At 68.5% G+C, this 53,751-nt stretch carries 49 protein-coding genes; 16 read left to right on the forward strand and 33 right to left on the reverse strand.

Annotated elements, in window-relative coordinates:
* Window positions 1-109 precede the first annotated feature (109 nt).
* The 5 genes from glgX to AC0IYU_RS32470 all read left to right on the forward strand — a co-directional run bounded on the left by glgX (window position 110) and on the right by AC0IYU_RS32470 (window position 8,251).
* Window positions 110-2,200, forward strand: coding sequence for a glycogen debranching protein GlgX (gene glgX, locus AC0IYU_RS32450; protein WP_472125823.1), 2,091 nt, complete (start codon window positions 110-112; stop codon window positions 2,198-2,200).
* Between the two features lie 87 nt (window positions 2,201-2,287).
* On the forward strand, window positions 2,288-3,595 hold the full coding sequence (glgC, locus tag AC0IYU_RS32455; RefSeq protein WP_472125825.1) for a glucose-1-phosphate adenylyltransferase: 1,308 nt from the start codon (window positions 2,288-2,290) through the stop codon (window positions 3,593-3,595).
* A gap of 50 nt (window positions 3,596-3,645) precedes the next feature.
* Complete coding sequence (gene glgA, locus AC0IYU_RS32460) at window positions 3,646-5,115, forward strand: glycogen synthase GlgA (protein WP_472125827.1); 1,470 nt, start codon at window positions 3,646-3,648, stop codon at window positions 5,113-5,115.
* A gap of 141 nt (window positions 5,116-5,256) precedes the next feature.
* Complete coding sequence (locus tag AC0IYU_RS32465; RefSeq protein ID WP_472125830.1) at window positions 5,257-7,740, forward strand: glycogen/starch/alpha-glucan phosphorylase; 2,484 nt, start codon at window positions 5,257-5,259, stop codon at window positions 7,738-7,740.
* Window positions 7,741-7,828: 88 nt separating this feature from the next.
* On the forward strand, window positions 7,829-8,251 hold the full coding sequence (locus AC0IYU_RS32470; protein ID WP_472125832.1) for a hypothetical protein: 423 nt from the start codon (window positions 7,829-7,831) through the stop codon (window positions 8,249-8,251).
* Window positions 8,252-8,275: 24 nt separating this feature from the next.
* Here AC0IYU_RS32470 and AC0IYU_RS32475 read toward each other — a convergent pair whose 3' ends face one another.
* The 4 genes from AC0IYU_RS32475 to AC0IYU_RS32490 form a co-directional block, all read right to left on the reverse strand.
* Window positions 8,276-8,752: an ExbD/TolR family protein gene (locus AC0IYU_RS32475; RefSeq protein WP_472125835.1), complete on the reverse strand. Its 477-nt coding sequence runs from the start codon at window positions 8,750-8,752 to the stop codon at window positions 8,276-8,278.
* 21 nt (window positions 8,753-8,773) lie between these two features.
* Window positions 8,774-9,469 carry a MotA/TolQ/ExbB proton channel family protein gene (locus AC0IYU_RS32480; RefSeq protein WP_472125838.1) on the reverse strand — a complete coding sequence of 232 codons (696 nt, stop codon included), beginning with the start codon at window positions 9,467-9,469 and terminating at the stop codon, window positions 8,774-8,776.
* A 37-nt stretch (window positions 9,470-9,506) separates the two neighbouring features.
* Entirely contained in the window at window positions 9,507-10,349 is an 843-nt protein-coding gene (gene dapB, locus AC0IYU_RS32485; RefSeq protein WP_472125841.1) for a 4-hydroxy-tetrahydrodipicolinate reductase, read from the reverse strand.
* Window positions 10,350-10,449: 100 nt separating this feature from the next.
* Window positions 10,450-11,010 (reverse strand): outer membrane protein assembly factor BamE, encoded by a 561-nt coding sequence (locus AC0IYU_RS32490; RefSeq protein ID WP_472125844.1) that lies wholly within the window; start codon window positions 11,008-11,010, stop codon window positions 10,450-10,452.
* A gap of 91 nt (window positions 11,011-11,101) precedes the next feature.
* Between AC0IYU_RS32490 and fur the strand changes: the two genes are divergently transcribed.
* Window positions 11,102-11,521, forward strand: coding sequence for a ferric iron uptake transcriptional regulator (gene fur / locus AC0IYU_RS32495; protein ID WP_435438959.1), 420 nt, complete (start codon window positions 11,102-11,104; stop codon window positions 11,519-11,521).
* A 21-nt stretch (window positions 11,522-11,542) separates the two neighbouring features.
* Here fur and hprK read toward each other — a convergent pair whose 3' ends face one another.
* The 4 genes from hprK to AC0IYU_RS32515 form a co-directional block, all read right to left on the reverse strand.
* Window positions 11,543-12,496 (reverse strand): HPr(Ser) kinase/phosphatase, encoded by a 954-nt coding sequence (hprK, locus tag AC0IYU_RS32500; protein WP_108141382.1) that lies wholly within the window; start codon window positions 12,494-12,496, stop codon window positions 11,543-11,545.
* 95 nt (window positions 12,497-12,591) lie between these two features.
* Window positions 12,592-13,059 (reverse strand): PTS sugar transporter subunit IIA, encoded by a 468-nt coding sequence (locus AC0IYU_RS32505; protein ID WP_124458504.1) that lies wholly within the window; start codon window positions 13,057-13,059, stop codon window positions 12,592-12,594.
* 190 nt (window positions 13,060-13,249) lie between these two features.
* Entirely contained in the window at window positions 13,250-13,579 is a 330-nt protein-coding gene (hpf, locus tag AC0IYU_RS32510) for a ribosome hibernation-promoting factor, HPF/YfiA family (RefSeq protein WP_435438958.1), read from the reverse strand.
* A 322-nt stretch (window positions 13,580-13,901) separates the two neighbouring features.
* Window positions 13,902-16,043: an ATP-dependent helicase gene (locus AC0IYU_RS32515; RefSeq protein ID WP_472125847.1), complete on the reverse strand. Its 2,142-nt coding sequence runs from the start codon at window positions 16,041-16,043 to the stop codon at window positions 13,902-13,904.
* Between the two features lie 233 nt (window positions 16,044-16,276).
* Here AC0IYU_RS32515 and corA point away from each other — a divergent pair, with 233 nt between their 5' ends.
* The gene (gene corA / locus AC0IYU_RS32520) at window positions 16,277-17,263 is read left to right on the forward strand and encodes a magnesium/cobalt transporter CorA (protein ID WP_435438956.1); all 987 of its coding nucleotides are present in this window, start codon (window positions 16,277-16,279) and stop codon (window positions 17,261-17,263) included.
* Window positions 17,264-17,273: 10 nt separating this feature from the next.
* On the opposite strand, the gene AC0IYU_RS32525 is transcribed toward corA, so the two are convergent.
* The 10 genes from AC0IYU_RS32525 to AC0IYU_RS32570 all read right to left on the reverse strand — a co-directional run bounded on the left by AC0IYU_RS32525 (window position 17,274) and on the right by AC0IYU_RS32570 (window position 28,651).
* Window positions 17,274-18,035, reverse strand: coding sequence for a 5'-methylthioadenosine/adenosylhomocysteine nucleosidase (locus AC0IYU_RS32525; protein WP_472125850.1), 762 nt, complete (start codon window positions 18,033-18,035; stop codon window positions 17,274-17,276).
* 3 nt (window positions 18,036-18,038) lie between these two features.
* Window positions 18,039-19,670 carry an ABC transporter substrate-binding protein gene (locus AC0IYU_RS32530; RefSeq protein WP_435487993.1) on the reverse strand — a complete coding sequence of 544 codons (1,632 nt, stop codon included), beginning with the start codon at window positions 19,668-19,670 and terminating at the stop codon, window positions 18,039-18,041.
* Window positions 19,671-19,716: 46 nt separating this feature from the next.
* The gene (locus AC0IYU_RS32535) at window positions 19,717-20,736 is read right to left on the reverse strand and encodes a dipeptide ABC transporter ATP-binding protein (protein WP_472125853.1); all 1,020 of its coding nucleotides are present in this window, start codon (window positions 20,734-20,736) and stop codon (window positions 19,717-19,719) included.
* Window positions 20,733-21,770, reverse strand: coding sequence for an ABC transporter ATP-binding protein (locus AC0IYU_RS32540; protein WP_472125856.1), 1,038 nt, complete (start codon window positions 21,768-21,770; stop codon window positions 20,733-20,735). The genes AC0IYU_RS32535 and AC0IYU_RS32540 overlap by 4 nt, the downstream gene beginning before the upstream one ends.
* 131 nt (window positions 21,771-21,901) lie before the next feature.
* Complete coding sequence (locus AC0IYU_RS32545; protein WP_472125858.1) at window positions 21,902-22,807, reverse strand: ABC transporter permease subunit; 906 nt, start codon at window positions 22,805-22,807, stop codon at window positions 21,902-21,904.
* Window positions 22,808-22,811: 4 nt separating this feature from the next.
* The gene (locus AC0IYU_RS32550; RefSeq protein WP_472125860.1) at window positions 22,812-23,816 is read right to left on the reverse strand and encodes an ABC transporter permease subunit; all 1,005 of its coding nucleotides are present in this window, start codon (window positions 23,814-23,816) and stop codon (window positions 22,812-22,814) included.
* 62 nt (window positions 23,817-23,878) lie between these two features.
* Window positions 23,879-25,558, reverse strand: coding sequence for a long-chain-fatty-acid--CoA ligase (locus AC0IYU_RS32555; protein WP_472125862.1), 1,680 nt, complete (start codon window positions 25,556-25,558; stop codon window positions 23,879-23,881).
* Between the two features lie 98 nt (window positions 25,559-25,656).
* Window positions 25,657-27,156 (reverse strand): NAD(P)(+) transhydrogenase (Re/Si-specific) subunit beta, encoded by a 1,500-nt coding sequence (locus AC0IYU_RS32560; RefSeq protein ID WP_472125864.1) that lies wholly within the window; start codon window positions 27,154-27,156, stop codon window positions 25,657-25,659.
* On the reverse strand, window positions 27,153-27,485 hold the full coding sequence (locus AC0IYU_RS32565; protein WP_116912477.1) for an NAD(P) transhydrogenase subunit alpha part 2: 333 nt from the start codon (window positions 27,483-27,485) through the stop codon (window positions 27,153-27,155). Before AC0IYU_RS32565 ends, AC0IYU_RS32560 begins: the two co-directional genes overlap by 4 nt.
* A 35-nt stretch (window positions 27,486-27,520) precedes the next feature.
* Complete coding sequence (locus AC0IYU_RS32570) at window positions 27,521-28,651, reverse strand: Re/Si-specific NAD(P)(+) transhydrogenase subunit alpha (RefSeq protein WP_472125866.1); 1,131 nt, start codon at window positions 28,649-28,651, stop codon at window positions 27,521-27,523.
* Between the two features lie 426 nt (window positions 28,652-29,077).
* Here AC0IYU_RS32570 and AC0IYU_RS32575 point away from each other — a divergent pair, with 426 nt between their 5' ends.
* From AC0IYU_RS32575 to AC0IYU_RS32585, 3 genes are all read left to right on the forward strand, one after another.
* Window positions 29,078-29,791, forward strand: a complete 714-nt coding sequence (locus tag AC0IYU_RS32575) for a response regulator transcription factor (protein WP_472125917.1) — start codon at window positions 29,078-29,080, stop codon at window positions 29,789-29,791.
* 134 nt (window positions 29,792-29,925) lie between these two features.
* Entirely contained in the window at window positions 29,926-30,360 is a 435-nt protein-coding gene (locus AC0IYU_RS32580; RefSeq protein WP_472125869.1) for a DUF4019 domain-containing protein, read from the forward strand.
* 10 nt (window positions 30,361-30,370) lie between these two features.
* Complete coding sequence (locus AC0IYU_RS32585) at window positions 30,371-30,859, forward strand: NUDIX hydrolase (RefSeq protein WP_472125871.1); 489 nt, start codon at window positions 30,371-30,373, stop codon at window positions 30,857-30,859.
* 12 nt (window positions 30,860-30,871) lie between these two features.
* Here the strand turns inward: AC0IYU_RS32585 and mnmA are convergent, their stop codons facing one another.
* The gene (mnmA, locus tag AC0IYU_RS32590) at window positions 30,872-31,981 is read right to left on the reverse strand and encodes a tRNA 2-thiouridine(34) synthase MnmA (protein WP_472125873.1); all 1,110 of its coding nucleotides are present in this window, start codon (window positions 31,979-31,981) and stop codon (window positions 30,872-30,874) included.
* A gap of 273 nt (window positions 31,982-32,254) precedes the next feature.
* Here mnmA and AC0IYU_RS32595 point away from each other — a divergent pair, with 273 nt between their 5' ends.
* Window positions 32,255-33,913, forward strand: coding sequence for a long-chain-fatty-acid--CoA ligase (locus AC0IYU_RS32595; RefSeq protein ID WP_472125875.1), 1,659 nt, complete (start codon window positions 32,255-32,257; stop codon window positions 33,911-33,913).
* 3 nt (window positions 33,914-33,916) lie between these two features.
* Here AC0IYU_RS32595 and AC0IYU_RS32600 read toward each other — a convergent pair whose 3' ends face one another.
* From AC0IYU_RS32600 to AC0IYU_RS32615, 4 genes are all read right to left on the reverse strand, one after another.
* The gene (locus tag AC0IYU_RS32600; protein WP_472125877.1) at window positions 33,917-34,906 is read right to left on the reverse strand and encodes an LLM class flavin-dependent oxidoreductase; all 990 of its coding nucleotides are present in this window, start codon (window positions 34,904-34,906) and stop codon (window positions 33,917-33,919) included.
* A gap of 44 nt (window positions 34,907-34,950) precedes the next feature.
* A complete protein-coding gene (locus AC0IYU_RS32605; protein WP_472125880.1) occupies window positions 34,951-36,630 on the reverse strand; it encodes an FxLYD domain-containing protein in 1,680 nt (559 codons plus the stop codon).
* A 10-nt stretch (window positions 36,631-36,640) separates the two neighbouring features.
* Window positions 36,641-37,246, reverse strand: coding sequence for a hypothetical protein (locus AC0IYU_RS32610; RefSeq protein ID WP_472125882.1), 606 nt, complete (start codon window positions 37,244-37,246; stop codon window positions 36,641-36,643).
* A gap of 91 nt (window positions 37,247-37,337) precedes the next feature.
* Window positions 37,338-37,943 (reverse strand): DUF6891 domain-containing protein, encoded by a 606-nt coding sequence (locus AC0IYU_RS32615; protein WP_435487107.1) that lies wholly within the window; start codon window positions 37,941-37,943, stop codon window positions 37,338-37,340.
* A 241-nt stretch (window positions 37,944-38,184) separates the two neighbouring features.
* On the opposite strand from AC0IYU_RS32615, the gene AC0IYU_RS32620 reads away from it, so the two are divergent.
* A complete protein-coding gene (locus AC0IYU_RS32620; RefSeq protein WP_472125884.1) occupies window positions 38,185-38,961 on the forward strand; it encodes a hypothetical protein in 777 nt (258 codons plus the stop codon).
* 1 nt (window position 38,962) lies between these two features.
* Here AC0IYU_RS32620 and AC0IYU_RS32625 read toward each other — a convergent pair whose 3' ends face one another.
* Both AC0IYU_RS32625 and AC0IYU_RS32630 read right to left on the reverse strand, forming a co-directional pair.
* Window positions 38,963-39,553, reverse strand: coding sequence for an isochorismatase family protein (locus AC0IYU_RS32625; protein ID WP_435487109.1), 591 nt, complete (start codon window positions 39,551-39,553; stop codon window positions 38,963-38,965).
* A 141-nt stretch (window positions 39,554-39,694) separates the two neighbouring features.
* Window positions 39,695-40,075 carry a helicase SNF2 gene (locus AC0IYU_RS32630; RefSeq protein ID WP_472125886.1) on the reverse strand — a complete coding sequence of 127 codons (381 nt, stop codon included), beginning with the start codon at window positions 40,073-40,075 and terminating at the stop codon, window positions 39,695-39,697.
* Between the two features lie 268 nt (window positions 40,076-40,343).
* Between AC0IYU_RS32630 and AC0IYU_RS32635 the strand changes: the two genes are divergently transcribed.
* Entirely contained in the window at window positions 40,344-40,832 is a 489-nt protein-coding gene (locus AC0IYU_RS32635) for a DUF6314 family protein (protein ID WP_472125888.1), read from the forward strand.
* 12 nt (window positions 40,833-40,844) lie between these two features.
* Here the strand turns inward: AC0IYU_RS32635 and AC0IYU_RS32640 are convergent, their stop codons facing one another.
* From AC0IYU_RS32640 to AC0IYU_RS32665, 6 genes are all read right to left on the reverse strand, one after another.
* Entirely contained in the window at window positions 40,845-41,435 is a 591-nt protein-coding gene (locus AC0IYU_RS32640) for a biotin transporter BioY (RefSeq protein WP_472125891.1), read from the reverse strand.
* 30 nt (window positions 41,436-41,465) lie between these two features.
* Window positions 41,466-42,059, reverse strand: coding sequence for an energy-coupling factor transporter transmembrane component T family protein (locus AC0IYU_RS32645; RefSeq protein WP_472125894.1), 594 nt, complete (start codon window positions 42,057-42,059; stop codon window positions 41,466-41,468).
* Window positions 42,052-42,798 (reverse strand): energy-coupling factor ABC transporter ATP-binding protein, encoded by a 747-nt coding sequence (locus AC0IYU_RS32650; RefSeq protein WP_472125896.1) that lies wholly within the window; start codon window positions 42,796-42,798, stop codon window positions 42,052-42,054. The genes AC0IYU_RS32645 and AC0IYU_RS32650 overlap by 8 nt, the downstream gene beginning before the upstream one ends.
* Window positions 42,799-42,878: 80 nt before the next feature.
* Window positions 42,879-44,183 carry an MFS transporter gene (locus AC0IYU_RS32655; RefSeq protein WP_472125899.1) on the reverse strand — a complete coding sequence of 435 codons (1,305 nt, stop codon included), beginning with the start codon at window positions 44,181-44,183 and terminating at the stop codon, window positions 42,879-42,881.
* Window positions 44,180-46,552: a N,N-dimethylformamidase beta subunit family domain-containing protein gene (locus AC0IYU_RS32660; RefSeq protein WP_472125901.1), complete on the reverse strand. Its 2,373-nt coding sequence runs from the start codon at window positions 46,550-46,552 to the stop codon at window positions 44,180-44,182. The genes AC0IYU_RS32655 and AC0IYU_RS32660 overlap by 4 nt, the downstream gene beginning before the upstream one ends.
* Window positions 46,549-47,958 (reverse strand): aminotransferase family protein, encoded by a 1,410-nt coding sequence (locus tag AC0IYU_RS32665; RefSeq protein WP_472125904.1) that lies wholly within the window; start codon window positions 47,956-47,958, stop codon window positions 46,549-46,551. The genes AC0IYU_RS32660 and AC0IYU_RS32665 overlap by 4 nt, the downstream gene beginning before the upstream one ends.
* Before the next feature lie 100 nt (window positions 47,959-48,058).
* Between AC0IYU_RS32665 and AC0IYU_RS32670 the strand changes: the two genes are divergently transcribed.
* Entirely contained in the window at window positions 48,059-48,973 is a 915-nt protein-coding gene (locus AC0IYU_RS32670; RefSeq protein WP_472125907.1) for a LysR family transcriptional regulator, read from the forward strand.
* Window positions 48,974-48,983: 10 nt separating this feature from the next.
* On the opposite strand, the gene AC0IYU_RS32675 is transcribed toward AC0IYU_RS32670, so the two are convergent.
* Entirely contained in the window at window positions 48,984-50,687 is a 1,704-nt protein-coding gene (locus tag AC0IYU_RS32675) for a M14 family zinc carboxypeptidase (RefSeq protein WP_472125909.1), read from the reverse strand.
* Between the two features lie 183 nt (window positions 50,688-50,870).
* Between AC0IYU_RS32675 and AC0IYU_RS32680 the strand changes: the two genes are divergently transcribed.
* Complete coding sequence (locus AC0IYU_RS32680) at window positions 50,871-51,584, forward strand: YebC/PmpR family DNA-binding transcriptional regulator (protein ID WP_435438929.1); 714 nt, start codon at window positions 50,871-50,873, stop codon at window positions 51,582-51,584.
* A gap of 79 nt (window positions 51,585-51,663) precedes the next feature.
* Here the strand turns inward: AC0IYU_RS32680 and ssb are convergent, their stop codons facing one another.
* Window positions 51,664-52,248, reverse strand: a complete 585-nt coding sequence (gene ssb, locus AC0IYU_RS32685) for a single-stranded DNA-binding protein (protein WP_472125911.1) — start codon at window positions 52,246-52,248, stop codon at window positions 51,664-51,666.
* 114 nt (window positions 52,249-52,362) lie between these two features.
* On the opposite strand from ssb, the gene AC0IYU_RS32690 reads away from it, so the two are divergent.
* A partial coding sequence (locus tag AC0IYU_RS32690) for a chloride channel protein (protein ID WP_472125914.1) occupies window positions 52,363-53,751 on the forward strand: 1,389 nt, incomplete at its 3' end.

Raw genomic sequence — 53,751 nt, forward strand, 5'->3', positions numbered from 1 at the left:
GGGGTCGCCTTTTCTTTGCTTACTTTCTTTTGGCGAAGCAAAAGAAAGTAAGTCGCCTGCCGGGGCGAGTCCCGGCCTCGGGAAGCAAGCCCCAAAGAAAGCAAGCAGCATGCTGAGCCCAGGCAACCCATTCCCCCTCGGCGCCACACCCTCGCCACAAGGCGTCAACTTCGCCCTGGCAGCCCCCTCCGCAGAATCCGTAGACCTCTGCATCTTCGACAGCACAGGCCAACACGAGCAGCAGCGCCTGCAACTACCGGCCTGCACGGACGGCATCTGGCACGGCCACCTCCCCAGCGCCCGCCCGGGCCTGGTCTACGGCTACCGGGTCCACGGCCCATGGACACCGCATGAGGGCCAGCGCTTCAATCCCGCCAAGCTGGTGCTCGACCCGTACGCCCGCGAGATCGTCGGCAGCTACGACGGCAGCGACCTGTTCCTGGGCCACGTGCCCGCGGCCCCGGCAGAGCGGGACCCGCGCGACAACGCCGCCGTCGCCCTCAAGGCACGTGTGGCCCCGGCAGCAGCAGCAGCAGAAAGCCCCGGGCACGTCCGCATCCCCGCCGCAGACCGCGTCCTCTACGAGCTCCACGTCAAGGGACAAACCAGGCTGCACCCCCAGGTGCCCGAAGCACTCCGAGGCACCTACGCCGGCCTCGCCGAGCCCGCCGTGCTCGACCACCTGCAGCGCCTGGGCGTCACCACGCTGAGCCTCATGCCGGTGCAGCACCGCGCCGACGAGCAGCGCCTGCAGCGCATGGGCCTGAGCAACTACTGGGGCTACACCACCATCGGCTGGTTCGCGCCCGAGGCCCGCTACTGGAGCGGCCGCCCCGGCACCACGCCCGCCGGCGAGTTCCGCGCGATGGCCGACGCCATCCACGCGCGCGGCATGGAGCTGGTGATCGACGTGGTCTACAACCACAGCGCCGAGACCGACGAGCTCGGCCCCACGCTGTCGCTGCGCGGCATCGACAACGCCCTGTACTACCACCTGCGCCCCGACGACCGCGCCCTGTACGAGAACTGGACCGGCTGCGGCAACTGCCTGAACCTGGGCGAGCCGCGCGTGCTGCAGATGGTGATGGACAGCCTGCGCTTCTGGGCCTGCGAGATGGGCGTCGACGGCTTCCGTTTCGACCTGGCACCGATCCTCGGACGCGACGCGCAGCGCGGGTTCGACGCGCGCGCGCCCTTCCTTGCCGCCGTCGCGCAAGACCCGGTGCTCTCGCGCACCCTGCTCATCGCCGAGCCCTGGGACATCGGCCCCGGCGGCTACCGGCTGGGCGAGTTCCCGCCTGGCTGGCTCGAATGGAACGACCGCTACCGCGACACGCAGCGCGGCTTCTGGCTGCGGCAGGCGCGCGACGACAAGGCCGGCCTGGGCGACTTCGCACACCGCGTCACCGCCTCCAGCACGCAGTTCGCCCACCACGGCCGCGCGCCGACGGCCAGCGTCAACTTCGTCACCGCGCACGACGGCTTCACGCTGCGCGACCTCGTGAGCTACAACGAGCGCCACAACCAGGCCAACGGCGAAGACAACCGCGACGGCCACGGCCACAACCTGAGCGACAACTGCGGCGTCGAAGGCCCGAGCGACGACCCCGGCGTGCAAGCCCGACGCACCCGGCTGCAGCGCGCGCTGCTCGCCACGCTGATGCTGTCGCAGGGCACGCCCATGCTGCTGGCCGGCGACGAACTCGGCCACAGCCAGCAGGGCAACAACAACGCCTACTGCCAGGACAACGAGACCACCTGGCTCGCGTGGCAGAGCGCGTCGGCACCCGACGGCGGCGCGGCGCAGCTCAGCGCCTTCGTCGCCCGGCTCGCCGCCCTGCGCCGCGAGGCCCCTGCCTTGCGCAGCAACCGCTGGTGGCCCACCGAGCCCCCGCAAGGCATGCCGCCGGGCCTCCGCTGGCTGCGGCCCGACGGCGCGCCGATGACACCCGGCGACTGGCAGACGGGCACGGCCCTTGCACTCCACTTTCCGAATGCAGCAACCCCGACGAACCCCGACGAAAGCGACTGGCTGGTAATGGTGAATGCGGGCCCGCAGGACGTCGCCTTCCGCATGCCCCCCGGTGCGTGGCGCCTGTGCCTGGCGAGCGATCCCGCGCTCGACCCGGGCCATGCGACCCCACCCCTCGGCGACACGGCAACGGTGCCTTTCCCGGGCATCTGCATTGCAAGAACGTAGGAGCCAGATGCATGTCGCGGTGCTAGTCTCGATGCAGAAACTCTGACGACGAATTCCAACGAACAAACGAACGAACGGAGACACAGGATGGACAAGTTCACACCCACACAGCCCCAGCACGAGCTGCAGGCCCATCAACTGGTTCGTCGCACCATCGCCCTGGTGCTGGCCGGCGGACGCGGCTCCCGCCTCAAGCAGCTGACCGACCGGCGCGCCAAGCCGGCGGTGTACTTCGGCGGCAAGTTCCGCATCATCGATTTCGCGCTGTCGAACTGCCTGAACTCCGGCATCCGGCGCATGGCGGTGGTCACGCAGTACAAGTCGCACTCGCTCATGCGCCACCTGCAGCGCGGCTGGAGCTTCCTGCGCGCCGAGCTCAACGAAATGGTCGACGTGCTGCCCGCGCAGCAGCGCGTGGGCGACGAGCACTGGTACCGCGGCACGGCCGACGCGGTGTTCCAGAACCTGGACATCATCCAGACCCGCTCCACCAAGCACGACTACGTGGTGGTGCTGGCCGGCGACCACATCTACAAGATGGACTACTCCCTCATGGTGAAGGACCATGCCGAGCGCGGCCTGGGCTGCACGGTCGGCTGCATCGAGGTGCCGCGCATGGAGGCCACGGCCTTCGGCGTGATGGCGGTGGACGACAACCGCCAGATCACCGAGTTCCTCGAAAAGCCGGCCGACCCGCCCGCCATGCCGGGCAACCCCGACGTGGCGCTGGCGAGCATGGGCATCTACGTGTTCGACTCCGCCTACCTCTACCAGCTGCTGGAGGAAGACAGCGTCAACCCCGACTCGAGCCACGACTTCGGCAAGGACATCATTCCGCGCGCCGTGGCGCAGGGCCGCGCGCTGGCGCACCCGTTCGGCATGTCGTGCGTCACGCGGGCCTCGCGCGGGCCGGGTGCCAAGACCTACTGGCGCGACGTGGGCACGATTGATGCATTCTGGGCAGCCAACCTCGACCTGGCCGCCATCACCCCGGAGCTGGACATCTATGACACGGACTGGCCCATCTGGACCTATCAGCGGCAGCTGCCCCCGGCCAAGTTCGTGCTCGACCGCCACGGCCAGCACGGCATGACGGTGAACACCATCGTGTCGGGCGGCTGCATCGTCTCGGGCTCCAAGGTGAGCAGCTCGGTGCTGTTCTCGGGCGTGCGCATCCACTCCTTCTGCGAGATCAACGAGGCGGTGCTGCTGCCCGATGTCGAAGTGGGCCGGGGCGCCCGGCTCAGCAAGGTGGTGATCGACCGCGGCTGCGTGATCCCCGACGACATGGTGATCGGCGAGGACGCCGTGGCCGATGCCGCGCGTTTCGAGCGCACCGAGACCGGCGTGGTGCTGGTCACGCGCGAGATGCTCAAGCGGCTGGGCACCGACTGACCGCCGGTCCACCGACGCCCACTGCACCCCACGCCCACGCTTTTTTCACGATGCGAATCCTCCAGGTCAGCGCCGAACTGTTCCCTCTCCTCAAGACCGGCGGCCTGGCGGACATCGCCGGAGCGCTGCCGCTCGCGCTCATGGCCGAAGGCGAGGACGCGCGCGTGCTGCTGCCGGGGTTTCCGGCCATCGTGGCGGGCGTGCGCGACCTGGCGCCGGTGGCCGAATTCAACGCGCCCTGGGGCGAACGCTTCGCGCTGCGCTTCGGGCACATCGCCACCGACGGCGCGCCGGCCATTCCGGCCTACGTGATCGACGCGCCGGCGCTCTACGACCGGCCCGGCAACCCCTACGAAGATGCGTCGCGCCAACCCTACGGCGACAACCACCGCCGCTTCGCGCTGCTCGGCTGGGCCGCGGCGCAACTGGCGCAGGGACTCGACCCGCTGTGGCGGCCCGAGGTGGTGCACGCGCACGACTGGCATGCGGCGCTCGCGCCGGCCTATCTGCACTTCGCGCGGCAGGCCGGCGGCCCCCGCGTGGGCAGCGTGTTCACCGTGCACAACCTGGCCTACCAGGGCATCTTCGCGCCGTGGAACTTCGCCGACCTGGGCCTGCCCGCCACGGCGTTCCAGATGAACGGGCTCGAGTACCACGGCCAGGTGTCGTTCATGAAGGCCGGCCTGAGCTACGCCGACCGGCTCACCACGGTGAGCCCGACCTACGCGCAGGAAATCCAGACGCCCGAGCAGGGCTGCGGCCTGGACGGCCTGCTGCGCCAGCGCAGCGGCGTGCTCGGCGGCATCCTGAACGCGGTCGACGACAAGGTCTGGAACCCGGCGAGCGACGCCGCGCTGGTGCAGGGCTTCCACACGCCCGAAGGCCGCCACATGGCGGGCAAGGCGCGATGCAAGTCGGTGCTGCAACATCAACTGGGGCTGGCCGACCGGCCGGATGCGCCGCTTTTCATTCTCGTGAGCCGGCTCACCGAGCAGAAGGGCCTCCACCTGGTGCTGGGCGGGCTCGACGCGTTGCTCGCGCAGGGCGGCCAGCTCGCATTGCTGGGTGCCGGCGAGGCCTGGCTCGAGGAAGCCTTCCGCCAGCGCGCGGCCGCGGCGCCGCAGTCGGTCAGCGTGACCATCGGCTACGACGAGGCGCTGGCGCACCAGCTCTTCGGTGCCGGCGACGTGACGCTGGTGCCCTCGCTGTTCGAGCCCTGCGGCCTCACGCAGATGTACGGCCTGAAGTACGGCAGCCTGCCGCTGGTGCGCCGTGTCGGCGGGCTGGCCGACACGGTGGTCGACAGCTCGCTCGAAGACATGGCCAGCGGCGAGGCCACCGGCTTCGTGTTCGACCGCTTCGAGGTGGCCGACTACGAACGCGCCGTGCGGCGCGCCTTCGCCCTCTACCAACGCGCGCCCGACTGGCGCCGCGTGCGCGGCCATGCCATGCGGCGGCCTGCCGACTGGGCGAGCGCGGCCGCGCAGTACATCGGCGTTTACCGGCAGAGTGTGGAATGACCCCCGGTCTTCGCGCACTTCGTGTCGCTGCGCCAACCCCCTTGCGGGGGGCAACACCTGCGGCCCGGCAAAGCCGGTTCCCCGGTGTTCTCGCAAGGACCCCTCGACTTCAAACCTGATCACTCACACAGAGCGCCCACCATGACGATCAAAGACTTCGCCTACGACCACCCCGACCGCGACGTGGCGGCCTTCAAGCGCGCGGTGGCCAACAAGCTGATCTATGCGGTCGGCAAGGACCCCGTCGCCGCCAGCCAGGACGACTGGCTCAACGCCACCTCGCAGGCGGTGCGCGACCAACTGGTCGAGCGCTGGATGATGACCACGCGCGCCAACTACGCGCAGGACCTCAAGCGCGTGTACTACCTCTCGATGGAGTTCCTCATCGGGCGCACCTTCACCAACGCGCTGCTGGCCGTGGACCTGTTCGACACCGTGCGCGAGGCGCTGGCCGACTTCGGCGTCGACATGGACGCGCTGGCCGAGCGCGAGCCCGATGCGGCCTTGGGCAACGGCGGCCTCGGCCGGCTCGCGGCCTGCTTCCTCGACTCGATGGCCACGCTCGGCGTGCCCGGCATGGGCTACGGCATCCGCTATGAATACGGCATGTTCCGCCAGCAGATCGTCGGCGGCCAGCAGGTCGAGACGCCCGACTACTGGCTCACGCGCGGCAACCCCTGGGAGTTCCAGCGGCCCGAGGTGAACTACCGCGTGCGCTTCGGCGGCCGCGTGCAAAGGCGGGAAGGCACCAACGCCCCCTACGGCGCGGCCGACTGGGTCGACACCCACGACGTGCGCGCCGTGGCCTACGACACCATCATTCCGGGCTACGGCACGCAAGCCACCAACACGCTGCGGCTGTGGTCGGCGCGCGCCACCGAGGAAATCGACCTCTCGGCCTTCAACCGTGGCAACTACATGGGCGCGGTCGAAAGCAAGAACCAGTCGGAAAACGTGTCGCGCGTGCTCTACCCCGACGACTCCACGCCCTCGGGCCGCGAGCTGCGGCTGCACCAGGAATACTTCTTCTGCAGCGCGAGCGTGCAGGACCTGCTGCGCCGCTACCTGCGCAGCCACAAGACCTTCGACCAGTTGTCCGAGAAGGTCAGCATCCACCTGAACGACACGCACCCGGTGCTCGCGGTGCCCGAGCTGATGCGCCTGCTGCTCGACGAGCACGGCCTCGACTGGGACACCGCGTGGGCCCACACGCAGAAGGTGTTCAGCTACACCAACCACACCCTGATGCACGAGGCGCTGGAAACCTGGCCGGTGGAGATGCTCGGGCGCATCCTGCCGCGGCACCTGCAGATCATCTACGACATGAATGCGAAGTTCCTCGCCACGGTGACGCAGAAGGCGGGCAACGACGTCGAGCTGCTGCGCAGGCTGTCGCTGGTCGACGAGGCCGGCGAACGGCGCGTGCGCATGGCCTACGTGGCGGTGCTGGCGAGCCACTCGATCAACGGCGTGTCGGGGCTGCACTCGGAGCTGATGAAGCAGTCGATCTTTGCCGACTTCGACAGGATCTTTCCGGAGCGCTTCAACAACAAGACCAACGGCGTCACGCCGCGCCGCTGGCTCGCGCAGGCCAACCCGCCGCTGGCCGGGCTGCTGGACCAGCGCATCGGCAAGGGCTGGCGGCGCGACCTGTCGCAGCTCGAGGCGCTCAGGCCGATGGCCGAGCAACCGGCCTTCGTGCGCGCCTTTCGCCACGCCAAGCGCGAGAACAAGCTGCGCCTGGCCAACTGGGTCGAGCAGAACCTGAAGATCGACATCGACACCGACGCGATGTTCGACGTGCAGGTCAAGCGCATCCACGAGTACAAGCGGCAACTGCTCAACGTGCTGCACGTGGTGGCGCGCTACCACCGCATCCTGGACGCGCACGCCACGGGCGCGCCCATCGACATCGTGCCGCGCGTGGTGGTGTTCGCGGGCAAGGCGGCGTCGGCGTACGTGATGGCCAAGCTGGTCATCCGGCTCATCAACGACGTGGCGAGCACCATCAACGCCGACGCGCGCGTGGGCAAGCTGCTGAAGGTGGTGTTCCTGCCGAACTACAGCGTGAGCCTGGCCGAGATCATCATGCCGGCGGCCGACCTGTCGGAGCAGATTTCCACCGCAGGGACCGAAGCCTCGGGCACCGGCAACATGAAGTTCGCGCTGAACGGCGCGCTGACCATCGGCACGCTGGACGGCGCCAACGTGGAAATGCGCGAGAACGTGGGGCCGGAGAACATCTTTATCTTCGGCAACACGACGCCGGAGGTGGCGGACATCCGCGCGCACGGCTACCAGCCGCGCGACATCTACGAGCAGAACGCCGAGCTCAAGCGCGTGCTCGACGACATTCGCGACGGCGCGTTCTCGGCGGGCGAGCCGGCGCGCTACCAGGGCATCTACGACGCGCTGGTGAACTGGGGCGACCACTACCTGCTGCTGGCCGACTACGTGAGCTATGTGGCCAAGCAGGGCGAGGTGGACGCGCTGTACCGCGACTCGGACGCGTGGACGCGCAAGGCGATCCTGAACGTGGCGGGAATGGGCGCGTTCTCGTCGGACCGCACGATCGCGCAGTACGCGCACGAGATCTGGCACACCAAGCCGGTGGTGCTGGGCTGAGCCGCGACACGGGGCCTGCCGCGGTGGCGGCCTGCTGAACAGACTTTGACATTGCGTGGGGCCGCCAACGCCCTGAGAGGGATTTCCCATGACACGCTTTGCGATGAAGACTTTCACCATGGCACTGCTGGCCGCCTTCGCGCTGGGCCCCGCCGTCCATGCGCAGAAGAACACGCCGCAGGAGCGCACCTGGCGGCGCAACACCCAGGCGGGGCAGGAAGTGCGCATCTTCACCTACGTGCAGCACCGCTCGGATTGCTCCCAGGGCCCCGATCCGCGCATCACCCTGCGGACACCGCCCGCGCACGGCACCACGGCCGTGCGGCCGGACACCGTGGCCATCGGCCCCTCCCGGTTCGGTGCGACCGATTGCAGCGGCCGCTCGCTGTCAGGGCTGGGCATCTGGTTCGTGCCGGAGCCGGGGTTCAGCGGGAGCGACCAGTTCGACTACGACGTGCAGTTCACGAACGGGGTGGCACACGACACGGCAATGATCGAGGTCAAGCCCTGAGCCTTCAGGGCAGGCCGACGGCGCTCAGCGCTTGACGGGCTCGGTGGCGGGCGGCGGCGCGTCGGTCACGAAGCCGATGCGGCTCAGCCCCGCCTTGTTCGCGATGCCCATCAGCGCCACCACCTTGCCGTAGGGCACGGTCTGGTCGGCGCGCAGCTGCACCTCGGTGTCCTTGCTGTCGGCCGCGGCCTTCTCGAGGCGGGTGGCCAGTTCTTCGTCGGTCACGGGCTGGTCGTTGAAGAAGACCTTGCCCGCGGCATCGACCGCCAGGCTCACGAACTTGGGCGCGTCGTTGGGCTGGCCCGCGTCGGTCTGCGGCAGGTCGAGCTTGATCGAGCTGGCCATCAGCGGCGCGGTGATGATGAAGATCACCAGCAGCACCAGCATCACGTCGACCAGCGGCGTCACGTTGATGTCGGACAGCGGCCGCTGCGCGCCCGCGCCCATGGCACGCCCGCCGCCGCCGGCGCTGCTGCCCAGTGATGTGCGTCCGAAGGCCATGGTGCGCCGTGCCTTGCCTGCCTAAACCGGCATCGGCCGCGCGGGCGGCGGCGCTGGCGGTGCCGGCGGGGTGCCGAAGCTGCCCAGCAGGTCGTGCGCGAAGCCTTCGAGTTCCGCTTCGATGCGGCCGATGACGCGGCCGAACACGTTGTAGGCCAGCACTGCGGGAATGGCCACGGCCAGGCCGAAGGCCGTCATGACCAGCGCCTCGCCCACGGGGCCCGCCACCTTGTCGATGGTGAAGCCGCCGGTCTGGCCCGCAATGCCCGACAGCGCACCGTAGATGCCCCACACCGTGCCCAGCAGCCCGACGAAGGGCGCCGTGGCGCCGACGGTGGCAAGCACGATCTGGCCTGCCTGCAGCCGGCGCAGGGCGCCATGCAGGGCGTCGCGCAGGACGCGCGTGAGCCGCTGGTTGCGCTCGACCGTGGCGCCCAGCGTGCCATCGGGCGCGCTGGTGGCCACGCTCTTGATGGCAGACACGGCGGGCGAAACGAGCATGGCCTTGTCGAAGCCCTTGAGCTTCTGTTCGGCGTCGGCCAGAGTGGACGACTGCCAGAACGCAGCGATGCTGCGCAGCACGTCGCGCGTACCGCCGCGCAGCAGCCAGGCCTTCCAGAGAATGATGACCCAGCTCGCGATCGACATCGCAAGCAGCAGCGCGGCCACCGAACGGCTGACGCCGTCGCCATGGGTCAGCAGTTCCAGCACGCTCATCGGCGGTCCTTTTGTTTAGCGAAGACCCGGCATGTCTTCAGCGAAGACCGAGCACGTCGTACATGTCGAACAGGCCGGCGCGCTGCCCGGCCAGGAAGCGCACCGCGCGCAGGCTGCCCTGGGCGTAGGTGACGCGGCTCGACGACTTGTGGGTGATTTCGATGCGCTCGCCCGTGCCGGCGAACAGCACGGTGTGGTCACCCACGATGTCGCCGCCGCGGATGGCCGAGAAGCCGATGGTCGAGGGGTCGCGCTCGCCGGTGATGCCTTCGCGGGCGTACACGGCGCACTCCTTCAGGTCGCGGCCCAGCGCGTCGGCGATCACCTCGCCCATCTTGAGCGCGGTGCCCGAGGGTGCGTCGACCTTGTGGCGGTGGTGCGCCTCGATGATCTCGATGTCGTAGCCGCTCGACATGGCCTTGGCCGCCATTTCGAGAAGCTTGAAGGTGACGTTGACGCCCACGCTCATGTTGGGCGCCATCATGATCGCGATGTCTTTCGCGATCTCGGCGATCTCGGCCTTCTGCGCGTCGCTGAAGCCGGTGGTGCCGATGACCGCCTGCACGCCGAGTTCACGGCACACCGCGAGGTGCGCGAGCGTGCCTTCGGGGCGGGTGAAGTCGATGAGCACCTGCGCATCCTTCAGGCCGGCACGCAGGTCGGACACGATGGACACGCCGCTGTCGAAGCCCAGGAAGGCGCCGGCGTCGGTGCCCAGGGCCGGGCTGGCCGCGATGTCGAGTGCGCCGGCCAGGCGCAGGTCGGGCGCATTGCGCACGGCCTCGATCAGCATGTGGCCCATGCGGCCCGATGCGCCGGCAATGGCGATGCGGCGCGCGCCGGAAGCGGAAGGGGAGGAGGCGGAAGTGGATTCGGTCACGCGGATTCAGTCATGCAAAAACACGGGGAACACGGGACGGGCACTGCCTGGCTCGGCGGGCGCCGCCCGCTACGGCTGTCTGTCTGGCTGCTGGCGCGTTTCAGCGCGCGGCTTCGAGCGGGGGGTAGGCGGCCGGCAGTGGCGGGAGCGAAGCCTGCGCACCGGCGGTATCGCCCTTTTTCTCGTCCTTGGAAGGGGCGAACTTCTTGAGGTCGTCTTCCGACGCCTCGAGCGGGGGCACCTTGCCGGCTTTCTTGCGGGTGTCGAGCGTGGCGACGAAGTCCTCTTCGCTCGGCATCTCGTCGCCTTCGAAACGGTCCATCAGTTCGCCGTTGAAGAACACCGTCAGGCGGCGCTCCTGCGGGTCGACGCCCTGGCGGCGGATGGTGAACACGTAGTCCCAGCGGTTGTTGTGGAAAACGTCGCTCAGCAGCGAGGTGCCGAGGATTTCACGCACCTGCTGGCGCGACATGCCGGGCTTGAGCGCCGCAACCTGTTCCTTCGACACGAAATTGCCCTGCACCACTTCGACCTTGTAGGGCGTGACCGCGGACAGCGCGCTGCGCGTGCGATCGCTGAAACCGCTGCAGGCACCCAGGCAGAGCGTGGCGGCCACGGCGGCGACCAGCAGCCAGGAACGGCGTTGGAGAATGGCAGGCATGGGAGGAAAAGGGGGTAGCGATATGATCGGCCATTGTAGCGGCTGCCCCTTTTCCGGGGCCTTTGCCGCAGCCCAGGGCGCAGGAACCAACATGGCCAACATCGACGAACTCAAGAACACCGGCCTCAAGGCCACACTGCCACGGCTGAAGATCCTCGAGATCTTCCAGACCGGCAGCCAGCGGCACATGACGGCGGAAGACGTGTTCCGCGTGCTGCTCAACGAACGCTCCGACATCGGCCTGGCCACGGTCTATCGCGTGCTGACGCAGTTCGAGCAGGCCGGCATCCTGGAACGCAGCCATTTCGAGAGCGGCAAGGCAGTCTACGAACTGAACGAAGGCACGCACCACGACCACCTGATCTGCACCTCGTGCGGCAAGGTCGAGGAGTTCTACGACGCCGAGATCGAACGCCGCCAGCAGATGATTTCCAAGGACAAGGGCTGGATCCTGCAGGACCACGCCATGTCGCTCTACGGCCTCTGCGGAGACTGCGTCAAGCAACGCTGAAGCCGCGCGGTTGAAGCCGCGTCAATCCTGCCCGGTTTCCATCGCCTTGTGGTGGCGCGCCACGAAATCGGCGTAGGTGTCGATGCCGCGCAGCTGCAGGATCGAATTGCGCACCGCCGCCTCCACCAGCACGGCGATGTTGCGCCCCGCCACCACCTGGATGATCACCTTGCGCACCGGAATGCCCAGCACGTCCTGGGTGAGCGGCGCGGAAGGCATGCGCTCGTAGTCCCGCTCGAAGCTGTCGCGGCGCACCAGGTGCACGATGAGCTTGAGCCGCATCTTGCGGCGCACAGCCGTCTCGCCGAAGATCGCGCGGATGTCCAGTAGGCCGATGCCGCGCACCTCCAGCAGGTTGAGCAGCAGGTCGGGACAGCGCCCTTCGATGGTGTTCTGGTTGATGCGGTACAGGTCGACCGCGTCGTCGGCCACCAGGCCGTTGCCGCGCGAGATCAGCTCAAGCCCGAGCTCGCTCTTGCCCAGGCCCGACTCGCCCGTGATCATCACGCCCATGCCCAGGATGTCCATGAACACGCCGTGCATCGAGGTGCGCTCGGCGAAGTGCTTGGACAGGTAGGCGCGCAGCAGGTCGATCACGAACGCCGACGACTCGCGCGTGGCAAAGAGCGGCAATTGGGCGCGCTCGCAGATCGACAGCAGTTCGTCCGGCGCGGCCTGGCCGTCGGCCAGCACCAGCATCGGCGGCTCCAGCGTGACGATGCGCGCGATGCGCCGGGCGCAGTCCTCGGGGCTGCCACGCGTCAGGTAGGCCACCTCGCGGGCGCCCAGGATCTGCACGCGGTACGGGTGGATGTAGTTGAGGTAGCCGACCAGGTCGGCCGCCGATTGCGCGCGGCTGATGACCTCGGGGTCGAACTGGCGTTCTGACGCGCCAAGCCCTGCGAGCCATTCCCAACGGAGCGAGCCGCGGAACTCCTCGAACATGGCATCGGCGCTGATGACGGTCGGCTTCATGCGTTCAGGCACCGGCGCACGGGCGCCAGCATTGCGTTGGAGTGACGGAAAGAGCCGCGCAGCTTATCAGCAGCCGCGCGTGCCGACGCATGCGCTCAGGCGACTTGCGTGGATTGCCAGCCGGCAATGAGGCCGTGCAGCACGGCCGCGTCGGTACTGGACTTGATCTGTTCGCGCAGGCTGGCGTCGCTCAGCAGCTCGGCGATTTCAGACAGGATTTCGAGGTGCTTCTGCGTGGCCGCTTCGGGCACCAGCAGGAAGATCAGCAGCGCGACGGGTTGTTCGTCGGGTGCGTCGAAACCGATGGGGTTGGCCAGCTGGAACACGGCGGCCATCGGCGCCTTCAGGCCCTTGATGCGGCCATGCGGAATGGCAACGCCGTGGCCCAGGCCGGTGGAACCGAGGCGCTCGCGCGCAAACAGGCTGTCGGTGATCAGGGCGCGTCCCAGCCCATGAAGGCTTTCGAACAGAAGGCCAGCTTCTTCGAAAGCACGTTTCTTGCTGGTAGCGTCAACGCTCACAAGCACTTGGGCGGGCGGCAGGATGGACGCGAGGCGATTCATGGTGGGTGCAGAGCGGGGGCGATTATGCACCCGGTTGGTAAAAACCCCCAGTCCCTGTATTTACTTTTTATCTACATGTTGCCCGCAGGCCCCTTGGCGCCTGGGGCGCCTGCCAAAGCCCTTGCGTGACAGTCGGAAAACAAAAAGCCGCCCGGAGGCGGCTCTGTGAGTGGAGCGCGAGGCGCCCGATCTACATCAGGCGCTTGGGCGCCGCGTGATGGTGATCCTGCAGGCGGTCCTTGTGGCGCACGACCTGGCGGTCCAGCTTGTCGACCAGGTCGTCGACCGCGGCATAGAGATCAGCATGGCTCGATTCGGCGAACATGTCGCTGCCCTTGACGTGGATGTTGCATTCCGCCCTTTGGCGGCGTTCCTTTTCCTTCTGCTTTTCCACCGTGAGGATCACCTTCACATCGACCACCTGGTCGAAATGCCGGGTGATCCGGTCCAGCTTGCTCGTGACATAGGTCCGCAAGGCAGGTGTGACGTCGAGGTGATGGCCGCTGATCGTCAAATTCATGAATGACCTCCTGGAATTGACGGTTGGGGAAATGACCGCGCTCCGGAATGAAGCGTGGCCGGGGGAACTGGTGTGCGTGGGAGAGAGGGGGAAGAAAGAGAAATAGGACAGGAATTGAAGCGGTCGATTCACTATGCCCAAGCTGTCACGGGATTGCAATACCAGGGCTGCCCGCGGCGCAGCACGGTTTTAGCGCAGCTTTTCACATGCTCATCAATCCATAGCAATGCAAGCGCGCGGCGCAGGCCTCGCCGGCTTTTTGCGCAGATGTGTGTCAGGGCGAAAAACCCGGTGACCCTGCCGCCGGCAGGGCCAGCCGGCTTCAGCGCCAGGCCGCGCGCATCCGGTTGCGCAGGTCGATCACCGCGCTCGGCGGCGGCACCGCCGGCGGACGTTCCGGCGGGGGCGGCCAGGTCTGCTGCTCGAAGTCTGCGAGGTCGGCGTCGGCGATGAAGCGCGTGCGGTTGGCGTACAGGTGGCGGTCGCCGCGCGCCGCCTGCTGCGTGATGTGGAAGCGTTGCGGCACCAGCAGGTGCAGGTGGTCGCGCGCCCGCGTCATGGCCACGTAGAGCAGCCGGCGCTCTTCCTCCAGCTCTTGCGCGCCCTGCGCCACGTCGGCCGGCATGCAGCCGTCGACCACGTTGAGCACGTGCACCGAATTCCATTCCTGCCCCTTGGCCGAATGGATGGTCGAGAGGATCAGGTAGTCCTCGTCGAGCAGCGGCGGGCCCGGGCGGTCGCTGGTGGCCTCGGGCGGATCGAGCGTGAGTTCGGTCAGGAAGCGCTCGCGCGAGCCGTACCCCGCGGCCAGCCGCGCCAGCTGCTCGACGTCGGCGCGCCGCACGCCGGAGGTGTCTTCGTACAGCCGCTCCAGGTGCGGCAGGTACCAGTTCATCGCCACCTCCACATCGGCCGGCCAGGGCAGCGACGGCGCGCGCAGGGCGGCATACGCGTCGGCGAACTCGGCCCACTGCGCGCGGGCGGCGGAAGGCGGCACGAAGTCGCGCACCGCCGCCGCCGGGTCGGCCGCCTTGTCCATGGCGTCGAGCAGCCGCGCTCCCGTGGCGGGCCCGATGCCCGGAATGAGCTGGGTCACGCGAAAGCCCGCCATGCGCCCGCGCGGGTTCTGCGCAAAGCGCAGCACCGCGAGCAGGTCTTTCACGTGCGAGGCTTCCAGGAACTTGAGTCCGCCGAACTTCACGAACGGAATGTTGCGCCGCGCCAGCTCCAGCTCGAGCCCCGCGCTGTGCGACGAGGTGCGAAACAGCACCGCCTGCGACTTCAGCGCCAGCCCGCCCTCGCGGTGCGCCAGCACCTTGTCGGCCACCCAGCGCGCCTGCCCCGCTTCGTCGGCCACGAGCACCAGCATCGGCTTGCCGGCGGAGGGCTTGTCGGTCCACAGCGTCTTGGCGTGGCGCTCGGCCGCCTGCGCGATCACGCGGTTCGACACGTCGAGGATCGGCTGCGTCGAGCGGTAGTTGCGCTCCAGCGTGACCACGCGTGCGGCCTGCGTGAACTGCGAGGGAAAGTCGAGGATGTTGCGCACCGTGGCGCCGCGGAACGAGTAGATCGACTGCGCGTCGTCGCCCACCACCGTCACGCCGCGCCCGTCGGGCTTGAGCCCCAGCAGGATCGACGCCTGCAGCAGGTTCGTGTCCTGGTATTCGTCGATCAGCACATGGTCGAAGCGTGCGCCCATCTGCGCGGCCAGCGCGGGCTCGGCGGCCATTTCGGCCCAATAGAGCAGCAGGTCGTCGTAGTCGAGCACGTTCTGCTGCTGCTTGGCCTCGACGTACGCGCCGAACAGCTTCTTGAGCTCGGCCTCCCACTCGGCGCACCAGGGAAAGGACTCCTTGAGCACCTGCGCCAGCGGCGCGCGCGTGTTCACGCAGCGCGAATAGATCGACAGGCAGGTGCCCTTGCGCGGAAAGCGGTTCACGGTGGACGACAGCCCGAGCTCATGGCGCACCAGCCCCATCAGGTCTTCGGCGTCGCCGCGGTCGTGGATGGTGAAGTTCTCGTCCAGCCCGATCTGTGGGGCGTATTCGCGCAGCAGCCGCGCGCCGATGCCGTGGAAGGTGCCGGCCCATGGCAGCACGGGCGGCGCTTCGGACTTCAGCCCGAGCACCCTGGCCAGGACCTGCCCGGCGCGGCGCTCCATTTCCTGCGCGGCCCGGCGCGAGAAGGTCAGCAGCAGCAGGCGCTGCGGATCCACGCCGCCGGCGATGAGGTGCGCCACGCGGTGCGCCAGCGTGCTGGTCTTGCCCGAACCGGCGCCGGCAATGACGAGCAGCGGCCGTTCGTCGCGTTCGACGACATGGGTATCGGCCTCGCCGATGGCGGCGCCCACGCCATGCTCGACCGCCGCACGCTGCGCCTCGTTGAGTGTCGACAGTGCGGCGGCCAGGCGCTCGGCCTGGGTCTTCGGCGCGGCGGGAAAAGCAAGGGGCGCAGCGGTCTGCATGCGCCCGACTTTACTGTATGTCCGTCCAGTTCGACCGGCGGCCGTCATATGGCCGGTGACATAATCGCGGCTCGCTGCAACCGGAGATTCTTCCCATGGAAACCGCCCCGTCTCGGCAGCTTTCAACTCCCTTTCACTGACCCGCTTTTCGCGCGCGTCGGGCCCGGGAATTGAAAGCGCCCCTGCCCCTCCCCCGCCCCACGTTTCAGTCAGTCATACCCGGGAGTGAGCCCATGCTCAACATCTTTACGCTCGCCAACGGCCGCCTCGTCCAGGAAGAGATCGAGTCGCTCGAAGAGCTCTCCAAGTTCCACCCGATCTGGGTCGACCTCGAGTCGCCCACGCTCGAAGAGAAGCGCTGGATCAAGCAGTACTACGGCCTGTCGATTCCCGAAGACGCGATGGACGAGGACATCGAGGAATCGGCCCGCTTCTACGAAGAAGACAACGGCGAACTGCACATCCGCTCCGACTTCCTGATCGACGACGACGAAGACCCGCGCACCGTGCGCGTGGCCTTCATCCTGAACCAGCACAACACCGACCTGCGCAGCCGCGGCGTGCTGTTCTCGATCCACGACGAGGACGTGCCCGTGTTCCGCCTGCTGCGCATGCGCGCGCGCCGCGCGCCGGGGCTGATCGAAGACGCGAAAGAAGTGATGCTCAAGCTCTTCGACGCCGACGCCGAGTATTCGGCCGACACGCTGGAGAACATCTACGACGAGCTCGAAGTGGCCGGCAAGAAGGTGCTCTCGGGCAACGTCAGCGACGAGCTGGCCGGCGAGGTGCTCGGCGCCATTGCGCGGCAGGAAGACTTGAACGGGCGCATCCGCCGCAACGTGATGGACACGCGCCGCGCCGTGAGCTTCATGATGCGCAGCAAGATGCTCAACGCCGAGCAGTTCGAGGAAGCGCGCCAGATCCTGCGCGACATCGAGTCGCTGGACAACCACACGGCCTTCCTGTTCGACAAGATCAACTTCCTGATGGATGCGACCGTCGGTTTCATCAACATCAACCAGAACAAGACCATCAAGATCTTCTCGGTGGCCAGCGTGGCGCTGCTGCCGCCCACCTTGATCGCGAGCATCTACGGCATGAACTTCAAGTTCATGCCCGAGCTCGACTGGGCCATGGGCTACCCCTACGCCATCGTGCTGATGGCGGCCAGCGCGCTGGTGCCGATGTGGTACTTCCGCCGGCGCGGCTGGCTCAAGTAGCCGCGCTGTCTTAAGAAGGCAGCGTGGCCAGCCACGCGCCGACCAGCGCCAGGCTGTAGCGGCTCGCGACCACGGCGACGAAGCGCGCGAAGTCGCCATGCGCCGCGTCGTCGGCCCGGTCGGAAATCGTGCGCATCGCCGCGAAGGGCACGCCGTAGTCGTGGCACACCTGCGCCACCGCCGCGCCTTCCATCTCGACGGCCAGCGCGTCGGGCAGCTCGCGCTGCAGCGCCGCGCTCTCGGCCGTGGTCGACACGAAGCGGTCGCCGCTCACCAGCAGGCCGCGATGCACCTTCGGCGACGACAGGCCGAACTCGTCGACGCCGGCGTGCCCGATCAACGCCACCGGGTCGCGCAGCACGCCCGTGGCGACATCCGACAGCGCGTCGCTGATCGCAGCGTCCGCCGCAAAGCGCGACAGGCCCATCAACGGCACCTCGTGCTTCGGAAAGATCGGCGAGGCGTCCATGTCGTGCTGCAGCAGTTCGGTCGCCACCACCACGTCGCCCACGTTCACGCCCGGCGCCAGCCCACCCGCCACACCGGTGAACACGATGGCCCGCACGCCGAAGCGCTCCAGCAGCACCGTGGCCGTGACCGCCGCCGCGACCTTGCCGATGCGCGACAGCACCGCCACCACCGGCTGGCCGTGCAGGTGACCGACCCAGAAGTCGCGCCCCGCGACACGCACGCGCTGTTCGTCGGGCATCTGCGCGAGCAGCGCGCCCAGCTCCTCATGCATGGCCGCAACGATGGCGACGGGTGCGGCCATGGCTTATTTCATGTCCACGCCGTAGAAGGTGTGGCGTCCGAAGGGGCTCAGCTTGAAGTCGACCACTTCCTTGCGCACCGGCTTCAGCTGCACCGCGTGCGCGATGGTGAACCATGGCGCCTGCTCCTTGAAGATGACCTGCGCCTTCTTGTAGAGCGCATCTCGGTCGGCCTGCTTGGTGGTGCTCTTGGCCTTCACGACGAGGTCTTCGTACGGCTGGTAGCAGAACTTCGACACGTTGCTGCCGCTGGCCGACTTGGCCGAGGCGCAGCCCAGCAGCGTGTACAGGAAGTTGTCCGGGTCGCCGTTGTCGCCGGTCCAGCCCATCATGCCCATCTGGTGCTCGCCGGCCTGCAGGCGCTTGCGGTACTCGCCCCACTCGAAGCTCTTGATCTCGGCCTTCACGTTGATCTTGGCCAGGTCGGCCTGCATCAGCTCGGCGATGCGCTTGGCGTTCGGGTTGTACGGGCGCTGCACGGGCATGGCCCACAGGTCGGTGGAGAAGCCGTCGGGGAAGCCGGCCTGCGCCAGCAGCTTCTTCGCGGCCTCGGGGTCGTACGGGTCGTCCTTCACCGCGTCGTTGTAGGACCACATGCTCGGCGGAATCGGGTTCTTCGCGGCCACGCCGGTCGACAGGTACACGCCGTCGATGATGGCCTTCTTGTTGATCGCCATGCTCACGGCCTTGCGCACGCGCACGTCGTCGAAGGGCTTCTTGGTGGTGTTGAACGACAGGTAGCCCACGTTCAGGCCGGGCTGCTCCAGCACCTGCACGTTCGGGTCCTTGCGGATCGCGTCGAGGTCGGCCGGGTTGGGGTACGGCATGACGTGGCATTCACCCTTCTGCAGCTTGGCCCAGCGCACCGAGGCATCGGGCGTGATCGCGAACACGAGGTCGTCGATCTTCGCCTTGCCGCCCCAGTACTGCGGGAAGGCCTTGAAGCGGATGATGGCGTCCTTCTGGTACTGCACCAGGTAGAACGGGCCGGTGCCGATCGGGTCCTGGTCGACCTTCTCGGGCGTGCCGGCCTTCAGCATGGCGATGGCGTATTCCTTCGACTGGATGCCCGCGTACTGCATGGCCAGGTTCGCGAGGAACGGCGCCTCGGGCTGGTTGAGCACGATCTTCACCGTGTAGTCGTCCACGCGGTCCACCGTCTTCAGCAGCTTGGGCATGCCCATGTCGTTGAAGTACGAGTGGTTCTGGCTCGTGACCTTGAAGAAGGGGTCGCTCTCCTTCCACTGGCGCTCGAGCATGAAGATGAAGTCGTCGGCGTTGAAGTCGCGCGTGGGCTTGAAGCTCTTGCTGGTGGTGTGCCACTTCACGCCCTTGCGCAGGTGGAAGGTGTACTGCGTGCCGTCGGCGGAGATGTCCCACTTCTCGGCCAGGCCCGGCACGACCTTGGTGCCGCCGCGCTCGAACTCGACGATGGTGTTGTAGACCTGCGTGGTCACGTCGAACGAGGTGCCGGTGGTGTTCATGCCGGGGTAGAAGTTCTCGGGGCTGCCCTCGGAGCAATACACCAGCGTCTTGGCGGACACGGCGCCACAGGCCAGGGTCAGGGCCGCGAGCGCTGTCGGCGCCAGGAGCGCCAGGCTTCGTGAGCGGCGCGAAACAGTGGACTGGGTCGTCATGTGGACTCCTTGAGACACGGTTGAGAAAACGGGGAACAGGCGACGGCTAGAGGCTCGCCGCCATCGGGACATCGGCGCGCACCACCGGTACGCCATCGAGAAACTTCTCCGAGAAGTGGCAGGCCACCATCCGCTCGTCGAGCATGCGCGGCAGCGGCCGCTCTTCGCGGCAACGCGGCGCCACGTGCGGACAGCGCGTGTTGAACACGCAGCCCGTGGGTGGATCCAGCGGCGACGGCAACTCGCCCTTGAGCACGATGCGCTGGCTGCTCAGCCCCGGCGTCGAGGCCAGCAGCGCCTGCGTGTACGGGTGCAGCGGCCGCGCGAAAATGCGCGACTTCGGACCCTGCTCCACCGCATGGCCCAGGTACATCACGAGCACGTCGTGCGCGATGTGGCGCACCACGCCGAGGTCGTGCGAGATGAAAAGGTAAGCCAGCCCGAGCTCGGCCTGCAGGTCGGCCAGCAGGTTCAGCACCTGCGCCTGGATCGACACGTCGAGCGCCGACACCGGCTCGTCGGCCACCAGCAGGCGCGGCGAGAGCATCAGCGCGCGCGCAATGGCAATGCGCTGGCGCTGGCCGCCGGAGAACATGTGCGGGTAGCGGTTGGCGTACTCGGGCCGCAGGCCCACGCGCGCGAGCATGTCGCGGGCCTTGGCGGCGCGCTCTGACTTGCTCAGGCTGGTGTTGATGGCCAGCGGGTCTTCGAGCACCGCCGAGATCTTCTTGCGCGGATTGAGCGAACCGTACGGGTTCTGGAACACCAGCTGCACGGCCTGGCGCAACTCGCGCCTGCGGTCCTGCGGCGGGTTTACCGCATCGGCGCCGACCAGCGTGAGCTGGCCCGCCGTGGGCTTTTCGATCAACGCGACCATGCGCGCCAGCGTCGACTTGCCGCAGCCCGACTCGCCGACCACGGCCAGCGTACGGCCGCGCTCGATGCGAAAAGAGATGTCGCCCACCGCACGCAGGTGCGCCGGCGCGCGGAACATGCCTCGGCGGATGTCGTAGGTGCGCTGGAGGTTTCGGGCTTCGACCACCACGTCGGTGGGTGCCTCGCTCATGGCACCGCCTCCGCGACCTGCTGCCGCGGCGGGTCTTGCGCGATGGCCGCCATGCGGCCCGGCTCGCCGAGCGGAAAGTGGCAGCGCACCTGGGCCTGTGTCCCGGCGCCCTGCCACTCGCGCAACGCCGGTCGCACCTGGCAGGCGCGCTCGGTCACGTAGCCGCAGCGCGGCGCGAACAGGCACCCCGCAGGCCGGTCGTGCACGCCCGGCACCACGCCGCTGATGGTGGCCAGCCGCCCCTCGGGCGCGGCGCGTTCGGGCAGCGCGGCCAGCAGCGCCTCGGTGTACGGATGCTGAGGCGACGCGAAGAGGCGATCCACGCGCTGGTGCTCCATCACCTGCCCCGCGTACATCACGGCGATGCGCTGCGCCATCTCGCTCACCACGCCCATGTTGTGCGTGATGAGCACCAGCGCCATGCCGCGCTCCTTCTGCAGGTCGCGCAACAGGTCGAGAATCTGCGCCTGGATGGTCACGTCGAGCGCGGTGGTGGGCTCGTCGGCGATCAGCAGGCGCGGGTTGCAGGCGATGGCCATGGCGATCATCACGCGCTGGTTCATGCCGCCCGACAGCTGGTGCGGGTAGCTGCCCAGGCGCGACGACGCAGCCGGAATGCCCACCTGCTCCAGCAGCTCGGTCGCGCGCTTCTTCGCTTCTCGCTTGTCGAGCTTCAGGTGCAGCCGCAGCGTCTCCATCAGCTGGAAGCCGATGGTGAAGCAGGGGTTGAGGCTGGTGGTCGGCTCCTGGAAGATCATCGCGACCTCCTTGCCGACCAGCGTGCGGCGCGCCTTGTCGGAGATGCCGAGCAGCTCCTTGCCGGCGAAGCGCATGTGGTCCGCGCGCACGCGGCCCGGAAAGCCGACGAGGCCCATCAGCGCCATCATCGTCACGCTCTTGCCCGAGCCCGATTCGCCGACGATGCCGAGCACCTCGCCTTCCTCGAGCGTGAGGCTCACGCCGTCGACCGCATGCAGCACGCCGCCTTGCGTGGGAAATTCCACATGCAGATCCTTGATGTCCAGCAAAGGCATGTCAGCGGCTCCGGCCCGAAAGGCCTGTTCCAGGAACACCGCGGAACCGGCTTTGCCGGGCCGCCGGGGTTGTCCCCTGCAAGGGCGAAGGAGGCCACACGAAGTGGGCAAGCCTGGGGGTGTGCTTCATGCTAGCGCTTGAGCTTGGGGTCGAGCGCGTCGCGCAGTCCGTCGCCCAGCAGGTTGAAGGCCAGCACGGCAGCAAGAATCGCCAGGCCTGGAAAGGTCACGACCCACCATGCGCGCAGCACGAACTCGCGCGCATCGGCGAGCATGGTTCCCCATTCGGGCGACGGTGGCTGCGCACCGAGGCCGATGAAGCCCAGCGCCGCCGCGTCGAGGATGGCGGTCGAGATGCCGAGCGAGGCCTGCACGATCAATGGCGCGGCGCAGTTGGGCAACACCTCGCGGAACATCAGGCGCAGCGTGCCGGCGCCGCTCACGCGTGCGGCGGTCACGTAGTCGCGCGACACCTCGGCGATGACGGCTGCGCGCGTGATGCGCACGTAGTGCGGCAACACCACGATGGCCACGGCGACCATTGCGTTGATGAGTCCCGGCCCGAGGATCGCCACAATCACGATGGCCATCAGCAGGCTCGGCATGGTGAGGACGATGTCCATCAGCCTCATGATCGCGATCTCGAGCACGCCGCGGAAAAAGCCCGCGACCAGCCCGAGCACCACGCCCACGACCACCGAGATCGCCACCACCGCGACGCCGATCGACAGCGACAGCCGTGCGCCGTACATCAACCGCGAGAGGATGTCGCGCCCGATGGCGTCGGTGCCCAGCAGGTAGCTCACGGAGCCGCCCTGCTGCCACGCAGGCGGCAGCAGGAAGACGGCGCTGTTGGTTTCGTTGGGCGCGTGCGGCGCGATCCACGGCGCGAACAGCGCGACCAGCAGCAGCACGGCGATGGTGACCAGCCCGATGACCGCGCCGCGGTTGGCGGAGAAGGCCGTCCAGAACTCGCGCCAGGGTCCGGGCGGTGCGGCGCTCTTGGCGCCGGCGGAGACTGCGTGTGTCGTTGCCATGAGCTCAGTGCCCGATGCGCGGGTTGATGACGCCGTAGGCCACGTCCACCAGCAGGTTAACGAGCATCACGAGGCCGCCCAGCAGCAGCATGCCGCCCTGCAGCACCGGGTAGTCGCGCCGGCCGATGGCTTCGATGAGCCACTTGCCGACACCGGGCCAGGAGAAGATGGTCTCGGTGAGGATCGCACCCGTGAACAGCACGCCCACCTGCAGCCCGATGACGGTGACCACCGGAATCAGCGCGTTGCGCAGCGCATGCAGCCCCACCACCCGAAAGCGCGACAGGCCCTTGGCGCGCGCGGTGCGGATGTAGTCCTCGCCCAGCACCTCGAGCATGGCCGAGCGCGTCATGCGCGCTATCACCGCGAGCGGCACGGTGCCCAGCACGATGGCCGGAAGAATGAGGTGGTGCAGCGCCGACCAGAAAGCGTCGGTGTCGCCGGCGCGCAGCGAGTCGATGAGCAGGAAGCCGGTCTCGGGCTCGATGAAGTACTGCACCGCGATGCGGCCCGACACCGGCGTCCATCCGAGCTGCACCGAGAAGAACAGGATGAGCAGCAACCCCCACCAGAAGATGGGCATCGAGTAGCCGGTGAGCGACGTCGCCATCACGCCGTGGTCGAAGATGGAGTTGCGCCGCACCGCGGCAAGAATGCCCGCGGGCAGTCCCAGCAGCAGCGCGAAAAGAATGGCGCACACCGCGAGTTCCATGGTGGCCGGGAACAGCGCGAGGAACTCGCTCATCACCGTGTCCTGCGTGATGATCGACTTGCCCAGGTCGCCATGCAGCACGCGGCCGATATAGATGCCGTACTGCACGATCACGGGCTTGTCGAAGCCGTAGGCCGCGCGCAGCTGGGCATGGCGCTCGGGGTCGATGCCGCGCTCGCCGGCCATCGTCTCGATGGGGTCGCCCGGCACCAGCCGGATGAGAAAGAAGGCGAGCAGCGTCATGCCGATGAAGGTCGGCACCAGCAGGCTCACACGGGTCAGGAGGAATCGAAGCATCGACCCGCGAATATGCAAGATCGATGCCGCAGCCCTACCCGGGCCGAACCCTTAGCCCAAGGCTACTTCTTGGTGTCGCGCAGCTCGCGGCGAAGGATCTTGCCGACCGGCGTCTTCGGCATGTCGGTACGAAACTCCACAATTCGCGGCTGCTTGTAACCCGTAAGGTTTGCTCTGCAGTATTCGCGCACCTGCGCTTCGGTGAGCGAGGGGTCTTTCTTGACGATGACGAGCTTCACGCCCTCGCCGGTCTTCTCGTCGGGCACACCGACCGCGGCGCATTCGAGCACGCCCGGAATCAGTGCGACCACGTCCTCGATCTCGTTCGGGTATACGTTGAAGCCCGACACCAGGATCATGTCCTTCTTGCGGTCGACCACCTTGAAGTAGCCGCGCTCGTCGACCACGCCGATGTCGCCGCTCTTGAAGTAGCCGTCGGGCGTCATGACCTTGGCCGTCTCGTCGGGGCGCTGCCAGTAGCCGGCCATGACCTGCGGGCCCTTGATGGCGATCTCGCCGCGCTCGCCGGCCGGCACCTCGTTGCCCTCGTCGTCGAGCAGCTTGAGCCAGGTGTTGGGCAGCGGCAGGCCGATGGTGCCGGTGTAGGCCGTGCTGTTGGTCGGGTTGCAGGTGGTCGAGGGCGAGGTCTCGGACAGGCCGTAGCCTTCGCAAATGGAGCACCCGGTCTTCTCGAGCCAGAGCTTGGCGACCGCGGACTGCACCGCCATGCCGCCGCCCACCGAGATCTTGAGGTTCTTCCAGTTGACGGTGTTGAAGTCGGGGTGGTTCGCCAGCCCGTTGAACAGCGTGTTGACGGCAGGGAAGCTGTGGATGGTGTGCTTCGACAGTTCCTTCAGCACGCCCGCGAGGTCGCGCGGATTCGGGATGAGGATCAGCTTGCCGCCCGTGCGCATGTTCAGCATCATGCCGACCGTGAACGCGAAGATGTGATACAGCGGCAGCGCGCACACGCTGGTGGGCTGCTCGCCGGCCGGCACCTTGTTCATGGCCGGCTCGTTCCACGCCTCGGACTGCAGCACGTTGGCGATCACGTTGCGATGCAGCAGCACGGCGCCCTTGGACACACCCGTGGTGCCGCCGGTGTACTGCAGCACCGCCACGTCGTCAGGGCCGATGGCCACCGGCTTGGGCGACGCACTCGCGCCCTTGTCGAGCGCGTCGTTGAAGCGCACCGCGCCCGGCAGGCTGAACTGCGGCACCAGCTTCTTCACGTTGCGCACCACGTAGTTGACGATCGCGCCCTTCAGGAAGCCGAGGCGGTCGCCCATCGAGGCCAGCACGATGTGCTTGATCGGCGTGGCCGCAATGCATTGCTGCAACGTGGTGCCGAAGTTCTCCATGATGACGATCGCCTTCGCGCCCGAGTCCTTGAGCTGGTGCTCGAGCTCGCGCGGCGTGTACAGCGGGTTCACGTTGACCAGGATCAGGCCCGCGCGCAGGATGGCCGCCACCGCAATGGGGTACTGCGGGCAGTTGGGCATCATCGCGGCGACGCGGTCGCCCTTGGCGAGGCCCAGTCCCTGCAGGTAGGCCGCGAAGGCCCTGCTCTGCTTGTCCGTCTCGGCGTAGCTGATGTCCTTGCCCATGAAGCTGTAGGCCGTGCGGTCGGCGTACTTCTTGAAGCTCTCTTCCATGAGCGCGACCAGCGAGGGGTACTGCGAGGCATCGATATCTGCGGGCACACCCTGTGGGTAGCTGCTGAGCCAGGGACGGTCGGTCATTGGGGTTGTCTCCTCCGGAGTCGGACAGTTGAAAACGAAAACGGCGCACGAGGTGGCGCCGCGAAGACTCGCCCGCGTGGCGGGCGTGGACCTTCGGCCTATTCGATGGCCTTGCCCATATCTTCCACTACTTTTTTAGCATCGCCAAAGACCATCATGGTCTTGTCCATGTAGAAGAGCTCGTTGTCCAGGCCGGCATAACCGGCGGCCATGGAGCGCTTGTTGACGATGACGGTCTTGGCCTTGTAGGCCTCCAGGATGGGCATGCCGTAGATCGGGCTGCCCTTGGTGTGCGCGGCCGGGTTCACCACGTCGTTGGCGCCCAGGATGATCGCCACGTCGACCTGGCCGAATTCGCCGTTGATGTCTTCCATCTCGAAGACCTGGTCGTACGGCACCTCGGCCTCGGCCAGCAGCACGTTCATGTGCCCGGGCATGCGGCCCGCCACCGGATGGATGGCGTACTTCACGATGATGCCCTTCTCGGTGAGCTTGGCCGCAAGCTCCTTCACCGCATGCTGCGCGCGTGCCACCGCCAGGCCGTAGCCCGGCACGATCACCACCGTCTCGGCGTTGCCGAGCACGAAGGCCGCGTCGTCGGCGCTGCCGGTCTTCACGGGGCGCTGCTCCTTGGCCGCACCGCCGGTCGTGGCCGCCTCGCCGCCGAAGCCGCCCAGGATCACGTTGAAGAACGAGCGGTTCATGGCCTTGCACATGATGTAGCTCAGGATCGCGCCCGAGCTGCCCACCAGGCTGCCCGCCACGATCAGCATCGCGTTGTTCAGGCTGAAGCCGATGCCCGCGGCCGCCCAGCCCGAATAGCTGTTGAGCATCGACACCACCACCGGCATGTCGGCCCCGCCGATGGGGATGATGATGAGCACGCCCATCACGAAGGCCAGCGCCAGCATCGCGAAGAACGCCGTCCAGCTCTCGGTGGCCACGAACAGCAGGCCAAGTGCCACGGTCAGGAGGCCCAGCACCAGGTTGAGCATGTGCTGGCCCTTGAACTGCACGGGCGCGCCCTGGAACAGCCGGAACTTGTACTTGCCGCTGAGCTTGCCGAAGGCGATGACCGAGCCGCTGAAGGTGACGGCGCCGATGGCCGCGCCCAGGAACAATTCGAGCCGGTTGCCGTAGGGAATGGCGTAGCGCACGAAGCCGTCGAGCAGCACGGCGCCGTCGGGCGTGTTCGCGCCGATGATCGCGGCCACGGGTGCGGCCGTGATGCCGAAGGCCCAGGGCTCGGCCACGGCGGCCACGCCGATGAACACCGCCGCCAGGCCGATCATGCTGTGCATGAAGGCGACCAGCTCGGGCATCTTGGTCATCTCGACCTTGTTCGCCATGAAGGCGCCCAGGCCGCCGCCGACCACCACCGCCGCCAGCACGTAGGCGATGCCGGTGCCGAAGTCGACGTTCAGCGAGCGTGCCTGCCCGTGGATCAATGCGATGGTCGTCAGCACGGCGATCGCCATGCCGGTCATGCCGAAGACGTTGCCGCGGATGGACGTGGTGGGATGGCTCAGGCCCTTCAGGGCCTGGATGAAGCAGACGCTGGCCACCAGGTACAGCAGCGTGACGAGGTTCATGCTCACTTGGAAGCTCCCTCTTCAGCCTTCGGTGCGGCAGTCTTCTTTTCTTTCTTCTTGAACATCTCCAGCATGCGCCGGGTGACCAGGAAGCCGCCGAAGACGTTCACCGCGGCCAGCGCCACGGCCAGCACGCCCATGGTCTTGCCCAGCGGCGTGGTGGTGAGCGCGGCCGCGAGCATGGCGCCCACGATGACGATGGCCGAGATGGCGTTGGTCACGGCCATCAGCGGCGTGTGCAGCGCGGGCGTGACGGTCCACACCACGTGGTAGCCCACGTAGATGGCCAGCACGAAGATGATCAGGTTGATGACGGTATGGGAAACGGGATCCATGGTTCTTCTCCTCGCGTGATCGCTTGTTTGAGCGCTTACTTCCTGGTGACCTGGCCGTCCTGCGTCATGCGACAGGCAGCGACGATGTCGTCCTCGAGGTCGATCTTCAGCGCACCTTCCTTGGTGACGATCAGCTTGAGGAAGTCGAGCACGTTGCGCGCATAGAGCGCCGAGGCATCGGCCGCCACCAGCGCGGCGAGGTTGGTCTCGCCCACGATGGTCACGCCGTGCTTGACCACCGTCTTGTCGGCTTCGGAGAGCGGGCAATTGCCGCCCACGCCGTCCGCGCCCTTGCCGGCGGCGATGTCGACGATCACCGAACCGGGCTTCATGGCCTTGACCATGTCCTCGGTGATGAGCGTGGGCGCGGCGCGCCCGGGAATGAGCGCGGTGCTGATGACGATGTCGGCCAGCGCCACGCGCTTGGCCACCTCGACCTGCTGGCGCGCCAGCCAGCTCGCGGGCATGGGCTTGGCGTAGCCGCCCACGCCGACGGCAGCTTCTTTTTCTTCATCGGTGTCGTAGGAGACCTCGATGAACTTGCCGCCGAGCGACTCGATCTGCTCCTTGACGCTCGGGCGCACGTCGGAGGCTTCGATGACTGCCCCCAGGCGCTTGGCCGTGGCAATGGCCTGCAGGCCCGCCACGCCCACGCCCAGGATGACGACACGCGCGGCCTTCACGGTGCCGGCGGCGGTCATGAGCATCGGGAAGAAGCGCTGGTACTTGTCCGCCGCGATCATCACGGCCTTGTAGCCGGCGATGTTGGCCTGCGACGAAAGCACGTCCATGCTCTGGGCGCGGGTGGTGCGCGGCGCGGCTTCGAGGGCGAAGCCGGTGACGCCGGCCGATGCCAGGCGCTGCAGGCCGGCCGCGTCGAAGGGGTTGAGCATGCCGATGACGACAGCGCCGCTTTTCAGCAGCGGGGTCTCGGCGTCGGTCGGCGTGCGCACCTTGAGCACCATGTCGGCGGAGAAGGCACCTGTTCGATCGGTGATCTCCGCGCCGGCGGCCTGGTAGGCGGCATCGGTGACGCTGGCGGCAATGCCGGCCCCCGCCTGTACACGCACCGCATGTCCCGAGGCGACCAGCTTCTTCACGGTCTCGGGTGTAACGGCCACTCGGGTTTCGCCAACCAGTGTCTCGGCAGGCACGCCTATCAGCATAGAGATCTCCTCGAAACAAGGGGGGCACACGGAACGCGCGCAGAGCTTACAGCAAGATTACAGGCGCGCGGTGTCGCCTGAACGCTGTGCCGAATCGCGCTGCCAGCGCCGGTGGATGCTGCGAAGCATGCTATTTAATTAATAGCAAATACAGCGGTTCGGCAGCCCGTGTGACAGAGGCGATGCATCGTTGGATCCGAAAACCGCCAAAACGCCAAGCCACCGATCGGATGACCCGATCCGAACCTCAATTGCAAACTCCATTTGTATGCAACTGTTGTCAATTGCTTCGAGCACACTTTTTAAATTCTTCATTTGCGTGCAGTAGTTGCAATCCTGAAAATCTGGCCCGGTCGCAGATAGATACACTTCGAATCAAATCGCCTGTTCATGGAGACTGGCGAAGGGAGGAAGAAGAGGGATGAAATGCGTATCGCTGTACTCGACGATGGCCCGGATCAACTCGCGCTGATTCATCAAATCATGGCAACACTCGGACACGAGTGCCATCTGTTCGCGGAAGGGCGAAAACTGCTGCAGGCCTTGCGCCGCCAGACTTACGACTTCCTGATACTCGACTGGGGCCTGCCGGACATGCCCGGCCCCGACGTGGTGAAAACCATCCGCCGCGACCTCAAGAGCCGGCTCCCCATTCTTTTCGTGACCGACCGCTGCGACGAGGCCGACATGGTCGAGGGCCTCAATGCCGGCGCCGACGATTTCATGGCCAAGCCCGTTCGCGCCGGCGAACTCGAGGCCCGCATCAATGCGCTGCTGCGCCGCTCCTACCCGGCGCGCCACGAGGCCGAGCTGGTTTTCGGCCCCTATCACTTCTATCCGCCTTCGCGCGTGCTGAAGTTTCGGGGCAAGCAGGTCGAACTGAAGAACCGCGAGTACGAACTCGCGCTGTTCCTGTTCCAGAACCTCGGCCGGCTGCTCTCCCGGGCGCACCTGCACGAGGCCGTCTGGGGGCTGGGCGTCGAGGCGCTGTCGCGCTCGCTGGACACGCATGTCTCGCGCCTGCGAACCAAGCTCGACCTGCGTCCGGCCAACGGCTTCCTTCTGCTGGCCATCTACGGCCTCGGATACCGGCTGGAAGCCGTCGATGAAAGCACCTTGCCGAGCATCGCACCGCGCTAGACACCGCGTCCGTTCAAGCCCCAGGGCGGCACCTCGCCGCTTCCGGGGGAATCTCTCGCGCTCTACAGTCTCCAACGGTGTCGGCATCGCGAGGCCCCGGGCTCCGGCCTGCCCCCACCCCACGAAAGAGACAAATGAAACCGATGATCCGGCTGCTGCTTGCCGCCCCGCTGCTCTGGAGCCTGTTCGGCCCCGCAGCCGCCCAGGATGTCGAGGCCAGCGACATGGTGCGTGGTGGCATGCAGGCCATCCAGATGATCGACCAGGGCAAGGCCGGTGAACTGTGGGACGGCGCCACGCCAGCCGCCCGCAAACGCGGTACCCGCGCCGACTTCCTGAGCCAGACCGCCAAAAGCCGTGCCGCGCTCGGCGCCCCCCGGATGCGCACCTGGGTCACGATCAACCGGCAGGTCCTCACGGACCCCGATGTCGACCTGGCGGGCCAATACATCAGCATCGAATACGAAACCCGCTTCGCCAACAAACCAGAGGGCACGGTGCGCGAGCTCGTGAGCTTTCACCTCGACAGCGACCGCATCTGGCGCTTCAGCGGCTACGCGTTGAGATAAAACCGGGGCCATGGCCAAACCCCGCTGGAAACCCAACGTCACCGTGGCTGCGGTGATCGAACGCGACGGGCGCTTCCTGCTCGTCGAGGAGCACGCAGGCGACGGCCTCCGGCTCAACACGCCCGCCGGGCATCTGGACCCGGGCGAATCGCCTGCCGAGGGCTGCGCGCGCGAGACGCTCGAAGAAACCGCCCACCATTTCATGCCGACCGCACTCATCGGCATCTACATGGCGCGATCGCGGCCGCTGGCCGAGCGCAGTGAAGACATCACCTACATGCGCTTCGCCTTCACCGGCACGCTGGGTGCGTTCGACGAGGGCCGTGCGCTCGACGATGGCATCGTGCGCACCCTGTGGATGACGCTGGACGAGATCCGCGCGAGCACGGCGCGACACCGCAGCCCGCTGCTGCTTCAGTGCATCGAGGACTACCTGGCCGGCAAACGGTATCCGCTCGACGTCGTCCAGCTCGACGCATCGGTGCGGTCCGTGCCCTGAATCAGACGGCCTTCAAACGATGACGCCGCCGCCGAGGCAGCGTTCGCCGTCGTACAGCACGGCGGACTGCCCTGGCGTCACCGCCCATTGCGGGGCGCCGAAACGCAGGCTGAATGCGGGCCCCGCACCGCCCGCCTCCCCCGCCCCCATCTCGCAGGCTGCATCCGCCTGACGGTAGCGCGCCTTCGATCCGTACTCGCCGGGCGCGGGCGCCTCGCCCGCCACCCAGCTCGCATCGTCCGCCTTCAGCGCCGACGACAGCAGCCACGGATGGTCGTGCCCCTGCACCACCCACAGCGTGTTTTTCTCGACGTCCTTGCGCGCCACGAACCATGGCGAATGGTCGCCCGAGCCGCGCTGCGCGCCCTTTTCCTTCACGCCGCCGATGCCCAGCCCCTGGCGCTGGCCCAGCGTGTAGAAGCTCAGCCCCTGGTGCTCGCCCAGCTTGCGGCCCCGGTCGTCCCGGATCGGGCCCGGTTCCTTGGAGATGTAGCGGTTCAGGAAGTCGCGGAACGGCCGCTCGCCGATGAAGCAGATGCCGGTCGAGTCCTTCTTCTTCGCGTTGGGCAGGCCGATGTCTTCGGCGATGCGGCGCACCTCGGTCTTGTGCAGTTCGCCCACAGGAAACAGCGTCTTCGACAGCTGCGCCTGGTTCAGGCGATGCAGGAAGTAGCTCTGGTCCTTCGACGGGTCCAGCCCCTTGAGCAGCTCGTGCCGGCCCGTGGCGCCGTTCAGGCGCACGCGCGCGTAGTGCCCGGTGGCGATCTTCTCGGCGCCCAGGCGCATGGCGTGGTCGAGGAAGGCCTTGAACTTGATCTCGGCGTTGCACAGCACGTCGGGGTTGGGCGTGCGGCCGGCCTTGTACTCGCGCAGGAACTCGGCAAACACGCGGTCCTTGTAGTCGGCGGCGAAGTTGACGTGTTCGATCTCGATGCCCAGCACGTCGGCCACGCTGGCGGCGTCCACGAAGTCGATGTTCGACGAGCAGTATTCGCTGTCGTCGTCTTCCCAGTTCTTCATGAAGATGCCGATCACCTCGTGCCCCTGCTGCTTGAGCAGGTGCGCCGTGACCGCGGAGTCCACTCCGCCGCTCAGTCCCACCACGATCCGTTGCTTTGCCATAAGGGCGCCATTGTCCCAGCCTCGCGGTAGGGGCTCCCCGCGTGTGGGAAATCGGGAAAACCCGTGTCGCCGGCTTGTCAGGCCGGCCGCCACCGCACAAAGACCCGGCGCTACAGTGCCCTCGAAGGGCGGCACAGATCCGCCCGCGCACTTTGCAACAGCATCGCGGAGACATCACGCATGGCCACCCCCGTCCCGGTTTCACCAGTTTCACCAGCTTCGTCTGCTTCCCCCCGCGGCGACACTCCCTGGATACACGCCTACCCACCCGGCATGCGCTGGGACGCAGATCTGCCCGTCATGCCCGTGCAGCAGATGCTCGACGAGGCCGTCGCGCGCTGGCCCGACCATTCCGCGGTCGAGTTCATGGGCCAGTCCCTCAGCTACCGCGAGTTGGGCGCGGCGGTCGACCGCGCCGCCAAGGGCCTGCAGGACCTGGGGGTGAAGCCCGGCGTGCACGTGGGCCTCTACCTGCCCAACACGCCGCACTACCCGATCGCCTTCTTCGCCGTGCTCAAGGCCGGCGGCACGGTGGTGAACTACTCGCCGCTCGACGCCGAGCGCGTGCTGGCCCACAAGATCGAGGACAGCCGCACCGACATCCTGGTCACGCTGGACCTGGTCAACCTGTACCCGCTGATGGCGCGGCTCCTCGACCATTCGCGCCTGAAGACGCTGGTGGTCGGCAGCCTCGGCGACTACGGCGCGGCCGGCGACAAGGTACAGGCCCAGTTGCAGGCCGCCGGCCAGGTCGCGACCGTGCCCGTGGACGACCGCCACGTGCGCTTCACCGACCTGCTGAAAAGCGAAGGCGCGCACCGGACGTACCCGCTCGGCGACCTGGCCGAAGAGATCGTGGTGCTGCAGTACACCGGCGGCACCACCGGCCTGCCCAAGGGCGCGATGCTCACGCACGCCAACCTGACGTCGGCCTGCGCGCAGTACTTCGAGTCGACCAAGGGCGACCCGCCCATCCTCGACGAAGGCAAGGAGCGCTTCCTGGTCGTGCTGCCGCTGTTCCACATCTTTGCGCTGAGCGCCGCGATGCTGCTGGGCGTGCGCCTGGGCGCGGCGCTGGTGCTGCACACGCGCTTCGACGTCGACGCGGTGATGAACGAGCTCGCCGCCAGCAGGATCAGCGTGTTCCCCGGCGTGCCGACGATGTACACCGCCATCCTGTCGCACCCCAAGGCCAGGGAAATGGACCTGCGCTCGCTCAAGTTCTGCGGCTCGGGCGGCGCGCCGCTGCCGGTGGAAGTGGAGCAGCGCTTCTTCGAACTGACCGGCTGCCACCTCAACGAAGGCTGGGGCATGACCGAGACCTCGCCCGTGGGCACCTTCACGCCCGCGCGCGGGGTGCGCAAGGCGGGCTCGTGCGGCATGCCGCTGCCGCGGGTGCGCATCAAGCTCGTGAGCCTGGACGATCCGGCGAAGGACGTCGCCACCTTCGGCGAGCCGGGCGAGCTGTGCATCCAGGGCCCGAACGTGATGAAGGGCTACTGGAACAACCCAAAGGCCACGGCCGAGTCGATGACCCCCGACGGCTACTTCCGCAGCGGCGACGTCGCCAGGATGGACGCCGACGGCTACCTCTACATCGTCGACCGCACCAAGGACATGCTGCTGTGCGGCGGCTACAACGTGTACCCGCGCGTGCTCGAGGAAGCGGTGTACGAGCACCCGGCGGTGGCCGAGGTCTGCGTGATCGGCATTCCCGACGCGTACCGCGGCCAGTCGCCCAAGGCCTTCGTGAAGCTGAAGGAAGGCGCACCCGAGCTGACGCTCGACGCGCTCAAGAGCTTCCTGAAGGACCGCCTGGGCAAGCACGAGATGATCGGCGCGCTCGAGATTCGCGCCGAGCTGCCCAAGACGGCCGTGGGCAAGCTCTCGAAGAAGGACCTCGTGGACGAGGAAGCCCGCAAGCGGGCGTAGCCTTTACTTCGCCTGCCCGAACGCCTTGGCCAGCAGCTCGTAGGAGCGCAGCCGGGCGGCATGGTCGAACACCTGCGAGGTGATCATGAGTTCGTCGGCGCCGGTGCGCGCGACGAACGCTTCCACGCCCTGCTTCACCGTCTCGACCGAGCCGACGGCGGAGCACGACAGCACCGAGTCGAGCAGCGCGTTCTCCGACGGCCCGACCTTCTGGCGGTAGTTTTCCACCGGTGGCGGCAGGCGCCCCGGTCGGCCGCTGCGCAGGTTCACGAAGGCCTGCTGCCACGAGGTGGCGCGGAACTCGGCTTCGGCGTCGGTGTCGGCCGCGAACACGTTGAAGCCCAGCATCACGTGCGGCTTGCTCAGCTGCGCCGAGGGCTTGAAGGTCTCGCGGTAGATCTGGATGGCCTGCATGAGCTGCTGCGGCGCGAAGTGCGAGGCGAAGGCATAGGGCAGGCCCAGGTGCGCCGCCAGCTGCGCGCCGAAGGTGCTGGAGCCCAGGATCCACACCGGCACTTCGAGCCCCGCGCCCGGCACGGCCTTCACGGCCTGCTGCGGGTTCTTCGACATGAAGTCCATCAGCTCGATCACGTCCTGCGGGAACTGGTCAGAGTCCGACTCGAGGTTGCGGCGCAGGGCGCGCGCGGTGCGCTGGTCGGAGCCGGGAGCGCGGCCCAGCCCCAGGTCGACACGCCCCGGGTACAGCGACTCCAGCGTGCCGAACTGCTCGGCGATCACCAGCGGCGAATGGTTCGGCAGCATCACGCCGCCCGCGCCGATGCGGATGGTGGAGGTGCCCGCCCCCACGTAAGACAGCAGCACGGCCGTGGCCGCGCTCGCAATGCCCGGCATGCCGTGGTGTTCGGCCAGCCAGTAGCGCGTGTAGCCAAGCTTCTCGCCGTGCTGCGCCAGCGAGAGCGAGTTGCGGAACGACTGCGCGGCGTCGCTGCCCTCGGTGATCGGGGAAAGGTCGAGGATCGATAACGGAATCATGGGGCGATCATGGCGCGAACCGCCCGACGGCGTCACCGGAGGGGCTATTCGGTTTGGTATAGCGTGGTCACGGTCGCGAAGTCGCGCCCGTTCTGCTCCACGTTCACCTGGAACGGCACGCTCTCGCCCGGTGCGATGGCCGGCAGGTTGTCCACCAGCTTGAAGCCCGTGAGCTGCCCGTTGCGGTCGCGCAGGCTCACCCACAGGCGCACCTTGCCGACGATGGAGGTGCCCGGGTTGCTCACGCTGCCCGTCACCTGCACGCTCTTGTAGCTGAAACGCTGGCTGAAGTTGAGCAGCACGCTGCCGGTCTCGGCCCTGGTGCCCGTCACCTTCACCTCCATGGGCTTGCGCGGACCCGGCAGCGCGGCGCGGCGCATGGGCTTCCATTCGATGCGCGTCTGGGTGATGCGCTCCATGTCCTCCGGCTCCAGGAAGATCGGGAACCGCTCGCCCGGGTACAGGTACGCCAGGCCCGTGATATTGGTGGTGCCGTGGAACTTGTTGCCGCTGAAGCGCGAGATCACGCCGCCGGGCGCCAGCACCACCGCGTCGGTGCTGCGGTTGACCAGCTCGCCCAGGAACAGCCGCTGCTGGATGTTGTTGCGCCCGTCGACCAGCGGCAGCAGCTCGAGCTGCTTGTCATCGAAGCGCTCGCTGTCGTCGGCCAGCAGGTCGTCGGTGCCCAGGCGCAGGTCGGGGTTGAAGCCCTCGGGGCCGCCGGCCGTGCGAATCACGCGGTCGGTGCTCAGCACCGGCCGGCGCGACCCGGAGGCCTCGAGCGTGCTGTAGCCGATGCGGTAGTCCCACGCCGCGATGGCCGCCGCGCGGCCGAAGCGCGCGATGCTCACGTCCACCGAGGTCCGCGCGCCGGGCGCCAGCTCGTTGGCCTGCCCGTAGCCGTGGCCGAAGCCGATGACCTGGCCCGCGTCGTCGTACAGCGTGGCCAGCACCTCGATGCCGCCGATGGCGGTGGCGTCCTTGCGGTCGTTGACCACGCGGCCCACCAGCCGCACGCGCTCGCCCTGCTGGACGAGCCGCGCCCGCGCGAAGATCAGGCGCGGCCCCTGCACCGCGTCGTAGGGCTCGCTCAGCTTCTGCACGCGCAACTCCTGCCGCGTGACGTTCTTGCCGCTGGGCATGTCGATGAGCGCAGGCGCGCTCTCGCCAGGCTCCAGCACGGCGATCGGCAGGGTCTCGCTGCGCTCGTCGAGGCGGCTGTCGCCGTCGTAGTACACGGCGCGCACGCTGGCTCGCGACAGCGGCTTGCCGGTGTCGTTGCGCGCCACCACCAGCAGCTTGGGCTGCGCGGAGCTGCCGCTGCCCACGAGCACCTGGCGCGGTTCGTCGAGCTTCAGGCCGTCGGTCGGGATGGTGCGATCGACCAGGGCCGCGACGGCTGGCCGCCGGTCATCCGGCGCGTTGCGCAAACCGAAGAAGAGCAAGCCCGCAACCTGGAACAGCAGCACCGCGCCCAGCACGATGGCCACCGTGATGCCGGCCTTGCGCAGCAGCAGCTTCTGCCGCAGCGCCCCTTCGGCCGCGAGCCGGCGGCCGGCCTCGTTCTTCACTTGGTCGAGCACGCGCTCGAGCCGGTCGGACACCTTGTCCTCCACCAGCGTGACCGAGCCGCAATGCGAGCAGGTGTATTCGTTCAGGCCCGTGCGCTGGAGCACGCTGCTGCCGCACTCGCCGCACTTGAGCGTCTGGAGGTCGATGGTCATGCGGCGCTTCTCACCAGCCGAAGGTGTCGGCGATGTCCTCGGCCGCGCCGGCGCTGCCGAGCAGCGGCGTGAGCCGCTCGATCAGGCGCGCACGATGCACGGGGTCGACCTCGCAGTCGTCCTCGTCCGTGAAGATGTCGTCGCCCGCCTCGTCCCACACCTGGCCGATGGTGCCCAGGCACGCGGCCATCTCGAAGATGTCGGCAAACATCGGTCCGTTGTCTTCCCACGCGCCCGCGCCGTGCATCGCGAACTGGATCGCGCCCGTGCGCAGGTCGAAGATGAACGGGTCGGCGCCCTGGTCGGCCACCACCAGCCAGTGGTCGGGCCAGTCGGCCAGTCGCTCGCCGGTGATGCCCTGCCAGCGATAGCCGGCCTGCAGTTGCCACAGGCGCGCGAGCGGCGGAATGCTGAAGGGGTTGCCGCTGGTCGGCACCGTGAGGCCCGCGTGCCCCACGCGCTCGTTGATCCACTCGCCGAGCGGGCCGATCTGCTCGTAGAAGGTGGCGAGGGCCGGCGGCAGTTCGATGTCGCCGCGCCAATGTTCCGCGGCCGTCTGCGGTGCCAAGGCCCCGTGGGGGGCCAGGGCCGCGCGGGCCTGTTCGATCGATGCCAAGGTGTGTTCTCCGTTCAGGGAATGCGGGCGGCGCGCCGGCGCGCACACGCTGTGTGTTCGAGGGGGCGCGGTGTCGGCAATGGCCGCACGCTCACGCGGACGGGCCGCGCTTGCGCCATTGGCCGAGGTCGGCTTCGATGCGCTCGTCGATGTTGCCGCTCCAGTGCGCGCCGAAGCCGGCCGCGCGCAGCAGCGCCACGATGCGGTGGCCGAGCGCCACGGTGTTGGCTTCGCGCTGCTCGATCTCGGGAATCATCCCGCCGCTGAACGCCAGGTGCAGGCGGCCGGTGCGCACCGCGGTGTCCAGGTCCTGCGAGTGATAGAAGCAGCAGCCGCGAATGCCGGAGTCTTGCCGGCCCGCGGCGCGCCACTGTTCGCGCACGTCGTCATGGCCGTCGGCGAGCGTGTTGCCCGCGCGGTGCAGCGCAATGATCTTTTCGCCGCGCAGCTGCGCGAACACCGCTTCGAGCCGGTCGTACTCGGTGTGCGCGGGCCAGCCGGCTTCGTCGGTGCGCTTGGCGGCGCAGGCACGCGCGACCTCGGCCTTCACCCAGGCCCGGTCTTCAGTCGTGAGGTCGTCCGGGTCGAGGTACTCGTCGGTGATCATCCATTCGACATCGGCGTCGGGATGGAAGCCGCTCCACACCAGGTCGTGGATGCGTCCGCGCGTGTCTTCGGGGGCTAGAGTGAGGGCCATGCGTGTGGGGCTGCCGCCTCGGCGGCAACGGATCATGCTTTCATGTTTGCGGGCGGGAACGCCTTGGTATTTTCGCCCACCGCCCCAGGATGGCGCAGTAATGCAAAAGCATGAAGGCCTGTGCCCCTCCCTTGTGCGTCGCGATCATGAAGGATGCGCCTCGGCAAGGCAATGCGCCCTTTGGCGAAGGCCGAGCGAACGACACCGGCGCCGCGCGACTGGCTATGCTCGGCGGCTCTTCATGCCGCAGCGCCATCCTTCCATCGACCCGGTCGCCCACCCGCACGAGCGGCACATGCGCCGCGCGCCCGGCGAGCCTGCGCGCGAAGTCGGCCTGCCGCCGCTGCAAGAGCAACTGCCCACCGAATGGACTTCCGCTGCGCCGCAGGCCACGGAGCGCGCGAGGAAGCCGGTCTCCGACTGGGTCGCCTGGCTGATCGCGCTCGCGGTGCTGCTGTTCCTGGCGACCTTCGGCTTCCAGGCGATGACATGGGCCCTGCGCGGTGGCTGGCATTGGCTCTGGATGGCCGTCGGGCCGCCGGTGTTCGGCATTTTCTCGGTGACGAGCGTGACGATGGTCGCGGGGCGGCTGCGCGAGCGCCGGCGGATTCGCGTGGCGCTCGCGAACATGTCGCTGGAGCGGGGCGAAGGCTTTCGCGAGGGCGAGCCGCTCACCCTGCGCCTGCGTGCGACGGTGGCCGCCGCTGCCCACGACGGCGAGCGCACGGTGGCGCCGCAGCGCATCGTGATGCGCCTGATGCGGCGGTCCCTCCGCGGCGAAGCCGAAGGCGGCGGGGCGCCGGTGGACGAATGTTGCGACGAAGCCGTCGCGCATCGGGAGGATGCGCGCGAGGGCCGGCTGCTCTATGCCTGCGAACTGTGCGCGAGCCCGGCGCCTGCCGCCGATGAAGCCGGTGCGGCCGGTGCTGTGCAATGGTCGGTCGAACTGCACGACCCCGCCGTGGAGGGCGGCGCGCCCTTCGTCGTCGCGGCGCTGCGGCGGCTGCCGGCGCGCTGACTCAGCGCTGCGTGCCCGAGGCGAGGGCTGCCAGCAGCACGTCGGTCGAGCGCACGCGGCCCATGCGCGGGAACACGTGCCGGTTCGCGAACTCGTGCGGCTCGGCGGCCAGCGAAGTCATCGCGTCTTCCACGAACACCAGTTCATAGCCGCGGTCGAAGGCCGCACGCGCGGTCGACTCGACGCCGAAGTTGGTCGCGATGCCGCTCATCACCAGCGTGCGGATGCCTCGGCGACGCAGTTGCTGGTCGAGGTCGGTGCCGTAGAAGGCACCCCACTGGCGCTTGGTGATGCGCACGTCGGCGTCCTGCACCTGCAGTTCGGGCACCAGCTCCGAGAACTCGGGCGGCGGCACGGGCGAGCCTGGCGGGCGGCCGATCGAGGCGTCGGCCGGCAGGCTCAGCAGCGCGGTCACGTCCACACGCACCCACACCACCGTGCCGCCCGCGGCGCGCAGTTCGTCGGCGATGCGCCTGCTGCGCTGCACCACGTCGGCGGCGCTGTGCGGTGCGAGTTCGCGGCCCACGTTGCTGCGCTGCAGGTCGATGGAAATGAGGGCGGTCTGGCGGGGATTCAGGTCGAGAGGTTGCATCCGGACCATCGTAGCGGGCCCCTGTGAGCCCTTCATGAGCGGCACGGCACGCGCAAAAAAGAAAGGCCGGGCCCCGCATTGGCGAAGCCCGGCCTTTCTTGTCCGGATCGGCGCCCGCCGAAGCGGGCGTGTGGCCGACGATTACAGCGGCAGCGCGTCGCCGTGGGCGGCAGCGCGGGCTGCGGCACGCACTGCAGCGCGGTCCACCGAGCTGGCGACGATCGGCGCGACACCGGCGGAAGCGCCTTCGGCGTACGGGTCGGCGCTATGGGCAGCGGCAACCGCTTCGGCGCGGACGACAGCACGGTTGGCCACCGACACGATCACCGGGGCCGGGCCGGCGTTGGCACCGGTGGCGTACGGGTTGGCGCTGTGGGCGGCAACCACGGCCTGGCTGGCGACGTCGGCGCGGCTGGCGCCCGAGGTCAGGGGGTGCACGCCGTTGTACGTTTCAGCGTGGGCGCCACCGGCAACGGCCAGCAGGGCGAGGGAGACGGCGGAGAGGAGCTTCGAGGCGGTCATTTGGATTTCCTTCAATTCGTTTGTTCTTGCTTGCACTTGGATGATGTCGAACCGGTCTTGGGTGGGTCACCGTCCCTCCGGGGGGCGGCCACCTCGCTCGGGGCCCTGTTCATCCAGATCAGCTGGGGGGCCGGTCTGTGAATGAATTGTGCGCTCGCATCTAAGTAAAAACCCTTATGAAACAGAACCGCGGTGTTCACACTATCGAAACAATCCTCAGCCAGGACGGGCCATGCCGGCCTTGTCGGCCTTGTCGTAGAGTGACCGGATGCACGCCCAGGACTCCGCTTCCCTGACCTCCAACCCCTCCTTTTCCCCGTGGGGCACGCCCGACACCGTCTTCGACGGTCTCGCGGGCGCATGGCATCTCGAACGAACCATCGAAGGCCAGGCCTCGATGACGGGCACGGCCGTGTTCAGCCCCTTCGAGGCGGGCCTGCTGAAGTACCGCGAAGAAGGCCGCATCCGCCTGGCCGACGGCAAGGAGTTCGACGGGCACCGCGAATACCTGTTCGAGCGCACGCCTGGCGGCTTCCTGGTGCACTTTGCCGAGACCCCGCCACGCCTGTTCCACGCCATCGAGGTCGTGCGCGACGGCAGTGCGCTCGCAGGGTCGGCCGTGCACCTGTGCACGCCCGACACCTACGACAGCAGCTACCGCTTCCTGGCGGACGGCAGCTTCGGCATCCGCCACACGGTGCGCGGCCCACGCAAGGACTACCTGTCGGCCACCGTCTTCAGGCGGCGCAACGCGTAGCAGCTTGGACGTTCAGTCGCGATCGAGCCGCCAGCCCGGCATGCCGCGCATCACGGTCTGCACGAGCATGGCGCAGATGCCGCACTTGATCAGGTCGCCCGGAATGAAGACCAGCATGGCCAGCGCGGCCTGCGACAGCGACATGTGCGCGACCCACGAGAGCCCGGCGATGCCGACGGCGTAGACCACCAAGATCCCGCCGACCACCGACGACAGGAAAGCCGCCGCCAGCAACGGCATGCCCGTTGCGCCCGCCATGCGGCGCATGGCCAGACGCATCAGCAGGCCGCAGGTGAACGCACCGAACATCCAGCCGAACAGGAAGCCCGAGGTCGGCCCCACGAAAACGGACAGCCCGCCGCGTCCGCCCGGCAGCAGCGGCAGGCCGAGCGCCACCGCCAGCAGGAACAGCGCAATGGCCAGGAACCCGCGGCGCGGCCCGAGCAGGCAGCCCGCCAGCATCACGCCCAGCGACTGCAGCGTGATCGGCACGCCGAACGGCAGGTCGATCTTCGGGATCAGGCCGAACACCGCCATCAGCGCGGCGAACAGCGCGATGTACGAGAGGGAGCGGGACGAAGCAAGGGAGCCGGTGGTGGTCATGGCAGTGGCAATCGGTGAAGAAAGGAAAGGTCAGCGCCCGAGCCGGGCGGCCAGCGCGTCGGCCACGCGTTCGGCGGTCTGCAGCGTGCGGATGGTCAGCGGCGCCAGCAGCCGCAGGCCACCGCCGTGGCCGGTGCGCGCGCGGTAGGCGTCGTCCAGGCGCTGCCACTGCACGTAGAAATTCTCGGCGAAGCGCAGCATCAGGCCAAGGCCCAGCGCGATGCGCTCGGTCGGCACACCCAGCCGCTGCAGCGGATGCAGCACGGCCTCGAGCACCGCCAGCAGGTCTTCGAAGCGGGTGGTGAGCGTCAGCATCAGCGCCAGCGTGGCCGCGCTGGCCAGGCGCAGCGCGCTGGCCACGCCGAGCGGCGTGGTGCCCATGGCCCAGTGGAAGCCGACGATCATCGCCCCGGCGATCGCCACGCCCAGCAGCATGCGCACGCGGCGCCAGGCGGGCCGCCCGAGCGACGCGAAAAGGGCCAGCACCGCCGCGCAGGCCATGGCCAGCATCACGGGCCGCTCCACCAGCACCAGCAGCGTGCCGCACGCCGACAGCACCGCCAGCTTGACCCACGCCGCCATCGCGTGCATCCAGGTCGGCTGGTCCGAGTAGAGGCTACGCACGGCGCGCCCGCTCCAGTGCGGCGCGTTCGCGCACGTTCGCGGCATAGGCCTCGCACACGTCCCGGCCCGGGCCGTCGGCGCGCACCCTGCCCTGCTCCAGCCACAGCACGCGCTCGAAGTCGTGCACGTGATCGAGCAGGTGCGTGGACAACACGATCTGCTGGTCCGTGGCCTCGAGTTGCGCCGAGAGCCGCGCCTGGCTCAGCAGGTCGAGGCTGGCGAAGGGCTCGTCGAGCAGCAGCGTGGCGGGCTGGCTGATCTGCAAGGCCAGCAGGCACACCTGCTGGCGCTGCCCCTGGCTCAGCTCGCCGATCGCGCGGCCGGCCCAGTCCTGCAGCCCGCGCCGTGCGAGAAAGTCGCGTGCCTGCTGCCGTGCGGCCTGCCGCGTTTCACCGCGCGCCGTGAGGCTGAAGGCCAGCTCCTCGGCCACGGTGGGAAAGATGATCTGGTCGTCGGGGTTCTGGAACATCAGGCCGACGTGCCTCGACAGTTGCTTGCGTTCGGTCTGCGTGTCGCAGCCGTGCACGACCACGCGCCCCTGCTGCGGCTGGTCGAGCCCGCTGATCAGCCGGAACAGGCTGCTCTTGCCCGCGCCGTTGTCGCCGACCAGGCCGATGCGCGCCTCGTGCAGGCTGAGCGTCAGCCCCTCGAAGACGTGCTGGCTGCCGCGCACCAGCGTGACCGCCTCGAGGCGGATGCTGTGCGGGGAGAAGGGTTCGGGCGGGGCGGGCTGCGGCAAGGGGCGCCCACTGTACCCGAAGCACTGCGGCGGGCCGGCAGGGTGGTTCGAAGGACAAAGCGGCTAGCCGTGCCTCGCGGTCATTTGACGCCGTAGCGCCGCGCCGCGCGCAGCGCCGCCAGGCTCACCAGCACGCCGAATGCCACGTAGAACGACGGCGCGATCTTGCTGCCCGTGGCCGTGATGAGCCAGGCGCTGATGAACGGCGCAAAGCCGCCGAAGATCGCCACCCCGAAGCTGTAGCTCACCGACAGCCCGGTGCCGCGCGTGGCCGCCGGAAACAGCTCGGACATCGCCGCCGAGATCGGCCCCCAGTACGCCGAGGCCACCACGCCCATGGCGGTGAGCGCCAGCATCAGCGCCGGCACCGACGGGTGGTTCACCAGCAGGTAGAACAGCGGCACGATCATCACCCCCATGACCAGCGCCGCGCCGCGCATGATCGCCACGCGCCCCACCCGGTCCGACAGGCTGCCGAACAGCGGCACCAGCGCGAACTGCAGCACGCCGAACCAGAAGGTGCCCGCGAAGGCCATGGTCGCCGGCAGGCCCAGCTGGCGCACCGCGAAGGTCGGCATGAACAGCCCCGTGTAGGCCACGATGGTGGCCAGGATGATGAGCCCCATGGCCGTCAGCGTGCGACCGCGCTGGTCGACCAGCGTGGTGCGCACCGGCGTGGCTTCCTGCGCCGCGCGCTTGAACTCCAGGCCTTCGTCCAGATGGCGGCGGATGTAGAGGCCGGCCGGCCCGATCAGCAGGCCGAAGAAGAACGGAATGCGCCAGCCCCACGACAGCAGTTGCTCGGGCGTGAGCAGCGTGTTGAGCGCCATGCCGAAGCCCGCCGCCAGGAAGGTGGTGATGCCCTGGCTCGCGAACTGCCAGCTGGCGAAGAAGCCGCGCCGGCGCGGGTCCTGCTCGGCCAGCAGGGCGGTGGCGCTGCCGAACTCGCCGCCCGCGGCAAAGCCCTGCAGCAGTCGCGCCGCGATCACGAGCCCCGGCGCCCACAGCCCGATCTGCGCGAAGGTCGGCGACACCGCGATCAGCAGCGTGCCGCACAGCATGAGCGCCATCGACAGCGTCAGCGCGTTCTTGCGGCCCCGCGCATCGGCGTAGGCGCCGAGCACCAGCGAGCCGACCGGACGCATCACGAAGGTCACGCCGAAGGTGCCCAGCGTGATGAGCAGCGACACGCTCTCGTTCTCCGCCGGAAAGAACAGCTTGGAGATGGTCACTGCCAGGAAGCCGTAGATCACGATCTCGAACCACTCCAGGGCATTGCCGATGGAGATGGCGGTGATGACCTTCAGCGTGCTTTGCCGGACGGCAGGCTCGGCGGGGTCGGCGGCTCCGGACAGGGCGGCGGTGCGCGGGGCGAGGGTGCTCATGGTGCTGCGTGCTCCAGGGATGGTTGAACCGGACGGTCCGTGCCCGCTGCGGGCCGGACGCCGAAGTGATGCAGCACGTTGCGCAGCACCCCTTCGAAACAGGGATCGACACCGAGCACCCAGCTCGCACCGACGGCACCGGCGTTGAACACGCGGCCGCCCTGCGGGCGCTCCCAATAGATCATTTCGGCCGAGAGCCCGTCGAGCGACTCGGTCACGTTGGAGAAGTAGTCCAGGTACGCATCGAGGCGGCCGGGTTGCAGCCGGCGCCCCTGCGCGATGACCTCGATGCCGCGCTGCGCCTCGGGCAGTTGCTCGCCGGCCGGCAGCACATGCGTCATGCGGCGCAGCGTGGCCACGCTCAGGTCCCACTCGTGGCCGATGGCGCGCGGCAGGCCGCCGCCCGGCGCATGGCCGAAGGTCGCGCCGTCGGTCAGCCCCAGCGCATGCGGCTGCGTGAACAGGAAGTGCCCGGGCTGCGTCGCGTGGTACACGCCGAAGTCGCTGCCGTCGGCAAAGGCCCAGCCCGCCGATTCCAGCCCGATGAGCTCGGCGCACGAACGCCCGGCCTGGCGGAACTGGCCGCCGCGCGCCCAGTCCTGCGCGTGGTACTGCTCGCCGAAAGGGCCCGCAGGCGGACGGACCTTGGCAGCCTCCTGGGCGTCTTTGGAGTCTTCGGAGTCCTTGCCGTCTTCGTCTTGCGGCCCGAGCACCTTGCGCTGCTCCATCACCGTGCCCTCTTCGTCGTAGCTCACGCGCAGGTACATGGTGTTGCCCGACAGCACGATGGCCGTGCCGCCGCCAACCAGGTAGTCGTCGAGCCCGTCGCACGCCGGCAGCGACCAGTACTCGCTGTGGCCGTTGATCATCACGGTCTTGTAGGCCTTCAGCAGGCCCGGGTCGCGGTGCAGGTCGAGGTCACTCACCACGTCGTAGTCGTAGCCGGCCTGCTCGAGCCACACGTGCAGGCGGCGTTCCAGCCGGGTCCACTGGCTGAAGCCCGCGTCGGCCGGGTCGTACAGCGCGTTGGGGCTGGCGTTGGGCCACGGCATGCGCAGGCCGACCTGGTAGCTCGGCTGGCCGCCGCGGTGGTAGGTGTAGCTGCTGTACGCGGGCGCATCGGGGTGGCTGTTCTCCAGCCCGACCGAACGCCGCGGCCAGACCGGGTCGCTCGCCACGTTCTTCGCGAAGGGCGTGCTCGCGTAGGCCAGCCAGCTGTTGGTGGCACACAGCACCAGCACCGGCGCGGGGGCCCGGTGGGCGGCGCGGCGCACGATGAAGGTGATGTCGTAGTCGGCGGGCCGGCCGTCGAGCAGGAAATGCACGCGGCCCACGTACACGCCGGACTTCGCATCCGCCGGGATGCGAAAGGCGTGGCTCTCGGGCCAGCGGCAGTCGTAGAGGTCGTCGCTCGCCAGGCGCAGGCCGTGGCCGCGCGTGGGGTCGGCCAGCGGGTCGTAGCCGTCGTCCGAAAACTCGTTCACCCGCTTCGGTTCGAAGGCCGGGCCGACGATCATCCAGGTGCCGTGGTTGACGATGCGACCGGTGCGCTGGTGCCCGCTGGCGTCGGCCACCGTGTCGCCGCACTCCTCGCGCAGCGGCCAGCACGCCAGCACCGTGCGCCCGCGCGGCGTGTGCAGGCCGCGGTCGGCAAATCGCGCGCGCACCTCGTCGGGCCGCAATGCGTGCGAATAGATCGCGGGCATGACGATGTCGCCCTCGAGGAACGCATCCGCCAAGCCGTCGATGCCGCTGCTGCCCAGTCGCAAAGGGGCGTGGCCCGGCCGCAAGGGGCCGGCGAACGAGCCGCGCGCGACCGCCTCGCCGTCGACCCACAGCACCGTCTCGCTGCCGTCCCAGGTGGCGGCCAGGTGGTGCCAGCGCCTGGAGTGCAACATGCCGCCCGCGAGCCGGCCTTGCGCGCGGAACGTGCCGCCGTCGCCGAGATAGAACGCCGCGCGCCCGTCTTCATCGACGAACAGCCCGTAGCCGCAGGCGCCCGGCAGGTCGAACTGGCCGATGACGCTCTGGCGCGTGCCCGTGCTCCACACCTGCACCCAGCACTCCAGCGTGAGCGCGCGCAGCGGCTGGTCCAGCCCGCGCGCCACCTGCACGTAGGAGCCAGGGTGGATCGGATGCGCGCGCGCGGGCGAAGGTGCGAAGGCGTGCAGCACCGTGTCGGCCGAGCGGCCCTCGACGTCGGGGCCGAGCTGGCACACCGACAGCGTGTAGGGCACGTCGCTGCTGAGGTGAAAGCGCACCGTCTCGCCGGCGGCCACGCTCTTGCGGTCGGTGTAGCCATGCACGCCGGGCACGTGCAGGCTGCGGTGGGGCGGCAGGATCTGCGGCATCGGGGCGGGCGCCATCATGCGGAGGTGGCCAGGCCCTTGGCCGCGATCTCGTTCGCCAGGTCGCGCAGCGAGCGCTCCAGCAGGTCGGCCAGCTCGTCGATCTCGGCGGGCGTGATGGTCAGCGGCGGCGTGATCATCTGGAAGTCGCCGAAGGCGCCCAGGTTGGCGCGCCGGTTGTAGAGCGCGATGCCGTGCTTCAGCCCGTGCTCGGTCAGCCGCGCCGGCGCGTTGAAGCTGGCCGGCAGTTGCCGCTTCGTGGCCTTGTCGGCCACGATCTCGATGGCGGTGAAGAGCCCCTTGCCGCGCACGTCGCCCACGATGGGAGAGCGCTCGGCCACCTCGCGCAGGCGGGCCATCAGCAGCTCGCCCATGTCGCGCGCGCGGCTCACCAGGTCCTGCGCGATCACCTCGCCCACCACCGCATTGGCCACCGCGCACGACAGCGGGTTGGTGAAGTAGGTGTGTCCGTGCACGAAGCCGCCGCTGGCGGCGATGGCGTCGACGATGCGGTTGGGTGCGAGCATGGCGCCCAGCGGGGTGTAGCCCGCGGCCAGCCCCTTGGCCAGCGTGACGAGGTCGGGCCGCGCGCCGGCCCAGTGGTGCGCCGCCAGGAAGGCGCCGGTGCGCCCGGCGCCGCTCATGATCTCGTCGCAGATCAGCAGCACGCCGTGGCGGTCGCAGATCTGCCGCACACGCTGGAAGTAGGCCGCGCCCGACACCACCGCGCCGGTCGACAGCCCGCCGATGGGCTCCAGGATGAAGGCCAGCACGGTGTCGGGCCCTTCGCGCACGATGGCGGCCTCGAGTGCGTCGGCGCAGGCCATGGCATGCGACTCGACGGTGTGGCCGTCGGGCACGCGGTACGACAGCGGTGCGGGCACCTTCGGCATCTCGCGCACCATCGGCCCGTAGAGGGATTGGGTGTGCGCGTCGCCCGTGACGGCCAGCGCGCCCAGCGTGGAGCCGTGGTAGCTCGGGTTGCGCGAAATCACCTTGGCGCGGCGCGGCTGGCCCGTGACCACCGCGTACTGCCGCGCCAGCTTGAGGGCCGACTCGTTGGCCTCCGAGCCGCCCGAGACGAAGAAGGCGCGGTCGAAGCCCTCGCCGGCCAGCTTGCACACGCGGTCCGCCAGCTCGATGCTGTGCTCGCTCTCGAAGAAGCGCGGGTAGGCGAACGTCACCTGCGCCGCCTGCGCCTGCATGGCCGCCAGCACGCGCGGGTTGCCATGGCCGATGTTGGCGACCACCGCGCCGGCCGTCGCGTCGAGGAAGCGGCGCCCGCCCGCGTCCCACAGGTAGATGCCCTCGCCGCGCGCAATGCGCGGCGGCCGGGGCGTGCCCTTGGCGGCGTAGAAGCCGAGCACGGAGCCGCCCTGCGGCGTGTCGCCCACGGTGCGGGCGGTGTCTTCGATCGTGGCGCTCATCGAGGAAATTCCATTCGCATGTCTTGAAGGGCCTGACGATAGGCAAGGCACGCCCGCATGGGTAGACGTATGGAACGATGAAGTGCTATACGTCTGGCGCATGAAGAACACCCACGACCGGCTCGACCTGCTCGACACCTTCATCAAGATCGGCGAGAGCGGATCGCTCAGCAAGGCGGCGCGCCTGCTCGGCACCACGCAGCCCACGGTGAGCCGCCGCCTGCTGGAGCTGGAGCGCCTGCTGGGCTGCAAGCTGGCCATTCGCAACACCGCCAACTTCTCGCTCACCGACGAGGGCCGCTCGCTGCTGGCCGAGGCGCACGACCTGACCGACCGCTGGTCGGGCCTGTCCCAGCGGCTGCAGGGCGGGCAGAGCCGGCCCGAGGGCACGCTGCGCGTGATCGGCCCGTCGGGCTACGGCACCGGCTTCCTGACCGACGCGGTGACCGACCTGCGCGCCGCGCATCCGCAGGTGCGCGTGGAGCTCACGCTGACCGACCGCGTGGTCGACCTCGCGGCCTCCGGCGCCGAATGCTGGGTGTGCGTGGGCGAGGTCCGCGACCCCGGGCTGGTGAGCCGGCCGCTGGGCCGCATGGAGCGCGTGCTGATCGCCACGCCCGCGCTGCTCAAGCGCATCGGCCCCGTCACGCTGGCCCGGCTGCCGCAGCTGCCCTGCGTGGGCCTGGTGCCGTATGTGACGGGCAACGTGCGCCTGATCGATCGCGGCGGGCGCTCGCGCATGGTGGCGCTGGACACGCCCATGCGCACCGACAGCCTGCTCGCGAGCTACCGCGCGGTGCTCAACGGCGCGGGCATCGGCGCGGCGGCACCCTGGATGTGCCACGAAGACATGCAGGCCGGCCGCCTGAAGCGCGTGCTGCCGAACTGGTGGCTGGAGCCGATCGGCGTTTACGTGGCACTGCCGCCGGGGCTGTACCGGCCGGCGCGCGTCACGGCGTTCATCGAGGCGCTGCGCTTGCGCATGCACGCGCTGCCGGGGTTCCGGCCCGCGTGACCGAAGCGACCTAAGTCAGCGCGACCACCGGGTAGCGCCGCCACCCGAGCTCCGCGTGGCGCTGCCCGTGCGCGAACAGAAAGCCCAGCACCGCTTGCGGATCGGACAGCTGTTCGGGGTGGTCCGCCTTCCACTGCTCGAACTGCTGCTTCAACGCCGGTTCGTCCTCCAGCATCTGCAGCGCGGTGTCTTCGAAGACGTAGGCGGAGAAGGCCTCCTTCTTCTCCAGCACGCTGTTGAAGAAGCCCCAGCGAAAGAAGCTGTCGTGGGCTTCGGGCTCCAGCGTCTCGACCACGTAGCGGGCGTTGGGCTGGTCCAGCGACACCCACACGTCGCCCGCGCGCGCCTGGAAGGCCTCGGTGTACGTGGCCAGCACCACCCGGTCATGGAACATGTGGCCTTCGTAGGCGTTCGCGCGGGCGGTCACGTCCTGCACGCGATAGACCCGGACCGCGTCGAACAGCTGGTCGGCATCGAGGCGCCGCAGCGCGACGCCGTTCCAGGCCAGCCGCTCGAGCACTTCGCGCCAGGCCTGCGGTATCAGGTAGGCCGTGGGCGCGGCGACCACCACGTCTTCCACGCAGCGGTCGAAATGCACGATGTCCTTCTCCCAGGGCTGGTTGCGGTCGTAGGCCAGGCGCTGGTAGCTGCCGAGCCTGCTGGGCGTGCGAACCGCCTGGTAGCCCTTGAAGCGCAGGCTGGCCGGGCGGCTGTGGTCGTTGCGCCAGGTCAGCGGCCAGCGCGCCTGCTGCGCGGCGGCGGCCCGGGCATCGCGGCGCAGCGCCCGGATGCGCGGCGCATGCGCCACGGTGAACGCCAGCACCACCTCCACCAGCGTGCGCATGGCGGCCACGCGGTCGGCGTAGGGCTTGAGCATGTGGGTCTCGGGCATGAAGCCGATCGTGTGGTGCAGCGCGGCGTAGCCGGTGGAGAAACGCGGCAGGTCGAGAAAATCCTCGATGCCGTCGTCCGGCGTCTCGCCCAGCAGGTTCACGTACGGGCAGGTGGGCCAGCCGCGCTGTGCCATGTCGCCGTAGATCGCAGGCAGCATGCGCTCACGCAGGAAGCCGCCCAGCGCGCCGCCCAGCTTGTCGGGCTGGGTCGGGATCAGCGTCATGGTGCAGGCGTAGTCGGCGCCGTTCGAGGTGTGGGTGTCGACCATCACGTCCGGGTCCCACGCGGTGAAGAAGCGGTTGAAGACCTGGGCGGCCAGGCTGTCGCACTTGATGAAGTCGCGGTTCAGGTCCAGGTGCAGGCCGTTGCCGCGAAAGCCGAAGGACTCCGGCCCGAGCTGGTTCACGCGCGAGGTGCGCTGGCGGTTCACGCAGCCGTCCACGTTGTAGACCGGGATGAACAGGAACACCGTGTCGCCCAGCGCCGCCAACCGCTCGGGCTGCGTGCAGAAGTCGCGCACCAGCGCCATGCAGGCGTCGATGCCCTCGGGCTCGCCGGGGTGGATGCCGTTGTTGTTGAAGAACACGGGCCGGCCCTGCTGCCGGAGTGCCTCGCGCTCGAACACGCCGTCGGCCGTGACCACGCCAGCATGCATCGGCACGCCGGTGTCCGACACGCCGATCCGGCGCCACTGCAGCACGCCAGGAAAGCGCCCGGCCAGCTGTTCGTAGAAGGCAATGCACTCGGCCCAGGTGGCGGTCTGGTTGCCGTTGCCGATTTCGAAGGGCGTGGGGTGCAGGGTGTCGGGTGTGGCCGTCATGGAGAAATCCGCTCGTTCAACAACAAGATTCAGGGGCTGCGCAGCGTAGCAGGCTGCCGCGCGGACGCGCTCCAGCTACAGTAGTCGCCCCGATCCGGTCATCCAGCCCTTCTGCCAAGCGCTCACGCGAGCCGGACAGGTGCCGGACCAGGCCGCACAACACACATTCAAGGAAACAGAGTCATGGGCGCCCAATGGAAAGCGAAACACAAGGATCTGGCGGCCAATGCCAAGGGCCGGCTGTTCGGCAAGCTCGCCAAGGAAATCATGATCGCCGCGCGCAACGGCGCCGATCCGGCCTCCAACTCTCGCCTTCGGCTGGTGGTGGAGCAGGCCCGCAAGGTGTCGATGCCCAAGGACACGCTGGACCGCGCCATCAAGAAGGGCGCGGGCCTGACCGGCGAAGCGGTGCATTTCGAGCACGTGATCTACGAGGGCTTTGCGCCGCACCGCGTGCCGCTGATGGTCGAGTGCCTGACCGACAACGTGAACCGCACCGCGCCTGAAATGCGGGTGCTGTTCCGCAAGGGCCAGCTGGGCACCTCGGGCTCGGTGTCCTGGGACTTCGACCACGTCGGCATGATCGAGGCCGAACCCGCCAGGCCCGACGCCGACCCCGAAGTGGCCGCCATCGAAGCCGGCGCGCAGGACTTCGAGCCGGCCGGCGAGGACCACCCCGCGGTGTTCCTCACGGACCCCACCGACCTCGACCTGGTGAGCCGCGCGCTGCCGGCCCAGGGCTTCACCGTGCTGTCGGCCAAGCTGGGCTACAAGCCCAAGAACCCGGTCGATCCGGCGAGCCTGAGCGCGGAAGACCTGGAAGAGGTCGAGACCTTCCTGGCGGCCATCGACGCGAACGACGACGTGCAGAACGTGTTCGTGGGCCTGGCGGGCTGAAACACAGGCCGCCATGAAAAAAGCCGGCCTCTTTCGAGGCCGGCCTTGCGTTCGGAACCGGAAAACCCGGGTCAGAAGCTCAGAACGGAATGTCGTCGTCCATGTCGTCGAAGCCCGACGACGACTTGGCCGGGGCCTGGCGCGGTGCCGGCGCCGGAGCGCGCGGTGCGGCTGCAGGCGCACGCGGGGCGTAACCGCCACCGCCACCACCGTTGCCGCCACCACTCGCACCGCCGCCGTTGCCGCCTTGCGAATAGCCGCCACCACCGCCGCCACCTTGCGAGTAGCCGCCGTCGTCCTCGGGACCGCCCGCCGGGCCGCCCATGCCTTGACGGCTGCCGAGCATCTGCATCTGATCGGCGCGGATTTCGGTGGTGTACTTTTCGATGCCGTCCTTGTCGGTCCACTTGCGCGTGCGCAGGCTGCCTTCGACGTACACCTGCGAGCCCTTGCGCAGGTACTGGCCGGCAATTTCGGCCAGGCGGCCGTTGAAGACGATGCGGTGCCACTCGGTGGCTTCGCGCATTTCGCCGCTTTGCTTGTCTTTCCAGCGATCGGTGGTGGCCACTGTGACGTTCGCGACCTGGTCGCCGCTCGGGAAGGTCCGCATTTCGGGGTCGCGCCCCAGGTTGCCGACGACGATGACCTTGTTGACCGATGCCATATGCACTGCCCCTGATAAGTAGATGAAGGAGAAGGAAAAGAACCGGAGATTGTGCCCCAGGCCACCCGCCAGACGCGCCCCGAATGCGCCCGACTGCCAGAATGGACCGCATCGATGAACCGCGAACCTGACTTTTTCGAGCACCTGCGCACCGAGTTGCGCGGCGGCCGCATCTGGCTCGACCGGGCCATCGTGCTGGGCTACGCCATTGCGGCCGGGCTCTTCGTGGTGGGCTTCACCTTCGCCAGCGACTGGGTCTTCGGCCAGTTCCACCGCTTCTACCGCGCCTGGCCCTGGGCGGTGCTGCTGACCACGCCGCTCATCACCGCCGGCATCGTCTGGGCCACGCTGCGGTTCTTTCCCGGCGCGGGCGGTTCCGGCATTCCGCAGATCAAGGCGGCGCTGCACCCGGACCTGCCCGAGGAACGGCGCTCCATGTTCGCCTCGCTGCGGCTCACGGTCGCCAAGATCGGCCTGGGCGTGGCCGGCTTCGCGGCCGGCCTGTCGATCGGGCGCGAGGGCCCCTCGGTGCAGGTGGCGGCCGGGGTCATGCAGCACGCGCGGCGCTGGCTGTCGCCCCACACCGCCATCGATGGCCGCGCGCTGCTGGTGGCCGGCGGGGCCGCCGGCATCGCGGCGGCGTTCAACGCGCCGCTGGCGGGCGTGGTGTTCGCCATCGAGGAGCTGTCGGGCCGGCTCGAGGCCCGCTCCAGCGGGCTGATCATCACGGCCATCGTGCTGGCGGGCCTGGTGGCGGTGTCGGCCTTCGGCAACGCCAGCTACTTCGGCGTGATCCGCGTGCAGCGGCTGGGCTGGGACGCGCTCGGCCCCGGCCTGCTGGTCACCCTGCTGAGCGGCGCGGCCGGCGGGCTGTTCGCGCGGCTTCTGATCGCCTCGCTGACCGGGGCGGCCCACGGCGCACCGGGGCGCCTGCACCGCTGGCGGGCACGCTTTCCGGTGCGCTTCGCGGCCGCCGGCGGGCTGGCGGTGGCGGTCATCGGGCTGGTGACGGGCGGCGTCACCTTCGGCGCGGGCTCCGAGGCGGTCAAGCAGATGCTGCAGGGCCACGACGAGCTGACGCCGCTCTATACCGTGCTGAAGTTCGTCGCCACCTGGCTCACCGCCTGGTGCGGCGTGCCGGGCGGCATCTTCGCGCCGTCGCTGTCGATAGGCGCAGGCATCGGCGACGCGGTGGCCCGGCTGGCCGCCGGCGACCTGGGGCCGGCGCTCATCGCCATGGGCATGGCCGGCTTCCTGGCCGCGGTGACGCAGGCGCCCCTCACCGCCTTCATCATCGTGATGGAAATGGTGGACGGCCATTCGATGGTGCTGAGCCTGATGGCCGCGGCCATGCTGGCCAGCCTGGTGTCGCGCATGATCAGCCGCCCGCTGTACGACACGCTGGCCGAGCACATGGTCGACCGGGCCCTCGGTCAGCCCGGACCCAATCAGCTCAAGTCGTACACCCGCGCGGGGATGGGTCCTTGTCAAGGCCGTCAGTGT

Source organism: Variovorax sp. AC103, assembly GCF_979254005.1.

Bases quoted from the DNA above. Each gene is read 5' to 3' on its own strand.
- AC0IYU_RS32580 (WP_472125869.1), top strand. From the start codon at position 29,926: ATGAAACCGATGATCCGGCTGCTGCTTGCCGCCCCGCTGCTCTGGAGC.
- mnmA (WP_472125873.1), bottom strand. From the start codon at position 31,981: ATGGCAAAGCAACGGATCGTGGTGGGACTGAGCGGCGGAGTGGACTCC.
- glgC (WP_472125825.1), top strand. From the start codon at position 2,288: ATGGACAAGTTCACACCCACACAGCCCCAGCACGAGCTGCAGGCCCAT.
- AC0IYU_RS32620 (WP_472125884.1), top strand. From the start codon at position 38,185: ATGCCGCAGCGCCATCCTTCCATCGACCCGGTCGCCCACCCGCACGAG.
- AC0IYU_RS32675 (WP_472125909.1), bottom strand. From the start codon at position 50,687: ATGACGGCCACACCCGACACCCTGCACCCCACGCCCTTCGAAATCGGC.
- AC0IYU_RS32515 (WP_472125847.1), bottom strand. From the start codon at position 16,043: ATGCAGACCGCTGCGCCCCTTGCTTTTCCCGCCGCGCCGAAGACCCAG.
- AC0IYU_RS32670 (WP_472125907.1), top strand. From the start codon at position 48,059: ATGAAGAACACCCACGACCGGCTCGACCTGCTCGACACCTTCATCAAG.
- ssb (WP_472125911.1), bottom strand. From the start codon at position 52,248: ATGGCATCGGTCAACAAGGTCATCGTCGTCGGCAACCTGGGGCGCGAC.
- AC0IYU_RS32665 (WP_472125904.1), bottom strand. From the start codon at position 47,958: ATGAGCGCCACGATCGAAGACACCGCCCGCACCGTGGGCGACACGCCG.
- AC0IYU_RS32545 (WP_472125858.1), bottom strand. From the start codon at position 22,807: ATGGCAACGACACACGCAGTCTCCGCCGGCGCCAAGAGCGCCGCACCG.
- AC0IYU_RS32625 (WP_435487109.1), bottom strand. From the start codon at position 39,553: ATGCAACCTCTCGACCTGAATCCCCGCCAGACCGCCCTCATTTCCATC.
- AC0IYU_RS32660 (WP_472125901.1), bottom strand. From the start codon at position 46,552: ATGATGGCGCCCGCCCCGATGCCGCAGATCCTGCCGCCCCACCGCAGC.
- AC0IYU_RS32535 (WP_472125853.1), bottom strand. From the start codon at position 20,736: ATGAGCGAGGCACCCACCGACGTGGTGGTCGAAGCCCGAAACCTCCAG.
- AC0IYU_RS32475 (WP_472125835.1), bottom strand. From the start codon at position 8,752: ATGGCCTTCGGACGCACATCACTGGGCAGCAGCGCCGGCGGCGGCGGG.
- AC0IYU_RS32490 (WP_472125844.1), bottom strand. From the start codon at position 11,010: ATGCCTGCCATTCTCCAACGCCGTTCCTGGCTGCTGGTCGCCGCCGTG.
- AC0IYU_RS32575 (WP_472125917.1), top strand. From the start codon at position 29,078: ATGCGTATCGCTGTACTCGACGATGGCCCGGATCAACTCGCGCTGATT.
- glgA (WP_472125827.1), top strand. From the start codon at position 3,646: ATGCGAATCCTCCAGGTCAGCGCCGAACTGTTCCCTCTCCTCAAGACC.
- AC0IYU_RS32615 (WP_435487107.1), bottom strand. From the start codon at position 37,943: ATGGCCCTCACTCTAGCCCCCGAAGACACGCGCGGACGCATCCACGAC.
- AC0IYU_RS32480 (WP_472125838.1), bottom strand. From the start codon at position 9,469: ATGAGCGTGCTGGAACTGCTGACCCATGGCGACGGCGTCAGCCGTTCG.
- AC0IYU_RS32570 (WP_472125866.1), bottom strand. From the start codon at position 28,651: ATGCTGATAGGCGTGCCTGCCGAGACACTGGTTGGCGAAACCCGAGTG.
- AC0IYU_RS32680 (WP_435438929.1), top strand. From the start codon at position 50,871: ATGGGCGCCCAATGGAAAGCGAAACACAAGGATCTGGCGGCCAATGCC.
- AC0IYU_RS32465 (WP_472125830.1), top strand. From the start codon at position 5,257: ATGACGATCAAAGACTTCGCCTACGACCACCCCGACCGCGACGTGGCG.
- AC0IYU_RS32585 (WP_472125871.1), top strand. From the start codon at position 30,371: ATGGCCAAACCCCGCTGGAAACCCAACGTCACCGTGGCTGCGGTGATC.
- AC0IYU_RS32630 (WP_472125886.1), bottom strand. From the start codon at position 40,075: ATGACCGCCTCGAAGCTCCTCTCCGCCGTCTCCCTCGCCCTGCTGGCC.
- corA (WP_435438956.1), top strand. From the start codon at position 16,277: ATGCTCAACATCTTTACGCTCGCCAACGGCCGCCTCGTCCAGGAAGAG.
- AC0IYU_RS32655 (WP_472125899.1), bottom strand. From the start codon at position 44,183: ATGAGCACCCTCGCCCCGCGCACCGCCGCCCTGTCCGGAGCCGCCGAC.
- AC0IYU_RS32640 (WP_472125891.1), bottom strand. From the start codon at position 41,435: ATGACCACCACCGGCTCCCTTGCTTCGTCCCGCTCCCTCTCGTACATC.
- fur (WP_435438959.1), top strand. From the start codon at position 11,102: ATGGCCAACATCGACGAACTCAAGAACACCGGCCTCAAGGCCACACTG.
- AC0IYU_RS32555 (WP_472125862.1), bottom strand. From the start codon at position 25,558: ATGACCGACCGTCCCTGGCTCAGCAGCTACCCACAGGGTGTGCCCGCA.
- AC0IYU_RS32530 (WP_435487993.1), bottom strand. From the start codon at position 19,670: ATGACGACCCAGTCCACTGTTTCGCGCCGCTCACGAAGCCTGGCGCTC.
- AC0IYU_RS32565 (WP_116912477.1), bottom strand. From the start codon at position 27,485: ATGGATCCCGTTTCCCATACCGTCATCAACCTGATCATCTTCGTGCTG.
- hprK (WP_108141382.1), bottom strand. From the start codon at position 12,496: ATGAAGCCGACCGTCATCAGCGCCGATGCCATGTTCGAGGAGTTCCGC.
- AC0IYU_RS32540 (WP_472125856.1), bottom strand. From the start codon at position 21,770: ATGCCTTTGCTGGACATCAAGGATCTGCATGTGGAATTTCCCACGCAA.
- glgX (WP_472125823.1), top strand. From the start codon at position 110: ATGCTGAGCCCAGGCAACCCATTCCCCCTCGGCGCCACACCCTCGCCA.
- hpf (WP_435438958.1), bottom strand. From the start codon at position 13,579: ATGAATTTGACGATCAGCGGCCATCACCTCGACGTCACACCTGCCTTG.
- AC0IYU_RS32605 (WP_472125880.1), bottom strand. From the start codon at position 36,630: ATGACCATCGACCTCCAGACGCTCAAGTGCGGCGAGTGCGGCAGCAGC.
- AC0IYU_RS32635 (WP_472125888.1), top strand. From the start codon at position 40,344: ATGCACGCCCAGGACTCCGCTTCCCTGACCTCCAACCCCTCCTTTTCC.
- AC0IYU_RS32525 (WP_472125850.1), bottom strand. From the start codon at position 18,035: ATGGCCGCACCCGTCGCCATCGTTGCGGCCATGCATGAGGAGCTGGGC.
- AC0IYU_RS32550 (WP_472125860.1), bottom strand. From the start codon at position 23,816: ATGCTTCGATTCCTCCTGACCCGTGTGAGCCTGCTGGTGCCGACCTTC.
- AC0IYU_RS32595 (WP_472125875.1), top strand. From the start codon at position 32,255: ATGCGCTGGGACGCAGATCTGCCCGTCATGCCCGTGCAGCAGATGCTC.
- AC0IYU_RS32470 (WP_472125832.1), top strand. From the start codon at position 7,829: ATGACACGCTTTGCGATGAAGACTTTCACCATGGCACTGCTGGCCGCC.
- AC0IYU_RS32600 (WP_472125877.1), bottom strand. From the start codon at position 34,906: ATGATTCCGTTATCGATCCTCGACCTTTCCCCGATCACCGAGGGCAGC.
- AC0IYU_RS32505 (WP_124458504.1), bottom strand. From the start codon at position 13,059: ATGAATCGCCTCGCGTCCATCCTGCCGCCCGCCCAAGTGCTTGTGAGC.